The 57,671-nt window shown below is 69.0% G+C and carries 47 protein-coding genes and 6 pseudogenes (1 of these 53 running past the window's edge); 13 read left to right on the top strand and 40 right to left on the bottom strand.

Annotated elements, in window-relative coordinates:
* Positions 1–495 precede the first annotated feature (495 nt).
* The 7 genes from tyrS to IE157_RS07775 form a co-directional block, all read right to left on the bottom strand.
* Entirely contained in the window at positions 496–1,803 is a 1,308-nt protein-coding gene (tyrS, locus tag IE157_RS07745) for a tyrosine--tRNA ligase (protein WP_064845917.1), read from the bottom strand.
* Positions 1,804–1,816: 13 nt separating this feature from the next.
* Complete coding sequence (locus IE157_RS07750) at positions 1,817–4,132, bottom strand: HelD family protein (RefSeq protein WP_098055818.1); 2,316 nt, start codon at positions 4,130–4,132, stop codon at positions 1,817–1,819.
* Positions 4,133–4,201: 69 nt separating this feature from the next.
* Positions 4,202–4,729: an adenine phosphoribosyltransferase gene (locus IE157_RS07755; protein ID WP_318281390.1), complete on the bottom strand. Its 528-nt coding sequence runs from the start codon at positions 4,727–4,729 to the stop codon at positions 4,202–4,204.
* A gap of 40 nt (positions 4,730–4,769) precedes the next feature.
* Complete coding sequence (locus IE157_RS07760) at positions 4,770–5,480, bottom strand: DNA-3-methyladenine glycosylase (protein WP_193519659.1); 711 nt, start codon at positions 5,478–5,480, stop codon at positions 4,770–4,772.
* Entirely contained in the window at positions 5,477–6,922 is a 1,446-nt protein-coding gene (gene argH / locus IE157_RS07765) for an argininosuccinate lyase (RefSeq protein ID WP_193519660.1), read from the bottom strand. Before argH ends, IE157_RS07760 begins: the two co-directional genes overlap by 4 nt.
* A gap of 140 nt (positions 6,923–7,062) precedes the next feature.
* A complete protein-coding gene (locus IE157_RS07770) occupies positions 7,063–8,268 on the bottom strand; it encodes an argininosuccinate synthase (protein WP_064845922.1) in 1,206 nt (401 codons plus the stop codon).
* An 86-nt stretch (positions 8,269–8,354) separates the two neighbouring features.
* Positions 8,355–9,869, bottom strand: coding sequence for a long-chain-fatty-acid--CoA ligase (locus tag IE157_RS07775; protein ID WP_098055823.1), 1,515 nt, complete (start codon positions 9,867–9,869; stop codon positions 8,355–8,357).
* A gap of 199 nt (positions 9,870–10,068) precedes the next feature.
* Between IE157_RS07775 and IE157_RS07780 the strand changes: the two genes are divergently transcribed.
* A complete protein-coding gene (locus IE157_RS07780) occupies positions 10,069–10,500 on the top strand; it encodes an ankyrin repeat domain-containing protein (protein WP_064845924.1) in 432 nt (143 codons plus the stop codon).
* Positions 10,501–10,609: 109 nt separating this feature from the next.
* Here the strand turns inward: IE157_RS07780 and IE157_RS07785 are convergent, their stop codons facing one another.
* From IE157_RS07785 to argC, 6 genes are read right to left on the bottom strand one after another with little or no spacing between them, the layout of a single operon-like run.
* Positions 10,610–11,104, bottom strand: a complete 495-nt coding sequence (locus tag IE157_RS07785; RefSeq protein ID WP_131333160.1) for an arginine repressor — start codon at positions 11,102–11,104, stop codon at positions 10,610–10,612.
* Entirely contained in the window at positions 11,101–12,072 is a 972-nt protein-coding gene (gene argF / locus IE157_RS07790) for an ornithine carbamoyltransferase (RefSeq protein ID WP_193519661.1), read from the bottom strand. The genes IE157_RS07785 and argF overlap by 4 nt, the downstream gene beginning before the upstream one ends.
* A gap of 36 nt (positions 12,073–12,108) precedes the next feature.
* Positions 12,109–13,371 (bottom strand): acetylornithine transaminase, encoded by a 1,263-nt coding sequence (locus IE157_RS07795; RefSeq protein ID WP_064845927.1) that lies wholly within the window; start codon positions 13,369–13,371, stop codon positions 12,109–12,111.
* Complete coding sequence (gene argB / locus IE157_RS07800; protein ID WP_098055826.1) at positions 13,368–14,318, bottom strand: acetylglutamate kinase; 951 nt, start codon at positions 14,316–14,318, stop codon at positions 13,368–13,370. The genes IE157_RS07795 and argB overlap by 4 nt, the downstream gene beginning before the upstream one ends.
* A gap of 10 nt (positions 14,319–14,328) precedes the next feature.
* Positions 14,329–15,534: a bifunctional glutamate N-acetyltransferase/amino-acid acetyltransferase ArgJ gene (argJ, locus tag IE157_RS07805; RefSeq protein WP_064845929.1), complete on the bottom strand. Its 1,206-nt coding sequence runs from the start codon at positions 15,532–15,534 to the stop codon at positions 14,329–14,331.
* Positions 15,535–15,578: 44 nt separating this feature from the next.
* Complete coding sequence (gene argC, locus IE157_RS07810; protein WP_064845981.1) at positions 15,579–16,628, bottom strand: N-acetyl-gamma-glutamyl-phosphate reductase; 1,050 nt, start codon at positions 16,626–16,628, stop codon at positions 15,579–15,581.
* A gap of 219 nt (positions 16,629–16,847) precedes the next feature.
* On the opposite strand from argC, the gene IE157_RS07815 reads away from it, so the two are divergent.
* Positions 16,848–17,810 (top strand): quinone oxidoreductase family protein, encoded by a 963-nt coding sequence (locus IE157_RS07815; protein ID WP_064845982.1) that lies wholly within the window; start codon positions 16,848–16,850, stop codon positions 17,808–17,810.
* Here IE157_RS07815 and IE157_RS07820 read toward each other — a convergent pair.
* The 3 genes and pseudogenes from IE157_RS07820 to IE157_RS07830 all read right to left on the bottom strand — a co-directional run bounded on the left by IE157_RS07820 (position 17,799) and on the right by IE157_RS07830 (position 19,816).
* Positions 17,799–18,865: pseudogene (locus IE157_RS07820) on the bottom strand (IS481 family transposase). The gene IE157_RS07815 and the pseudogene IE157_RS07820 overlap by 12 nt on opposite strands.
* Before the next feature lie 74 nt (positions 18,866–18,939).
* Positions 18,940–19,455, bottom strand: a complete 516-nt coding sequence (locus IE157_RS07825; RefSeq protein WP_156523385.1) for a carboxymuconolactone decarboxylase family protein — start codon at positions 19,453–19,455, stop codon at positions 18,940–18,942.
* On the bottom strand, positions 19,352–19,816 hold the full coding sequence (locus IE157_RS07830; protein ID WP_064845984.1) for a MerR family transcriptional regulator: 465 nt from the start codon (positions 19,814–19,816) through the stop codon (positions 19,352–19,354). The genes IE157_RS07825 and IE157_RS07830 overlap by 104 nt, the downstream gene beginning before the upstream one ends.
* Positions 19,817–21,176: 1,360 nt before the next feature.
* On the opposite strand from IE157_RS07830, the gene IE157_RS07840 reads away from it, so the two are divergent.
* The 4 genes from IE157_RS07840 to IE157_RS07855 all read left to right on the top strand — a co-directional run bounded on the left by IE157_RS07840 (position 21,177) and on the right by IE157_RS07855 (position 27,410).
* Positions 21,177–22,478 carry an ABC transporter substrate-binding protein gene (locus tag IE157_RS07840; RefSeq protein WP_039102269.1) on the top strand — a complete coding sequence of 434 codons (1,302 nt, stop codon included), beginning with the start codon at positions 21,177–21,179 and terminating at the stop codon, positions 22,476–22,478.
* Positions 22,475–23,362 (top strand): carbohydrate ABC transporter permease, encoded by an 888-nt coding sequence (locus tag IE157_RS07845; RefSeq protein ID WP_064845930.1) that lies wholly within the window; start codon positions 22,475–22,477, stop codon positions 23,360–23,362. The genes IE157_RS07840 and IE157_RS07845 overlap by 4 nt, the downstream gene beginning before the upstream one ends.
* Positions 23,355–24,293 carry a carbohydrate ABC transporter permease gene (locus tag IE157_RS07850; RefSeq protein ID WP_064845931.1) on the top strand — a complete coding sequence of 313 codons (939 nt, stop codon included), beginning with the start codon at positions 23,355–23,357 and terminating at the stop codon, positions 24,291–24,293. The genes IE157_RS07845 and IE157_RS07850 overlap by 8 nt, the downstream gene beginning before the upstream one ends.
* Positions 24,294–24,365: 72 nt before the next feature.
* Positions 24,366–27,410: a glycoside hydrolase family 2 TIM barrel-domain containing protein gene (locus tag IE157_RS07855; protein WP_193519662.1), complete on the top strand. Its 3,045-nt coding sequence runs from the start codon at positions 24,366–24,368 to the stop codon at positions 27,408–27,410.
* Between the two features lie 230 nt (positions 27,411–27,640).
* On the opposite strand, the gene IE157_RS07860 is transcribed toward IE157_RS07855, so the two are convergent.
* The 5 genes and pseudogenes from IE157_RS07860 to IE157_RS07880 all read right to left on the bottom strand — a co-directional run bounded on the left by IE157_RS07860 (position 27,641) and on the right by IE157_RS07880 (position 33,024).
* A complete protein-coding gene (locus IE157_RS07860) occupies positions 27,641–28,534 on the bottom strand; it encodes an aldose 1-epimerase family protein (protein ID WP_193519663.1) in 894 nt (297 codons plus the stop codon).
* Between the two features lie 427 nt (positions 28,535–28,961).
* Positions 28,962–29,913: pseudogene (gene galE, locus IE157_RS07865) on the bottom strand (UDP-glucose 4-epimerase GalE).
* Positions 29,910–31,103, bottom strand: a complete 1,194-nt coding sequence (gene galK / locus IE157_RS07870; RefSeq protein WP_039102264.1) for a galactokinase — start codon at positions 31,101–31,103, stop codon at positions 29,910–29,912. The pseudogene galE and the gene galK overlap by 4 nt, the downstream one beginning before the upstream one ends.
* Positions 31,100–32,242 carry a galactose-1-phosphate uridylyltransferase gene (gene galT / locus IE157_RS07875; protein WP_064845934.1) on the bottom strand — a complete coding sequence of 381 codons (1,143 nt, stop codon included), beginning with the start codon at positions 32,240–32,242 and terminating at the stop codon, positions 31,100–31,102. The genes galK and galT overlap by 4 nt, the downstream gene beginning before the upstream one ends.
* Complete coding sequence (locus tag IE157_RS07880) at positions 32,239–33,024, bottom strand: DeoR/GlpR family DNA-binding transcription regulator (protein WP_052239393.1); 786 nt, start codon at positions 33,022–33,024, stop codon at positions 32,239–32,241. Before IE157_RS07880 ends, galT begins: the two co-directional genes overlap by 4 nt.
* An 800-nt stretch (positions 33,025–33,824) precedes the next feature.
* Here IE157_RS07880 and IE157_RS07885 point away from each other — a divergent pair.
* From IE157_RS07885 to IE157_RS12875, 4 genes and pseudogenes are all read left to right on the top strand, one after another.
* Positions 33,825–34,961: an ABC transporter ATP-binding protein gene (locus IE157_RS07885; protein ID WP_193519664.1), complete on the top strand. Its 1,137-nt coding sequence runs from the start codon at positions 33,825–33,827 to the stop codon at positions 34,959–34,961.
* 209 nt (positions 34,962–35,170) lie between these two features.
* Positions 35,171–35,933 (top strand): annotated as a pseudogene (locus IE157_RS12870) (ROK family protein).
* Positions 35,934–36,052: 119 nt separating this feature from the next.
* Positions 36,053–36,792: pseudogene (locus IE157_RS07890) on the top strand (ATP-dependent 6-phosphofructokinase); the annotation flags it as partial.
* Between the two features lie 92 nt (positions 36,793–36,884).
* Positions 36,885–37,144: pseudogene (locus tag IE157_RS12875) on the top strand (pyruvate kinase); the annotation flags it as partial.
* Positions 37,145–37,174: 30 nt separating this feature from the next.
* On the opposite strand, the pseudogene IE157_RS12880 reads toward IE157_RS12875, so the two are convergent.
* The 9 genes and pseudogenes from IE157_RS12880 to infC all read right to left on the bottom strand — a co-directional run.
* Positions 37,175–37,435, bottom strand: a pseudogene (locus IE157_RS12880) (SDR family NAD(P)-dependent oxidoreductase); the annotation flags it as partial.
* Between the two features lie 219 nt (positions 37,436–37,654).
* Positions 37,655–38,266, bottom strand: a complete 612-nt coding sequence (locus IE157_RS07900) for a hypothetical protein (RefSeq protein ID WP_193519665.1) — start codon at positions 38,264–38,266, stop codon at positions 37,655–37,657.
* Positions 38,267–38,297: 31 nt separating this feature from the next.
* The gene (pheT, locus tag IE157_RS07905) at positions 38,298–40,850 is read right to left on the bottom strand and encodes a phenylalanine--tRNA ligase subunit beta (protein WP_193519666.1); all 2,553 of its coding nucleotides are present in this window, start codon (positions 40,848–40,850) and stop codon (positions 38,298–38,300) included.
* 4 nt (positions 40,851–40,854) lie between these two features.
* Entirely contained in the window at positions 40,855–41,913 is a 1,059-nt protein-coding gene (gene pheS, locus IE157_RS07910) for a phenylalanine--tRNA ligase subunit alpha (protein WP_064845938.1), read from the bottom strand.
* Between the two features lie 149 nt (positions 41,914–42,062).
* Positions 42,063–42,506, bottom strand: a complete 444-nt coding sequence (locus IE157_RS07915; protein WP_193519667.1) for a (deoxy)nucleoside triphosphate pyrophosphohydrolase — start codon at positions 42,504–42,506, stop codon at positions 42,063–42,065.
* Between the two features lie 48 nt (positions 42,507–42,554).
* Positions 42,555–43,511, bottom strand: a complete 957-nt coding sequence (locus IE157_RS07920) for a TrmH family RNA methyltransferase (protein WP_312795163.1) — start codon at positions 43,509–43,511, stop codon at positions 42,555–42,557.
* A gap of 8 nt (positions 43,512–43,519) precedes the next feature.
* A complete protein-coding gene (gene rplT / locus IE157_RS07925; RefSeq protein WP_035963276.1) occupies positions 43,520–43,906 on the bottom strand; it encodes a 50S ribosomal protein L20 in 387 nt (128 codons plus the stop codon).
* 92 nt (positions 43,907–43,998) lie between these two features.
* Positions 43,999–44,196 (bottom strand): 50S ribosomal protein L35, encoded by a 198-nt coding sequence (rpmI, locus tag IE157_RS07930; RefSeq protein ID WP_035963278.1) that lies wholly within the window; start codon positions 44,194–44,196, stop codon positions 43,999–44,001.
* Positions 44,197–44,314: 118 nt separating this feature from the next.
* Positions 44,315–45,265: a translation initiation factor IF-3 gene (gene infC, locus IE157_RS07935; protein WP_318281391.1), complete on the bottom strand. Its 951-nt coding sequence runs from the start codon at positions 45,263–45,265 to the stop codon at positions 44,315–44,317.
* Between the two features lie 362 nt (positions 45,266–45,627).
* On the opposite strand from infC, the gene IE157_RS07940 reads away from it, so the two are divergent.
* On the top strand, positions 45,628–46,098 hold the full coding sequence (locus IE157_RS07940; protein ID WP_193519669.1) for a DUF1844 domain-containing protein: 471 nt from the start codon (positions 45,628–45,630) through the stop codon (positions 46,096–46,098).
* A gap of 116 nt (positions 46,099–46,214) precedes the next feature.
* Here IE157_RS07940 and IE157_RS07945 read toward each other — a convergent pair whose 3' ends face one another.
* The 7 genes from IE157_RS07945 to IE157_RS07975 form a co-directional block, all read right to left on the bottom strand.
* A complete protein-coding gene (locus IE157_RS07945; protein WP_193519670.1) occupies positions 46,215–47,144 on the bottom strand; it encodes an SseB family protein in 930 nt (309 codons plus the stop codon).
* Positions 47,137–47,886, bottom strand: a complete 750-nt coding sequence (gene priA / locus IE157_RS07950) for a bifunctional 1-(5-phosphoribosyl)-5-((5-phosphoribosylamino)methylideneamino)imidazole-4-carboxamide isomerase/phosphoribosylanthranilate isomerase PriA (protein WP_064845942.1) — start codon at positions 47,884–47,886, stop codon at positions 47,137–47,139. The genes IE157_RS07945 and priA overlap by 8 nt, the downstream gene beginning before the upstream one ends.
* 108 nt (positions 47,887–47,994) lie before the next feature.
* Positions 47,995–48,156 carry a hypothetical protein gene (locus IE157_RS07955; protein ID WP_165489804.1) on the bottom strand — a complete coding sequence of 54 codons (162 nt, stop codon included), beginning with the start codon at positions 48,154–48,156 and terminating at the stop codon, positions 47,995–47,997.
* The gene (hisH, locus tag IE157_RS07960; protein WP_064845943.1) at positions 48,153–48,848 is read right to left on the bottom strand and encodes an imidazole glycerol phosphate synthase subunit HisH; all 696 of its coding nucleotides are present in this window, start codon (positions 48,846–48,848) and stop codon (positions 48,153–48,155) included. Before hisH ends, IE157_RS07955 begins: the two co-directional genes overlap by 4 nt.
* Before the next feature lie 17 nt (positions 48,849–48,865).
* Positions 48,866–49,483, bottom strand: coding sequence for an imidazoleglycerol-phosphate dehydratase HisB (gene hisB / locus IE157_RS07965; RefSeq protein ID WP_064845944.1), 618 nt, complete (start codon positions 49,481–49,483; stop codon positions 48,866–48,868).
* A gap of 156 nt (positions 49,484–49,639) precedes the next feature.
* A complete protein-coding gene (locus IE157_RS07970) occupies positions 49,640–50,743 on the bottom strand; it encodes a histidinol-phosphate transaminase (protein ID WP_193519671.1) in 1,104 nt (367 codons plus the stop codon).
* 151 nt (positions 50,744–50,894) lie between these two features.
* On the bottom strand, positions 50,895–51,326 hold the full coding sequence (locus IE157_RS07975; RefSeq protein WP_144932640.1) for a LysM peptidoglycan-binding domain-containing protein: 432 nt from the start codon (positions 51,324–51,326) through the stop codon (positions 50,895–50,897).
* Between the two features lie 280 nt (positions 51,327–51,606).
* On the opposite strand from IE157_RS07975, the gene lexA reads away from it, so the two are divergent.
* Positions 51,607–52,380, top strand: a complete 774-nt coding sequence (gene lexA / locus IE157_RS07980) for a transcriptional repressor LexA (protein ID WP_085106694.1) — start codon at positions 51,607–51,609, stop codon at positions 52,378–52,380.
* An 83-nt stretch (positions 52,381–52,463) separates the two neighbouring features.
* Here lexA and IE157_RS07985 read toward each other — a convergent pair whose 3' ends face one another.
* The gene (locus IE157_RS07985) at positions 52,464–54,518 is read right to left on the bottom strand and encodes an ATP-dependent DNA helicase (protein WP_193519672.1); all 2,055 of its coding nucleotides are present in this window, start codon (positions 54,516–54,518) and stop codon (positions 52,464–52,466) included.
* Positions 54,515–56,218 (bottom strand): GTPase HflX, encoded by a 1,704-nt coding sequence (gene hflX, locus IE157_RS07990; RefSeq protein ID WP_064845947.1) that lies wholly within the window; start codon positions 56,216–56,218, stop codon positions 54,515–54,517. The genes IE157_RS07985 and hflX overlap by 4 nt, the downstream gene beginning before the upstream one ends.
* Positions 56,219–56,304: 86 nt before the next feature.
* Here hflX and IE157_RS07995 point away from each other — a divergent pair, with 86 nt between their 5' ends.
* Complete coding sequence (locus tag IE157_RS07995) at positions 56,305–56,922, top strand: class I SAM-dependent methyltransferase (RefSeq protein ID WP_193519673.1); 618 nt, start codon at positions 56,305–56,307, stop codon at positions 56,920–56,922.
* A 207-nt stretch (positions 56,923–57,129) separates the two neighbouring features.
* Here IE157_RS07995 and dapF read toward each other — a convergent pair whose 3' ends face one another.
* A protein-coding gene (gene dapF, locus IE157_RS08000; protein ID WP_242670443.1) for a diaminopimelate epimerase crosses the window boundary here: on the bottom strand, positions 57,130–57,671 show its 3' portion. 403 nt of this gene lie beyond the right edge of the window; the window shows 542 of its 945 coding nt (coding positions 404–945); its start codon lies beyond the right edge, outside the window — the gene reads right to left on this strand; it ends in the stop codon at positions 57,130–57,132.

Consider the following 57,671-nt stretch of genomic DNA (forward strand, 5'->3'; position numbering starts at 1 on the left):
AAAACAAAAAAACTTTGGTATCAACAAACTAGACACACTATTGAGTTGACAAACAACAAACCACACCACACGGCCCCTCACCAGGGCCACAACGGTCGGTTGTCCGATCGAGCCGCTCCGGGCCGATCGACGATTTTGGGAGTTGCCTCTCGGATCGAACCTCTTCGGTCCGCCGCGAAGCGACTCATCAAGCTTAGTTCCGCGTTGCTCGGCGTGTCAACTTGACTGTTCAAGCCGATTCGCTTCGCGCTGCCGAATGCCAGGTAACCATAGCATGAACGAGGTCCGACGTGTCGGGCTGATCTTTGCCGGTCACCCCGCGGCTCCGGTTCCTTCTCGGTTCCTCGCCGCGGCGACTCGGAATACATTACACACGAGCCGGGACCGGCGCAAAACGCTGGCCCCGGCTCGCGGGTGCTCCGCCGTGCGGCGGTTCCGGGCGTCCATGCCCGGGGTATGTGATCAGGGGCCCGACGGGGACCCGGTGCCCGACGATCAGCTCCCGACCGTGACGGCTGCCAGGTTCTTCTTGCCCCGGCGCAGCAGCGCGAACCGACCGTGCAACAGGTCGTCCGCGGTCAGGGTGGCGTCCTCCCCCGAGAGCTTGCGGTTGTTGACGGAGGCACCGCCCTCCTTGAGCGTGCGCCGCGCGGCGGACTTGGATTCCGCCAGGCCCGTGGCCACGAGCAGATCCACCACGGCGTGCTCACCCGGTGCGACCTCCGCGTGGGGCAGCTCTGCCGCGACCGCCGCGAGCGTGTCTTCGTCCAGGTCCTCGAAAGAACCCTTGCCGAACACGGCGGCGGACGCCTCGATCGCCTTGCGCGTGGCCTCGGGCCCGTGCACCAGGGTGTTGACGTCCGAGGCCAGGACCTTCTGGGCCTCACGCCGGAAGGGTTCCTCCTCGGTGAGACGCTGCAGTTCCGCGATCTCCTCGCGGGTGCGGAAGGTGAAGACCTTGAGTCGATCCGCCACGTCCGCGTCCGCGGTGTTGAGCCAGAACTGGTAGAAGGCGTAAGGCGAGGTCAGTTCCGGATCCAGCCAGATGGCATTGCCCTCCGACTTCCCGAACTTGGTGCCGTCCGAGTTGGTGATCAGCGGCGTGCCGATCGCGTGCACCGTGGCACCCTCGGCCTTGCGCACCAGGTCGGTGCCGGAGGTGAGGTTGCCCCACTGGTCGGAACCGCCGGTCTGCAGGACGCAGTCGTACTGCCGGTACAGGTTGAGGAAGTCCAGTCCCTGCAGGATCTGGTAGCTGAACTCGGTGTAGGAGATCCCCTCTTCCGAGTTCAACCGCTTGGCCACGATGTCCTTCTTGATCATGGTGCCCACGCGGAAGTTCTTGCCGATGTCCCGCAGGAAATCGATCGCGGACAGCTGGGACGTCCAGTCCAGGTTGTTGACCATGCGCGCGGGATTGTCCCCCTCGAAGGACAGGAACCGCTGGACCTGTTCGCGCAGCAGGTTTACCCATTCGGCCACGGTCTCGCGCGAGTTGAGGACGCGTTCCGAGGTCTGCCGCGGATCACCGATCAGCCCGGTGGATCCGCCGACCAGACCGATCGGGTGGTGTCCCGCGAGTTGGAGTCGGCGAAGCAGCAACAACTGCACCAGGTGTCCCAGGTGCAGGGAGGACGCCGTGGGGTCGAACCCGCAGTAATACGTGATGGGACCACCGTCGAGCGTTTCCTGCAGGGCCTCCGCATCCGTGGAGACCTGGACGAGTCCGCGCCAGTTCAGCTCCTCCCACAGGGAGGAGAAGGACGGATCGTTGTGCTGCGTGCTGAGATCGGTGGTTGACACGTGGACTAAGTTATCAGGCCGCCGTGGGGTCCCCGGCGCCCGGTTCCCCGGGTTGCGGGGTGATCCCGTCGGGCAGTCCGTGGGCCGCCACGAGGTACAACCGCTGGGTGGGACGGGTCATGGCCACGTACAGATTGCCCGGGCCCCCGGCGGGGTCGTCCGCGATCTCCGTGGGTTCCACGACCACCACGGAATCGAACTCGAGGCCCTTGGCATCCCACGGGGTGAGCACCATGATCCGCCGGTCCAGGCTGCGCATGCCCGCGGCCACGAGCCCCGGGAAGGCCTCGTCCAGGGCCTTACCCACCGCGGCCAAACGTCCCCCGGGGCACACCACTCCCACGAGACCCCCGGCGAGCCGCTCCAGTTCGCGCCGCACCTGCGCCACGATCTCCGCGGCCAGCTCCGCCTCGACGGCCACCGGCACGATCACGGGCGGATCGCCGCCGCGCACCGCCGTGGGATCGGAGACCGCGATCCCCGTAGCCTGCGCGACCCGCACCGCGGCGTCGGCGATCGGTTGCGGGGTGCGGTAGTTGACCGTGAGTTCCTCGAGCGTGAATCGCTCCCCCACGAACGGCTCGAGCGCCTCGTCCCAGGTCCGGGCCGCCGCCGCGTTCCCCGCCTGAGCGATGTCACCGACCACCGTGAAGGACTTCAGGGGGCACCGGCGCATGAGCACGCGCCACTGCATGGGCGAGAGTTCCTGCGCCTCGTCCACGACTACGTGCCCGTACGCCCACGTACGGTCCGACGACGCCGCTTCGGCCGCCGTCATCCGGTGCGGCGCCTCAGCGTTGAAAGACGTGAGCTGTTCGACCGTGACGACGCCCTGGGCACCGATGTCCTCGAAACCCTCCGCCATGGCCTCGAGCGCCTTCTGCGCCGATTCCTGGGCCTTGCGCTCCTCGAGCGAACGGTCCCCGCGCACCTTGATACCGGCGGACTCGAAGTCGCCCAACAGTTCCGCGGCCTCGTCCAGCAGGGCGACGTCGGGTACGGTCAACGGCGCGTCGACGGGCCGCAGCAGGCGCGAGACCTGGGCGTCCGAGAGCCGCGGGGCGGCGGAGCGCAGGTAGTGCTCCTTGCCGAACAACTGAGCCACGAGTTGCTGGGGTGTCAAGGGCAACCACAGCAGGTTGAGCGCGATGCGTACCTCTCGGGACTGTCGCAGGTCCTCCTTGAGGTACGAGCGGTCCATCGTGGTCCCGGCCTTCTCGTTGAGCTCGTCCCCGAGGTTCTGGGCGAGCTCCTTGACGATGACCTTCACGAACGTCTCGCGGGCCTCGTTGTGCGGCTTGCCCGTGGCGCGCGCACGCTCCCGGGCCCGGCGCACAAGCGAGGGTTCGAGCCGCACGCGGTGGCCGTCCACGGTGAGCCACTGCGTGCGCTCGGGAACCTTCTGCCGGTCAGCAACGGCGCGCTTGATGACGTCCACCATGTGCAGCCCGGACTTCCAGCGGGTCACCCAGGGGTCGGTCTCGACCGTGCCGTGCACACCCGGATAGAGGTCCGCGAGGGACGACATCACCACGCCGGTCTCCCCGAGCGCCGGAAGCACGCGTTCGATGTACCACAGGAACGACGACGACGGACCCACGATCAGCACACCCGACTTGGCGAGCCGCTCCCGGTGTTCGTATAACAAGTACGCGGCACGGTGCAGGGCCACGGCGGTCTTGCCGGTACCCGGGCCACCCTGGACCACGCGCACCCCGGACAGCGGGGCGCGAATGATGCGGTCTTGTTCGGCCTGGATCGTGGCGACGATGTCCGTCATGCGGCCCGTGCGCTCGGAGTTCAGGGCCGCGATGAGTGCGCCCTCGCCGTGCACAACCTCGGCGTCGGAGACGGCACCCGGATCCAGGACGTCGTCCTCGAGGGCGGTGACGTCCCGCCCGTCCATGATGAGGTGGCGTCGACGCACCAGGTCCATGGGGTTGGCGGCGGTGGCCTGGTAGAAGGCCCCGGCCTCGCGGGCCCGCCAGTCCAGTACGAGCCGGCGGTGGTCCTCCGTGGCCAGTCCGAGCCGGCCCACGTAATGCCGCTCCCCCTCGGTGGTGTCCAGGCGACCGAAGACCAAACGTTCATCCACCGAGTTGAGTTGGGTGAGGCGGTCCTCGTAATGCGTGGCGAATGCGTCACGTTCGGAGCGCGCCTGGTGTCCCCCGCCGAAGTTCGTGGTCCGGACGCGGCGCAACTCATCCGCATTGAGTTGCCGCAACTCGTCCAACCGGGCGTAGGCCTCGGCGACGTAGCGCCGTTCCTCCCCCAGTTGCCGGGACACCTCCACGGATGCGGATTCCTCCACGCACTTCACCTCACGCACACTGCCGACGGGTCCGGTCGCTCAACCGGCGATCGTCTATCCTACCGCTCGATCCGCGCGACTCCCCCGTCACACGCGCAACAGTGCGCGCACGCGATGCCCGCCCAGTTGGGCCCGGCCGCGCAGCGCAGTCAGCTCCATGATCACGCCGAAACCCGCGACGTTGTACCCGCCGCGCGTCAACAACGACGCCGTGGCACCCAGGGTCCCGCCCGTGGCGAGGAGGTCGTCCAGGACCAGGACGCGCGAACCGCGGGGAGCGTCGTCGGTGTGGATCTCCAGGGTGCCCGTGCCGTACTCGAGGTCGTAGGCCTGGGAGATGGTCTCGCGCGGGAGCTTGCCCGCCTTGCGCACCGGGATGATCCCCACCCCGGACGCGTACGCCACGGCCGCGGCGATCATGAATCCGCGCGCCTCCACACCGGCCACGCAGTCGTACTGGCCGCGGAAGGCGTCCACGAGCGCGTCCACGGTGCGCTGGAAACCGTCCCCGTCCGCGAACAGGGGCGTGAGATCGCGGAAGAGCACCCCCGGCTCGGGATGGTCGGGGATCTTGGCGCACAACCGGTCGATCATCTGTTCCACGGATTCAGTCACCGCTCCATCGTATCCGGCGCACCGCGCGGCGGGCGGTGCGCTAGCGCGTGCGGCGGCGTTTGACGGTGGCCTTGCGGTACGGGGACACCGTGGGCTCGCCCGGCAGTGCGTAGCGCCACGGGTACGCGTCCGTCCCGCCCTCCCCGGACACGCCCGTCCGGGCCGTCACGACGACGTCGCTCGCGGGGCGTTGCGCCAGGACCAGTCCGGTCCACGTGTCGTCACCGCGCCGTTCGACCTCCTTGCGCGCCCGGGTCACGGGATCGGGGGCGATGCCGAGATCGGCCAGCGCGGCGCCGTCGTCGTCGCGGGTCAGTGCGAGGGCTTGCGCCACGTTGCCGGGCCCGCGCGCGAGCGAGGCGAAGGCCGGTGCGGAACTGCGGTTCGCGAGCCTACGCTGCGTGGCCACCTCGGAGCCCAGCACGACCTCACCCGAGCGGATCAGGACACCGCCCCCGACGCCCTCGGGCCGGCACACGAAGTTCACCGCGTGATGCAGCCCGTACGTGAAGTACACGTAGACGTGCCCGGGCGGGCCGAACATCGAGGCGTTGCGCGCCGTGCGACCCCGGTAGGTGTGGGCCCCGGGATCCGGCAGGTCCGAGTCCTGCGGGCCGCCGTAGGCCTCGACCTCGGTCAGCCGCAGCCCCACCGTGCCCCCGGGGCGCGCGCACACGAGGACGGCGCCGAGCAGCCGGGGAGCGACGTCGGGGGCCGGGGCGAGGAGAAGCTCGTGCAGTCCGGCCGTCACGAGACGACGGGCTCGCGCGCAGCAAAGGCGTGCAGCTCCACGAGCTGCCGTTCGAGCTCGGTGAGCTGTTGGGCGACCGCGTCCGGCGCGGTGCCGCCCTGGGAGTTGCGCGAGGACAGGGAACCCTCGACCGTGAGCACCTCCCGGACCCCGGGCGTGAGGTGCGGCGAGATCGCGGCGAACTGCTCATCGGTCAGGTCCCACAGCTCGATGCCCTCGTCCTCGCACACGCGCACGGCCTCCCCGGAGACCTCGTGCGCCTCGCGGAATGGGACGCCCTGGCGCACGAGCCATTCGGCGACGTCGGTCGCGAGCGCGAAACCCTGCGGGGCGAGCTCGGCGAGGCGCTGCGTGTGGAACTCGAGGGTCGCCATCATGCCCGTGACGGCGGGCAACAGCACCTCGAGCTGGTCGATCGCGTCGAAGACGGGTTCCTTGTCCTCTTGCAGATCCCGGTTGTACGCGAGCGGCAACCCCTTGAGGGTCGCGAGCAAACCCGCGAGGTCACCGATCAACCGCCCGGCCTTACCGCGCGCGAGTTCCGCGACGTCCGGGTTCTTCTTCTGCGGCATGATCGATGAGCCGGTCGAATAGGCGTCGTCCAGGGTCACGAACGAGAACTCCTTGGTGGCCCACGTGGTCACCTCCTCGCTCATCCGGGAGACGTCCACGGCGGCCATGGCGCACACCCACGCGAACTCCGCGTAGACGTCCCGCGACGCGGTGCCGTCGATCGAGTTGAACACCGCGGAGTCGAAGCCGAGCTCGGCCGCCACGGCATTGGGGTCCAGGCCCAGCGACGATCCCGCGAGCGCGCCCGAACCGTACGGGGACACCGCCGCACGGTTGTCCCAGTCGGCGAGCCGCTGGACGTCCCGCAGTACCGCCCACGCGTGGGCGAGCAGGTGGTGGGACAGCAGCACGGGCTGGGCGTGCTGCAGGTGGGTGCGCCCGGGCATGGGGGCGTACGGGTGGCGCCGCGCCTGCTCCACGAGGGCTCGCACGAGCTCCAACAGGTTGCGCGCGATGATCGAGGCGTGGTCGCGCAGGTACATCCGACCCAGGGTCGCGATCTGGTCGTTGCGGGAGCGACCCGCGCGCAGCTTGCCGCCGAGGTTCGCCCCGGCGCGCTCGATGAGCCCGCGTTCGAGGCACCCGTGGACGTCCTCGTCCGACGGCGACGGCGCGTACGCCCCGCTGCGCACGTCCGCCTCGAGCCGGTCAAGTGCGTCCAGCATCCCGCTCAACTCGTCCTCGCTCAACAGGCCGGCCGTGTGCAGCACGCGGGCGTGGGCGCGGGACCCCGCGATGTCGTACGGCGCCAGACGCCAATCGAAATCGGTGGACTTGCTCAGCGCGGCGAGGGCGTCCGCGGGCCCGCCCGCGAATCGACCGCCCCACAGGGCGCCCTCGTTGGTTCCGTGCTGCTCGTGCTGGGCCATGATGCTCCTCGTGGACGTCGTGGGACCGTGGATTGCCGGGCACTCACCCGGCGTGGGGAACGGCCGGGCTCCAGTCTAGGAGCCCGGCCGTTCGCGATGATGTGGTGATCACCCGCGCACCGGGGCGCGGGAGACGGATGTCAGCCCTCGGCGAGGCCCTGCTCGCGGCGGGAGGCCACCTTGGAGGACATCCCGAACAGTTCGATGAACCCGCGGGCGTTGGACTGGTCGAAGGAGTCACCCTCGTCGTACGTGGCCAGGTTGAAGTCGTAGAGACCCGTGGACGAACGCCGCCCGGTCACGGTGGCCCGGCCCGCGTGCAACTCCATGCGGATGTCACCGTTGACGTACTTCTGGGTGTCCTCGATGAACACGTCCAAGGACTTCTTCAACGGGGAGAACCACTGGCCGTCGTAGACGAGCTCGGTCCAGCGCTGACCCACGGTCTTCTTGAAGCGGGCCTGCTCGCGCTCGATCGTGACGTTCTCGAGTTCCTTGTGCGCGGCGATCAACGCCATGGCACCCGGGGCCTCGTAGATCTCGCGGGACTTGATGCCCACGAGCCGGTCCTCAACGATGTCGATCCGCCCCACACCCTGGGCACCCGCGCGGCGGTTGAGCTCCTGGATGGCCTGCAGCGGCGTGACGGGCTTGCCGTCGAGCGCCACGGGCACGCCCTGCTCGAACGTGATCACGACCTCGTCCGCGGCGGGCGGGAACGTGGGATCGTCCGTGTAGTCGTAGACGTCCTTGGTGGGCGCGTTCCAGATGTCCTCGAGGAACCCGGTCTCCACCGCGCGGCCCCACACGTTCTGGTCGATCGAGAAGGGGTTCTTCTTGGTCGTGGCGATCGGCAGGTTGTTGTTCTCCGCGTACGTGATGGCCTTCTCACGGGTCAACGCGAGGTCACGTACCGGCGCGATGCACTTGAGTTCGGGACCCAGGGTCTGGATGCCCACCTCGAAGCGCACCTGGTCGTTGCCCTTGCCCGTGCAGCCGTGGGCCACCGTGGTGGCACCGAACTGCTTCGCGGCCTTCACGAGGTGCTTGACGATCACCGGGCGGGAGACGGCCGAGACCAGGGGGTAGGAGTCCATGTAGAGACCGTTGGCCTTCAACGCGGGCATGCAGTACTCGCTCGCGAACTCGTCACGGGCGTCCGCGACGTACGCCTCCACGGCACCGCAGTCCAGGGCGCGCTGACGCACGGTCTCGAGGTCCTCGCCACCCTGTCCGACATCCACGGCCACGGCGATGACCTCGGCACCGGTGGCCTCACCGATCCACCCGATGGCCACGGACGTGTCCAATCCGCCCGAGTAGGCCAATACCACGCGATCACTCACGGTGCTTTCCTCCACAACTGCTCGATGACGCCGACTACGCGGGAGTGCCCCGCGGCTCATGCATGACTATACACAGCAATCAGTATTTATGCATCGAGGGTCAGTTCGCGCTTCAAAATCTTGCCCGTAGGGCCCTTGGGCAGCTCGTCCACGATCCGGTAGATCCGGGGGTACTTGTACTTGGCCACACGCTCCTGGACGAACGCGTCCAGCTCTCGCGTGAGCGCCTCGCGGCCCTTGGACTGGAGCACCCCGGACTCGAAGACCACCACGGCCCCGACCTCCTCGCCGTGCTTCTCGCTCGGGACTCCCAGCACCGCGGCCTCCACCACGCCGGGGAACTGGTAGATGGCCTCCTCGACCTCGCGCGGGTACACGTTGTAACCGCCGCGCAGGATCATGTCCTTCTTCCGGTCCACGATGAAGAACGCGCCGTCCTCGTCCTCGCGGGCCATGTCACCGGTGTGGAACCAGCCGCCGCGCATCGCGTTCTCGGTGGCCTCGGGCTTGTTCCAGTAGCCCTTCATCACGTACTGCCCGCGCACCACGAGCTCACCGACCTCGTTGGTGGGGACCTGCTGGTCGTCCCCGTCCACCACGCGCAGCTCCGCACCGCGCACGGCCGTGCCGATGGAGCCCGGCTTGCGCTCGTTGCCCGGTTGGTTGAAGCACACCACCGGCGAGGTCTCGGACAGCCCGTACCCCTCGAACACGGTGGTGTTGAAGACCTTCTCGAACTTGACCATGACCTCCACGGGCATGGGGGACCCTCCGGACACGCCGGCACGCAGGTCCACGCCCTCGACGGCCTGCGGGTCCTGGTTGGCCTGGTGCAGCAGGGCCACGTACATGGTGGGGACCCCCGCGAAGATCGTGACACCGTCGCGGCGCAGGATCTCCAGGGCCTTTCCCGGGTGGAAGCGGGGCAGCAGAGTCACGGCCGCACCGCTGCAGATCACGCCGTTGAGCGCCACCGTCTGGCCGAACACGTGGAAGAAGGGCAGCCCACCGAACATCACGTCCCCGTGGTGCAGGTTGAACACCTCGCCGGCGACCTCGGCGTTGGTGAGCAGGTTGTGGTGGGTCAGCTCCGCCCCCTTGGGGCGGCCGGTGGTCCCGGACGTGTAGAGCAGCACGGCCGTGTCCGAGTCCTGACGCTCCACGACGTCACGGTCGGGATCCACACCCTGGAGGCGCTCCACCGTTCCGCGGGCGCTGATGGGCAGCACGTTGAGGCCCTCGATCTCCTCGGCCGCCTTCTGGCTGGCCTGCGCCATGTCCTCCCACGCGAGCACGAAGGAGCACCCGGAGTCCTGGAAGTGGTAGGTGAGCTCTCGGGGCGTGAGCAGGGGGTTGAGGGGGACTACGATGCCGCCGGCGCGCAGGATCGCGTAGTACAGCACGGCCATGTGGGGCACGTTGGGCAGCACGAGGGCCACGCGGTCCCCCGGTCGGATGCCGTTGGCCTTGAGCAGCGCCGCGCCGCGGGCGGAGAGATCGTCCAACTGCCCGTAGGTCATGTGCAGCTCGTCGAGAATGATCGCGGGATCGGACGTGTACTGGGCGGCCGAGGTGGTGAGCAGGGTGGCCAGGTTGGTCATGGGTCCTCCAGAAGACGGTGTGAGTTCTAACACGTGATACTGCCCGTATCGGATATTCGAGTCAAACGTCGACCCCGCCTGGATTCCGCGTGCGACACTAGACAGCGCCGCACGCGACGAGCCCCGGCCGCCGCTCTCCGCAATCCCGTCAATTCGTTCCCGGGCCACGGGCCGTGGCCCCCGCACAGGAGGATCCCCCGTGACCGACCAGCACAGAAACGCGCAGAGCCCCCAATTCACCGAGGCGGAGCTGGCCTACGTCTCATCCCTGTTCGACGCCGCCCGCAACGGCGACACCCAGCTGCTGAGCTCTGCGCTCGACGCCGGGGTGCCGGTCAACCTCACGAACAGCAAGGGGGACACCCTGCTGAACCTGGCGGCGTACCTGGAGCGCGAGGAGACGGTGGCCATGCTGCTCGCCCGCGGCGCGGACACCGAGCGCGTGAGCGACATGGGCTTCACTGCCCTGGTCTGTGCGGTGTTCCGCGGCAACGAGCCCATTGCCCGCGCGCTGCTCGAGGCGGGGGCGGGCCAGGCCACGGGTCACCAGCACGCACAGGACGTGGCCCGCGTCTTCGGCCAGGAGCACCTGCTGCCGCTGCTGGAGAGCTACGAGACGCGCGAGGCCTGAACCGGGCGGACGGCACCTGCTCTTCCAGGGGCTGGGGGCCCACCGCCGGGAGGTGGCACGGGCGCGGACGGCGCGCGGGCGGCGTCGTCCGCGTGCCTGGTGGGCGCGCTCAGCGGGCGAGGTCCAGGAACTTCCGCGCGAGCTGCTCCCCGCCCTGGGGATCCCGGCTGACCACCATGATGGTGTCGTCCCCGGCAATGGTGCCGAGCACCTCGGGGAGCAGCGAGTGGTCGATCGCCGAGGCGAAGTACTGCGCGGCCCCGGGCGGGGTGCGCAGGATCACGAGGTTGGCGCTGCCCTCGGCCGTCACGAGCAGCTCGCGGCACAGTGCGGCGAGCTTGGCGTCGGTGCTCTCGCGGGTGACGCCGCTGGTCGGGGACCGGTCCACCCCCGCCTGTGGAACCGCGTAGACCATGCCCCCGCTCGCGGAGCGCACGCGCACCGCCTCGAGTTCCACGAGGTCCCGGGACAGGGTCGCCTGGGTCACCTGGATGCCGTCCGCCGCGAGCAGTTGGGCCAGTTCGGCCTGCGAGTGGACGTCTCCTCCGGTCACAAGTTCGAGGATCCGGGCCTGGCGCGCCGTCTTGGTCGTGGGGATGCTCACCGTGCCTCCTCCCGGCGCAGGGCGGCGGGCAGGTCCGCGGCCAGTCCCGAGGAATCCAGCAGGAAGGTGAGCAGGGCCTTCTGCGCGTGCACCCGGTTCTCGGCCTCGTCCCACACCCGGGACGCGGGGCCGTCGATCACGTCCGCGGCGACCTCGAAGCCGCGGTAGGCGGGCAGGCAGTGCAGGAACACGGCGTCGTCGGCCGCGTGCGCCATGGCCTCGGAGGTCACGGAGTACGGCGTGAAGATCTGCGCGCGCTCGGTTTTCTCGCTCTCCTGGCCCATGGACACCCACGTGTCGGTGACGACGGCGTCCGCGTCCTTCAGCGCCTCTCTCGCGTCCGTGGTCACGAGCACCGAGCCGCCGGTGAGCTCGGCGCGTTCGCGGGCCGCGGCGACGACGTCCTCGCGCGGCAGGTAGCCTTCCGGTCCGGCCACGCGCACGTGCATGCCGGCCGTGGCGCAGCCGAGCAGGTAGGAATTCGCCATGTTGTTGGCGGCGTCCCCCAGGTAAACCAGGGTGCGCCCGGCCACGTCCCCGAACTCCTCGCGCAGCGTCAGCAGGTCCGCGAGGATCTGGCACGGGTGGTAGTCGTCGGACAGGGCATTGATCACCGGGACGTCGCTGAACTCGGCCATCTCCTCGAGCCCGGACTGCGCGTACGTGCGCCACACGATCGCCGCGAGCATCCGGGAGAGCACGCGGGCGCTGTCCGCGACGGTTTCCTTGTGGCCCAGCTGGGACTCCCCCGGGTTGATGATCAGCGGGTTGCCGCCCAGGTCGCTCACCCCGGCCGCGAACGAGACGCGGGTGCGGGTGGAGGTCTTGTCGAAGATGATCCCCACGGTCTGCGGACCCGCGAGCGGGCGGCGGGAGAACCGGTCCGCCTTGAGGGCGGCGGCAAGGTCCAGGACCCCGGACTGTTCCTCGGGGGTGAGATCGGTGTCGACCAGGAAGTGACGGGGCACGGGGGATTCTCCTTCGGGTGTGGTGCTGTCCGGGGCTCAGCGGGCGCGGACGGTCTCGAGCACATGCGGCAGGGCCTCGACGAATGTGTCCGCCTGCTCCGCAGTGATGATGAGAGGCGGCGCCAGACGCAGCGTGGTGGGTCCGGTGGCGTTGAGGATGAATCCCGCCTCGCGCGCGGCGGCGACGACGCGCTGGGCCATGGGGTCCCCGGAGGTCCCGGCGTTCTCCGCGTCCTCGGTGTTCTCCGCGACGAGGTCCACGCCGACCAACAGACCGTACTGGCGGACCTCCCCCACCCCGGGAACCTCCCGCAGCCGCTGCGCGAGGTGGGCTCCCACCTCCCGGGCGTTGACGAGCAGGTTCTCGTTCTCGAGGGTCGTGACAGTTGCGAGTCCCGCGGCCATCGCCAGGGGATTGCCCCCGAACGTGGTGCCGTGCTGACCCGCTCCCAGTAGGGCCGAGACCTCCGGTCCCGCCGTGAGCATGGCCCCCACGGGGAACCCGCCACCGAGCCCCTTGGCGAACGTCACAGCATCCGGGAACTCACCCCGGGGCAGCTGGGCGGTGGCGGCGAGCCACGCGCCGGTGCGGCCCATCCCGGACTGCACCTCGTCCACGATCAGCAGTGCACCGCGCTCCCGCGTGAGCCTGCGGGCCAGTGCCAGGAACCCCTCGGGTAGCCCGTGCACGCCGGCCTCGCCCTGGACGGGTTCCACGATCACCGCACTCACGGTGTCGTCGAGTTCGCGCTCGAGGGCCTCCGCCGTGGCCGGGATGTGGGTGACCCCGGCGGGCAGCGGTTCGAACGGTTCGCGGTAGGCCGCCTTGGCCGTAAGTGACAGGGATCCCATGGTCCGGCCGTGGAACGAGTTCTCGAGTGCGAGCACACGCGTCCGGGGCCGACCCTGCGCGTCCGGGTGCGCGCGGCCGTGGCGACGCGCGAGCTTGAACGCGGCCTCGTTCGCCTCCGAGCCCGAGTTCGCAAAGAACACGTGGGAGCCCTCGGGCGCCCCAGTGACCTTGAGCAGTTTCTCGGCCAGGTGGATACTGCCCGGGGACGTGAACAGGTTGGAGATGTGCGCGAGGGTTCCCGCTTGCTCCGAGACCGCCCGCACCCACGCGGGGTGCGCGTGGCCCAGGGCGTTCACCGCGATCCCCGCGAGCAGGTCGAGGTACCGCTTGCCGTTGGCATCGGTGACGTGCACGCCCTCGCCCGACACGAGCACGAGTGATGGATCCCCGAACACTCCCAGAAGGTGTTCCTTGTACTCCCCCAGCAGTTCGTCCTGGTTGCTCATGAGTGCTCAACTCCGTCCGGTGTGACCTCTGTGCCGATACCCGTGTCCGTGAAGATCTCCAACAGGGACGAGTGCTCCGTGCGCCCGTCCACGATGCTCGCGCGCGGCACACCGCCGTCCACCGCTCGCAGAGCCGCCCGCATCTTGGGGATCATCCCCGATTCGAGCTCCGGCAGCATCTCACGCAGTTCCGCCGCGGATAGGGACGAGATCAGCGACGAGCGATCCGGCCAGTCCGCGTAGAGCCCCTCGACGTCCGTGAGGGCCACGAACTTCTCCGCGCCCAGGGCCACGGCCACCTCGGCGGCCGCCGTGTCCGCATTGACGTTGAGGACTTGCCCCGTGAGCGCACCCCGCCCCGCGGCATCGTCGTTCGAATCCGCGAGCTCCGGGGCGATCGAGGCGATGACCGGGATCTTACCGATGTCCAGCAGCTGCTCGACCGCGACCGTGTTGACGCGCGTGACGGTACCCACGAGACCGAGGTCCAGGGGCGCGCCGTCGGACCCGGTGCGCACGCGGCGCGCCTGCAGCAGCCCCGCGTCCTCGCCGGACATGCCCACCGCGTACGGGCCGTGGGCGTTGATCAGGCCCACGAGTTCCCGCCCCACCTGCCCGGTGAGGACCATGCGGATGACCGACATGGCCTCGGGCGTGGTCACGCGCAGACCGTCCTTGAACTCGGACGGGATGTTCAGGGACTCGAGCATCGCGCTGATCTGCGGGCCGCCGCCGTGGACCACGACCGGGCGGATGCCCACGTGGCGCAGGAAAACCATGTCCTCCGCGAAGGCGCGCCGCAGGTCGTCGTTGATCATGGCGTTGCCGCCGTACTTGAAGACCATGGTGGATCCCGCGTAGCGCTGGATCCACGGCAGGGCCTCCATGAGGGTCTCCGCCTTCGAGCGGGCCGTCTCGTACCTGGTGTTATCGCTGAGTCGTGACATGGTGGGCGCGCTAGCTGGAGTAGGCGCTGTTCTCCTCGACATAGTCATGGGTGAGGTCGTTGGTCCACACGGTCGCGCTCGCGTCCCCGGCCTTGAGGTCAATGAGGACGTCCACAGCGCGCAACGCCGCGAGGTCCACGCCCTCGCGCGGATCACCGATCGCGCCGTTGCGGCACACCGTCACGCCGTTGATGGTGACGTCGATCCGGTCGGGGTCGAACTGGGCGTCCGTGGTGCCCACCGCCGAGAGCACACGCCCCCAGTTGGGGTCGTTACCGAACACCGCTGTCTTGAACAGGTTGGAGCGGGCCACCGTGCGGGAGACGTCCTCCGCCTCGGTCTCCGTGGCCGCGCCCACCGTGGTGATCGCGATGTCGTGGGAGGCACCCTCCGCGTCCGTGATCAGCTGCTGCGCGAGGCTGTGGCACACCGCGGTCAGTGCGTGCGTGAACTCCCCCTGGTCCGGGCGCTGCGCCGAGGCGCCGGAGGACATCAGGACCACGGTGTCGTTGGTGGACATGCACCCGTCCGAGTCCGCGCGGTTGAACGTGACACGGCACGCCTCCTTCAGGGCGAGCGAGAGCTCCTCCGCGCTCAGGACGGCGTCGGTCGTGAGGACCACGAGCATGGTGGCAAGCCCCGGTGCGAGCATGCCCGCCCCCTTGGCCATGCCGCCCACGCTCCACCCTGCGCCGCTCACGCAGGCCTGCTTGGGGACGGTGTCCGTAGTCATGATGGCCTCCGCGGCCTCCGCCGCGGCACGCTGCCCGGGTGCGAGCGCGGCCACGACGGCCGGGACCCCGCCGCGCACGACGTCCATCGGCAGCTGCTCCCCGATCAGCCCGGTGGAGCACACCAGAACGTCCCCTGCGCCGATGCCCAGCTGCTCACCCACCAGCTCGGCGGTCTCGTGGGTGTTCTGGAAGCCCTGCGGGCCGGTACACGCGTTCGCCCCGCCCGAGTTAAGCACCACCGCGCGGGCACGGCCCTGCCGGATCACCTCGCGGGACCAGTGGACGGGGGCGGCGGCCACGCGATTGCTGGTGAATTGGGCGGCCGCGGCGTCGTCGGGCCCGGTGTTGACCACCAAGGCGAGATCACGGCCACCCGACTTCTTGAAGCCGGCCACCACGCCAGCGGCGCTGAAACCGGCCGCGGCGCACACGCCGGAGTCGGTGCTCACGGGGACGTCGGGAATGGGGTTGTGCGAGGACATCGCAGCTCCTGGTTCGGACGGGCGGTCGAGCGGGGACCCGGGATTCACGGTGCCACGCCCTGCGCGGCGAGGCCCGAGGTCTCGGGGAGGCCGAGGGCCAGGTTGAGGGACTGCACGGCGGCTCCCGCCGTCCCCTTGGTCAGGTTGTCGATGGCCGCGCTCACCACGAGCCGCCCGGCGTGCGGGTCCACGGCCAGCTGCAGCGCCACGTGGTTCGAGGCCTGCACCGACTTGGTGGTGGGCCACTGCCCCTCGGGCAACAGGTGGACGAACGGCTCGCCGTCGTACGCGGCGCGGTAGGCTTCCCGCACAGCTTCCTCGGTCGTGCCCGGGCGCAGCGCGGCGGTGGCCGTGGTGAGGATGCCGCGGGGCATGGGGGCCAGGGTGGGGGTGAACGAGATCCGCACGCCCTCGCCTGCCGCCCATCCCAGCCCCTGTTCGATCTCCGGGGTGTGCCGATGCCCGCCGCCGACGCCGTACGGGGACATCCCCCCCATCGTCTCGGCACCGAGCAGGTGAGGTTTCAGGGCCTTGCCCGCGCCCGAGGTCCCGGACGCGGACACGATCACGATGTCCTGGGGAGACACCAGTCCCGCCGCCAGCGCGGGTGCCAGCGCGAGCAGCGATCCCGTGGGGTAGCAGCCAGGGACGGCGATCCGGGTGGCGCCGGGCAGGTTCTCTCGCTGCTTGCGGCCGTTCGGGTCCACGAGCAGCTCGGGCAGCCCGTAGGGCCACGTGCCGGCGTGGTCTGAGCCGTAGAACGCTCCCCACGCTTCGGCGGACTCGAGCCGGTGGTCCGCCCCGGCGTCGATCACGACCGTGCCTGCGGGCAGCTGCTCGGCCAGCGCCGCGGACTGACCGTGGGGCAGGGCCAGGAATACGACGTCGTGGCCCGTGAGGTTCTGCGCGGTGGACTCGACGACGTCCCTGTCCGCGAGCGCGTGCAGGTGCGGCTGGAGCGCCCCGAGCTTCTGCCCGGCGGAGGAGTGGGCCGCCACGGTGGCGATCTCGATGTCCGGGTGCCCGCACAGCAGACGGAGCACCTCTCCCCCTGCGTAGCCGGTGGCGCCTGAGACTGCAGCGGTGTAGGTCATGGGCTCCACCATACCGTATTCCTATGCACTCCATTCAATATTTATGCATAACGCGTTCCAAATCTCTGCGCGGGTGACCGCCCGCCCCGCCGACCGCCCCGACGTGCACTGCCTTGTGCCGGGAGGTGCCGTAGCGCGAGACTGACGGGGACGCCGTCGTGCCCCTCTGCGAGCACGGCACCCCGCTGCGAGGAGGAACTGACAGTGAGCGAGACCACGATGCAGGCGATCGTCGCGCACGAGCCCGGTGGCCCGGAGGTGCTGCGCCCGGCCGAGGTGCCCGTCCCCGAGCCCGGCCCCCGGGAGGTCCTCGTGCGGACCGAGGCCACCGGTGTGAACTTCATCGAGACCTACCAGCGCTCCGGCGTGTACCCCGTGGACTTCCCGTTCACGGCAGGCTCAGAGGGCACCGGCGAGGTCGTGGCTGTGGGCTCAGAGGTCACCACCGTGCGGACCGGTCAGCGCGTGGCAACCTCCGAGGCCACCCGCACGTACGCGCAGTTCTTCACGGTGGAGGAGGACAAGGCGCTACCCGTGCCGGACGGCATGGACCCTCAGACCGCCGGTGCGCTGCCCCTGCAGGGACTCACGGCGCACTACCTGGTGCGGTCCACGTTCCCTGTGCAGCCCGGGCAGACCGCCGTGGTCACGGCGGCCTCCGGCGGTGTGGGCGGGCTGGCCATCCAGCTGCTCAAGCGCATCGGCGCCACCGTGATCGCGCTGACCTCCACTCCGGATAAGGCCGCGACGGCCAAGCGCCTCGGCGCGGACCACGTGCTCGGCTACGAGGGCTTCGCCGAGCGTGTGCGCGAGCTCACGGACGGCCTGGGCGCGGACGTGGTCTATGACTCTGTGGGCCGTACGACCTTCGACGAATCCCTCGCGGCCACCCGCGTGCGCGGGACCACCGTACTCTTCGGGGGCTCCTCCGGCCAGGTGCCCCCGCTGGACCTGCAGCGGCTCAACAGCTCCGGGGCGCTCTACGTGACCCGCCCGTCCCTGGCTTACTACACGCGGGACCGGGACGAGCGCACGTGGCGCTGGGGCGAGCTCATGGAGGCCGTGACCTCCGGGGGCCTCGAGGTCCGGGTGGGCGCCACGTACCCGCTCGACGACGCCGCCACCGCGCACCACGACCTCGAATCCCGCGGCACGCAGGGGAAGCTCCTGCTACTGCCGTGAGATGACACCGCCCCGTGGGTCCGGGAACCCACGGGGCTGTGCACCACCGGCTTGTGCCGGAGCGGAGATCCAGGTGTACTGACCGAGGACGTTGATCAAATGCGAGAACGGCGGCTGGTTCCCGCAGGCCGTGTGCGGACGGTGCTGGTTGTACTGGTGGCGCCAGTCGGACAGTGCGTCGCGGCGTTCTCGCTCGCTGGTGTAGCAACGGGCGTAGGCCACCCGTCGGCCATGGTGCGGTGGAAGCGCTCCACCTTGCCGTTGGTCTGTGGTCGGCACGGCCGCGTCCGCTTCGGGGTGATCGACAAGGCCTCCCAGGTGTCACGCCACAGGTGCGATCGGTAGGCGCCTCCGTTGTCCGACAGCACCCGTTCGATGGTGACGCCGTGTTTGCCGAACCAATGGACGGCTCGGTGCACGACGACGACGGCAGTGACGGCGGTCTCGTCATCGTGGACCTCGGTGTACGCGACACGGGAGTGGTCGTCGATGACGGTGTGGACGAACACGTAACCGAGCTTCGGGTTGCGCCACTTGGTCTTCGGCTTCCCAGGGGTCGCCGCACGATTGCGTTTTTCTTGGCGTCGGCCGACGTAGCGCCATCCACCGCCGTCGGGGATGTTCCCGAGCTTCTTCACGTCCACGTGCGGCAAGGAGCCGGGCTGGGGGTGCTCGTAGCGCCTGATCGACTCACCAGTGGCGCGGTCGATGTAGGCCGACCGGTTGAGGCGTGCGGTGGTGAGGATGCGGTGCACGCTGGACGCGGCGACGCCGAGGCGGGCTGCGAGCTGAACTGGCCCTTCCCGCATTCGGATTCGCAGGCTGACGCATCGCTTCTTGACAGGCTTCGGCGTCTTGTTCGGCGACGTCCTCGGGCGCGACGACCGGTCGTGCATGGACTCCCCGGCCCGGTAGCGGTCGGCCCACCGCTTCACCGTTGGCCACGACACCTGGAAGCGGGCGGCGACCTCACTGATCGGCCGCCCGTCGACGACGACGAGCCGGGCCACCTTGAGCCGGTGTCGGGGTGTGAGAGCTGCGTTGGCGTGTGACATGGAAGTCCTTGTGCGTGCTCGACAGGAGGGCCGCCAGATGAGCCGACGGCCCTCCTGCCCGTTCTGATTCGTCGTCAGGCGTTGGCCCGTCGCGAAGCGAATACCTCCCTGGCGACGAACGTCGCGTTGAGTGCGCGAGGGAAGCCGGCGTAGACCGAGCTGTGGAGCAGGGCTTCGACGATCTCCTCTTCTGTGAGGCCGACGTTCAGTGCGGCGCCCATGTGGACCCGCAGTTGCGGCTCGCAGCCACCCAGCGCGGTCAAGGCCCCGATAGTGACGAGCTGACGGCTGCGCGGGTCGAGCCCGGGCCGGTCGTAAATGTCACCGAAGGCGAAAGCCGCGACGTGGTGCCCCAGGGCGGGGCTGATGTCAGCGAGGGAATCGATAACGGCTTCGCCCTGGTGGCCGTCGATGCGCGAGAGGACGTCTTGGCCGTGCTGGCGGCGAGCAAGGTTCTCATCGGAGTTGATGTCGTGCTGGGGGTCGTCATGGCTGGGGGCCTTCCTGGTAGGCGGCGAGCTTGTACTCGGTCGCGGCGAGGGCGAGTTGGAGTTGGGTGATCTGGGAACGCAGGGTGTCGCGGTGCTCAAGGAGGAGGTCGAGTCGGTCTGGAATTGTGTCTGCGCCGGCGTTGACGAGGTCGATGTATCGACGCAGGTCGGCGATGGACATGCCTGATGCGCGCATCCGGGTCAGGAAAACGAGGCGCCGTACGGTCGGGGCGTCGAACCGGCGATGCCCCGCGTGGTCCCTAGGGATGACCACCAGGCCGATGCGCTCGTAGTAGCGCAGGGTGTGAGGGCTGACGCCTAAGTGCTCGGCGGCCGCAGCAATGCCCCAGTCCTCTTCGGAATCGGCTCGGGTGAGTTCTCTAAGCGCGTCGACGTTCACGCCACCGGGCGGATCAACGGCGAGTCGCAGGGCATCTGCCAGGGCCCGGTCATTCGTCATGACCTGCACGCTAGGGGTTCGAGCACGCTCAAAGACAAGCCGCGACGTCGATCAACGTGTCCGGTCAGTACACTTTGTTAATGGTCCATCTTCTAAATGGTTGGGCGGCTGGCTTTTTCAGGATCTCGGTGCTGGTTCTGGTCCACACGCACGGGTGGCAGCGATCGTTCCAGCCGGTGACGAAGGCCCGGATCCGCTTGTTCAGCTCGGGCACCGAAACGACGTCGGCCCGATGCAGGGCCTGGCGTTCGATGAGCCCGAACCACGCCTCATGTCGACGACGGACGAATACTGGGCAAATGCGATGTTGGCACATCAACCAAGTTCGACCACGAGGCCGAGTTCGGCGTGAAGCGCATCTGGAACCGAGGGTTCTCCGCCAGCCAGGCTCTTACCTCGGGGGCCTTGTGCGCGGCGTAGTTGTCCATCACCAGGTGCAGATTCCCTGGGGGTAGGCTCGGACAACCTGCTTGAGGAAGGCCAGGAACTCCTGGCGCTGGTGCCCAGGCTTGCACGCCGCGGTGACGTGGCTGGTGGCGATCTCCAGGGCCGCAAACAGGGTGGAGGTCCCGTGCCGGTTGTAGCCGTGGATGCGCGTCGCCGGCCGGGCTGCATCGGCGAACCTGGTGCCGTGCGCTCAAGGGCCTGGATGTGTTGGTTTTCGTCCAGGGATAACACCACCGCGTTCTCGGGTGGGGCCAGGTAGAAACCGACCACGTCGACGACCTTGGCCACCAGCTCGGGATCGGTGGAGAACTTGAAGATGCCCGCCCGCCACGGGGCCACCCCATACTCTTGCCGGATATTGGCCACGGTGTTGTGGTCGATACCCAACCGCCCCGCGAGCATGTGCGAGGGCCAGGGGCGACGCTGAACTTCTTCGGCGGCACTCTGAGCGTGGCGGTGACATTCGCGCGGTGGTCGATCCGCCGGGGCCGGCCCGACCGGTCGTGGTCGGCCAGCCCGGCGATATCGGCCTACCCGTAGCAGGCCCGCCAGGCAATCACCGTATTGCCGGTGGCCCCACCCTTTCGGCGATCTCGGTGTTGGAGACACCCTGGACGGTCAGCAGCACGATGTGCGCCCGCTGGGCCAGACCCCCCGCACAAAGGTGGGGTGCACCAACCGGGTCAGCTTTTCGCCGCCGCCATCCCCCATTGGCAGCGGGGCCGCAGGATGGTTTGCCATATCTCAGAATCCCACCCCCCAAGCGCTCAGGCAATTCGAAGATGGGCCGCCAACAAGCGAAGACTGTCAGAGTCTGGTGGATCGTTGATGGTTTATGTTAGTTTGATCCGCAACACCATGTTCGAAAATGTTCGGTCTGGATCGATTCACTTTACAGGGCAAGGAGACTCGCATGGAGCTCTCAAGACGCACCGTTCTTAGGGGAGGTCTCGGTGTGGGCGCCAGCCTGGCGCTCGGCGCCTGCGGCCGCACCTCACCCGACGCTGCGGCCGGCGAGCCTGTACGCCTGACCTACTGGTCTTGGCTGAAGGGTCTCGACAAGGTCACCGATATCTGGAACGCCAAGAATCCTCACGTCCAGGTGGAGACCGTGTGGATCAAGAGCGGCAACCAGGGCGGCTACCAAAAGCTGTTTTCCGCGCTTGCCTCCGGCGGCGGTCCCGACCTCGCACATGTCGAGCTCCGGCAGGCATCGGCCTTCATGATGGTGGACGGCCTAGTCGATATGACCCAGTACGGCGCCGACGCCGTGACCGATCGATTCGAGGCTTCAGTTCTCAACCAAGTGACGTTCAACGGCGGCGTGTACGGGCTGCCGCAGGACTCCGGGCCCACCGCGTTTTTCTACCGGACCGACGTCATGGAGGCAATCGGCGCCGAGCCGCCCGCGACGTGGGAAGACTGGGCGGCCGTGGCCCGCGAGTACCGCGCCGCCGACCGATACCTAGAGTGCTTCCCCATCGCGGACGGTGGCTACTTCTGTGCCTACGCCATGCAGGCCGGTGCCAACTGGTTCCAAATCGATGGCGACTCGTGGGTCATCGACATGACAGACGACGCGACGCTTGAAGTCGCCGCTTTCTTCGACCGGGCCATTGACGAGAACCTCGTCAACGTCTCGATCAGCCCGTTCTCCCCCGGCTGGTTCGCCGCAGCCGGGACCGGACAGCTCGGGGCCATCACCTCCGCGTCCTGGGCCGACGAGCTCATCAAGGGCGTCGGCGGCACGGAGGGATTGTGGCGAGTAGCCCCGATGCCCCGCTGGACCGGCGGTTTCGGCTCCGCGCAGCTGGGCGGCTCGACGGTTGCGACGATGTCGAGCTCCCGGCATCCGCAGGAGGCGACCGACTTCGCCATGTGGATGACCACTGACCCGGAGGCGATCGACGCCCAGATCCTCCACTGCGGCATCGGCTGGTCGCCCGTCTCTGACTACATCGGCACCCCGAGGCTTCAGCAGTCGGAGTTCTTCGGTGGACAGAACTACAACACCGAGGTCTTCGTGCCGGCGGCCCAGCAGCAGAACCCGAACTGGAGCTGGGCCCCCACGGCCCAGCAGGTCTTCAACGTCCTGTCCGACGGGTTCCGGTCAAAGCTCACCGACGGCGTGCCGCTGGTCGACTCCTGCCGCGCCGCGCAGGACGCGGCCGTGCGGATGCTCAAGAACAAAGGTCTGAATGTGAGGACGGCATGAACACACAACGTCGGGCACCGTGGATCCTCATCGGCCCCTTCCTGCTCCTCTTCCTCCTGACGTTCGTCGCACCCATCGCCTACGCGGTGGTCCAGAGCTTCACGAGGGTGGATCGCGCAGGGCTCTTCGGCGAGCAGGGCACGAGCACCGTCTTCGCCGGTCTGTCCAACTACGTCCAGGCTTTCGCGGGCACCGAATTCCTCGCATCGATCGGTCGGATGCTCCTCTTCGGTGTCGTACAGGTGACGATGATGATCCTCGCGGCGACCGTGCTGGCCTTGCTGCTGGAGTCCACCTCGGCGCGGTGGCCCCAGTTCTTCCGGGCGGCGTACTTCATGCCCTACGGCGTGCCCGGGGTGATCGCGTCAGTACTCTGGTCCTTCCTCTACGTTCCGGGTCTCAGCCCGTTCATTGACGTCGCCGCCCTCGTCGGCATCGAACTCGACTTCCTCGGGCCGAACGTCGTCCTGTGGTCCATCGCGAACATCGTCACCTGGGCCTACACGGGTTATAACATGCTCATCATCATCGCCCAGCTCAAGGCCATCCCCGATGAGATCTATGAGGCCGCGCGCGTCGACGGCGCGGGCCCGTGGCGCATCGCCCGGGCGATCCAGGTTCCCCTCATTCGACCGGCGCTGATGCTGACCACCATCTTCTCCATCATCGGCACCCTCCAGCTCTTCGCCGAACCGCAGATCCTACAGACCGTTTCTCCGGCGGTCGGCAGCGAGTACACCCCCAACCTCGCCGCCTACAACTCGGCCTTCAACTACAACGACTACAACGTCGCCGCCGCCCAGGCCGTGACGATCGCGGTCGCAGCGTTCGTGCTGTCCTATGCCTTCCTGTACTTCAGCAACCGTAGGAGCAATGATGACTGACCTCTCGGCCACTACCACTGGCACACCGGTCACCGGCCGCGACCGGGCCAACGTCTCCGGCGCCCCTCGCGCCAGGCGCCGCGGGGCAGGCCGCGGCGCCGCCTCGACCATCGTCGTCACCGGCCTTCTCACGGTCGTCGCCCTCTATTTCCTCGTGCCCGTCTACTGGGTCGTGGTCGCGGCGACGAAGAGCACCGAGGATCTCTTCGCCACGCACGGATTCCTGCTCGCGCCGACCTTCAACCTGTGGGGAAACCTCACCCAGGTTCTCACCTACGACGGTGGGATCTTCGTGCGGTGGTTCACCAATAGCCTGCTCTATGCAGGAGTCGGCGGACTCATCGCCACCTACTTCGCAGCCGCCGGCGGCTACGCCCTGGCGAAGTACCGCTTCCGCGGACGCGAGGCGATCTTCGGACTCATCCTCGGCGGGGTTCTCGTGCCCGGCACCGCGACGGCCTTGCCGCTGTTCCTGCTCTTCAGCGAGCTCGGCCTCGCCAACACGTACTGGAGCGTCCTGCTGCCCTCCCTCGTCTCGCCGTTCGGCATCTTCCTGTGCCGGATCTTCGCCCAATCCACCGTTCCGGACTCGCTCATGGAGGCGGCCCGGCTCGACGGGGCAGGAGAGATGCGCATCTTCCACACCATCGGCCTGCGGACCATGGTCCCGGCCATGGTCACGGTGTTTCTCTTCCAGCTCGTCGGCATCTGGAACAACTACTTCCTGCCCCTGGTGATGCTCTCCGACGACGAGCTTTACCCGATCACCCTCGGCCTGAGCAACTGGAACAGCCAGACTCAGCGACTCCCGGAGTTCTACGAGCTCACCACCGGCGGGGTGCTGCTCTCGATCATCCCGCTGCTCGTCGCGATGATCGTCCTCCAGCGCTTCTGGCGCGGCGGCATGACGGCCGGCGCCGTCAAGGAGTAGTGAATCCGTCCCCCGTCGTCGCCCATCCCAGAACGCACGCGCGCCCACCGCCCTGAGAAGGAACAGAGACCCATGCCTGCCCCGACCTACCTCACCGACCACTCCCCGGGCCACGGCGCGCTCTCTCCGCGCTCCCGGCTCGACTCGGACGCCCCCGTGCTCGACCTCACCGGAACATGGCGCTTCCGGCTCTCGCCCGTCGCCGACCCGGGAACTGAGCCTTGGGAGGGCGACGACGCCGCCTGGGACACTATCGCGGTACCCGGCCACTGGGTCCTCCAGGGCGACGGCGGGTACGGCCACCCGATCTACACCAACGTCAACTACCCCTTCCCCATCGACCCACCGTTCGTGCCCGACGAGAACCCGACCGGAGACTACCGGCGCACCTTTACGCTCCCGGGCGACGGCGCCTGGTCGGGCGCTGAACGGATCCTGCTGCGCCTGGACGGGGTGGAGTCGGCGTACCGACTGTGGGTCAACGGCACAGAGGTCGGCGTGGGCAAGGGCAGCCGTCTCGTCCACGAGTTCGACATCACCGCTCATCTACAACCGGGCGAGAACCAGCTCGCCGTCCGGGTCCACCAGTGGTCCGACGCCTCCTACCTGGAGGACCAGGACCAGTGGTGGTTGCCCGGGATCTTTCGCGACGTCATGCTCCTCGCCCGCCCCGCCGGGGGGATCGACGATGTCTGGGTGCGTGCCGACTACGATCATGTGACGGGCCACGGCGCGTTGGACCTTGAGCTCGCCGCCGCACCCGAGGCGTTCCCTGTCGCTGTCACCGTCCCCGACCTCGGGATTGAGCACCGGTGGGACGGCCCGGTCGACGTCGCCCCGATCCCCGTCGGTGACGTGGAGCCCTGGAGCGCCGAGGTACCCCGCCGCTACGAAGTCGTCCTCGCCGCCCGCGGGGAGACGGTCACCGTACGCACCGGCTTCCGGACTGTGCGCATCGTCGGCGACCAGTTCCTGGTCAACGGCCGCCAGGTGATCTTTCGCGGCGTCAACCGCCACGAGATTGAGGCCACGAGGGGTCGGGTCTTCGACCCGGAGCACGCCCGGGCCGACCTGGAGTTGATGAAGCGGTACAACGTCAACGCGATCCGCACGAGCCACTACCCGCCGCACCCGGGCGTGCTCGATCTCGCCGACGAGCTCGGCTTCTGGGTGATGGACGAGTGTGACCTCGAGACCCACGGCTTCGAGGAGGTCGGCTGGCGGGAGAACCCCAGCGACGACCCTCGCTGGCGCCACGCCTACCTCGACCGGATCGCCCGCACCGTCGAGCGGGACAAGAATCACCCCAGCATCGTCATGTGGTCGCTGGGGAACGAGGCCGGCACCGGGCAGAACCTCGCCGCCATGTCTGCCTGGGTGCACCGCCGCGACCCGGGCCGCCCCGTGCACTACGAGGGCGACCACACCGGGGAGTACACCGACGTCTACTCGCGCATGTACCCCGCCCTGGAAGAGATCGACGCCATCGGTGGGGAGCACGGGCGGCTCATGGCGTGCAGTCCCGCGCAGGGGGCGCGGCTGCGACGTCGTCCCTTCGTCATGTGCGAGTACATCCACGCCATGGGCAACGGGCCGGGCGCGATCGCTGAGTACGACGAGCGCATCCGCGCCTACCCCCGCGTCCACGGCGGATTCGTGTGGGAGTGGCGCGACCACGGCCTGCTGACCACCACCGGGAACGGCACCCCGTTCTACGCCTACGGCGGCGACTTCGGGGAGGTCATCCACGACGGCAACTTCATCACCGACGGGATGATCCTCTCCGACGGCACGCCCTCCCCCGGTCTGGCCGAGTACGCCGCCGTCGTCGCCCCCGTCCGTCTCACGCTGACGGGCGACGCGGACGCCGTCCTCGTGACGAACGACCGGCACACTGCAGACACCACCGACCTCGCCTTCCGGTGGGCGGTCGAGGTCGACGGCGAGACAATGGCCTCAGACAACCTCGACGTCCCGCCGGTATCAGCGGGCTCCACCGCGCACATCGTCCTGCCCGGCCCGGCCAGGACGGCACTTTCCCGGGTGGGCGGCCAGGGAAGCGAGGTCTGGCTGCGGCTCGTCGCAGCGCTGGCCCGCCCCGCGGCGTGGGGGCCGGCCGGACACGTGATCAGTGCTTGTCAGGTCGATCTCACCGATTCCCGGTTCACGTGGCGTTCGCCCCGCCCGGCGGCACCGCCCGCCACGGGCAGCACCGCACCCCGGCAGGCCGGCGGGGAGATCACTCTCGGCCCAGCCCGCTTCGACGCGCGCACCGGGCGGCTCACCCGGCTCGGCGGGATGGCGGTCGACGGGCCGACGCCCGAGCTGTGGCGGGCGCCGACCGACAACGACCGCGGCTCGGGTCAGGGCAGCCTCGAGGAGGCCTCGCCCGAGGAGACCGGCGGCCTCGGCGTGCCCGGACCGTCCTCCGCCGAGCGCTGGACGCGGCGCGGTTTGGATCGGCTGGTCCACCGAACCCACGAGGTCCAGGTCCTCGACGACCGACTCATCGTGCGCATCCGCAGCGGCGCCGCCGCAACATCCATGGGCATCGAGACGAACCTGACGTACCTGGCGGACGGCGACGTGCTCGTCATGCGTGTCGACATCGCCCCGCGTGGACCCTGGGAAGGGACCTGGCCCCGGGTCGGCGTGCGACTGGGCCTGCCCGGGACCCTCGACCACGCCCGGTGGTTCGGCCCTGGGCCCGAGGAGTCCTACGCCGACGTGGCCGTGGCGGCACTCGTCGCCGTGCACGAGCGCACCATCGACAAGCTCGCAGTGCGCTACGCCCGGCCGCAGGAGACGGGACACCGCCCCCACGTACGCTGGTTGCACCTGTCCGGCGGCGAGGGGCCCAACCTTGAGCTGCAGTCCTTTAACCAACTCGGCGGCGGGCAGGTCGGACGCCCTGGGTTCACAGCCTCCCGGCACACCGCCCAGGAACTGGCAGCCGCCGCCCACCCGCACGAGCTGCCCCTGAGCGAACGCGTCCACCTCTACCTCGACGCCGCCCAGCACGGCATCGGCTCGCGGGCCTGCGGACCGGACGTGCTCCCACAGCACCAGCTGTGGCCCGCGACGCACTCCTTCGTCGTCGGACTGCGTGTGCGATAGGCAACTTACTCCGACTCGAGCAGGAGGAGACCGGAATGCGTGGTCTCGTCTCTGTCAGCACAGGGCAGGTGGGATGCCCGGCGAATCGGCCGAGTAGGACGGAAGCACACCGTGTGCACACGCGGCATGGATCACGTTGCGGTTGCTGGGTCAGGATCCACGCCCCGCAGCCTTCAAGCGCGGCGAGGATCCCACTCGGCACCTATTCTGTCTTCGGTCGGACCAGGACACTAGAAAGCCTCCAGCGCCCAGGACAGTGAGTGCTCAACCCCGGGGTCGAGGACGACCAAGTCTTCGCCGGAGTTGAAAGCGTCTGGCGGGCAGTCCATCGGTTCGACAGCCAAACCGCCACGTGGGTTGTCCCGGAGGTGGTCCCCGGTGTAGATCTGCACCCACTTGGCGCGAGGGTCCCAACTGAGCAGTGCTCCGTGACCGTCGCACGCCGTGAGGCGGGCGATACATCTTCCGCGCGACGAGACGGCCACGCCAGTAAAGGCATTGTCGATGGGCATCTGTTCGATGCCGCGCCCGGAGCGGAAGTCGAAAGGCCCTTCGGCGGTGGGGGTAAGCGCCGTCGGGAGCATACGCTGAGGAGAGACGCTCAAGTAATGATCCGCTTCCAGTTCGAGCGTCCAATCATTGACGCACCCAGACCCAGCCACCAGGTATGGGTGTGGACAAGAACCATATGGTGCTGCCGTCTGCCCCTCATTAACGCCGCGAATCTCGGCGTGCAAGCCGTCCCGACTTACCATGTATCGGGCTTCCACCCGTACGGAGAAGGGATATCCTGCGTCCGAGCCCAGTCGCAAAGCGACTACAACTTCATTGTTACTGTTGGACATGACCTCCCAGTCACGGAAGACCCCGAGTCCGTGCAACGCTGTCGCTTTTTCGGGCTCATTGACAGGAACCTGATAATGCCGACCGCCGAACCGGTACTGGCCGTCAGCCAATCTGTTCGGCCAGGGGGCACACACGACGCCTCTGTAGTCTACATTGGCGACGCCCGGAGTATGGGCGACTATGAGAGGTCTGCCTTCGTACTCGAGCGAACAAAGCGTAGCTGAAAAGGTGTCGACAACCGCCGTGTAGCCGCCAGCAACCAGCATGAACGATGTCATGAGTCTCTCCTAGAATCTGTTAGGCACCGCTAATAGCATTGAATGAGAAGCCAAAGGAGCTACATGTCTAGCCGCATCGTTCGACTTAATGAGGAAAAAGCTGAAACGTCAACGTTCAGACTGGTTCCTGAGAAGAATAATGTCTGAGCATTCCCGCCATTAACCGCAAAAATGAGGGACAATTTTCCACCGCAGGCACCGCCGATGCCTGCACGGCTGCCCAGGGATTCAACCGGATGGCCAGGTTTCTTCAGGCCTCCAACCATTACGATGACGCGCAGAGTAAACGCGGAGAGGATCATCAATGCAGCCGTTGACCTGATGAGGTCTGGCAACGCGCCAACGGGCAGAAGTGCAGATCGGTCCTGTGGGAGGTGCAGGACGGTGGCTTCGCAGAGTTCGGACTGTCATAGGCAATGTGGGCGATCTACCGGTGCGCGGCGCGGGCGCCGGCGACCATGTTCTCGAGCGTGTGGCGCATCCTCCAGTCGAGGTCGCGGGCGGCCAGTGTTCCGTCGGCGACGATCCGGGCCGGGTCGCCGGGGCGGCGGTCGCACAACTCGGGCGTGAAGTCGATGCCGGTGATGCGGGCGGTGGTCTCCATGATCTCCCGCACGGAGACACCCGTCCCGGAGCCGAGGTTGTAGACCGGCTCCAGGGTGCGGCCGACTCGAGAGCCCGGCCCGCGGCCACGTGTGCTGCGGCGAGATCGCCGACGTGGACGTAGTTGCGGACGCAGGTGCCGTCTGGGGTGTCGTAGTCCGTGGCGAAGATCTTCGGTCGGCGGCCCTCGGCCAGTGCGGTCAGGACGAGGGGGAAGAGGTTGTGGGGACTGGTGTCGTGGAGCTCCAGCGTCCCGGAACTGACTACGTTGAAGTACCGCAGCGAGGTGTGACGCAACCCCCGGGCCCGTCTCTGGTCACGGATCAGCCACTCCCCGATGAGCTTGCTCTCCCCGCAGGGCGACTCCGGGAGAGTGGGAGTGCCCTCCGTGACGAGGCCGGCCCGGGGCCTGCCGTACACGGCGGCCGACGAGGAGAAGACCATGTTCCGCACCCCGACCCTCTCCATGGCGGTGAGCAGGTGAGCGGTCCCCGTGACGTTCTGCTCGTAGATCAGCAACGGGTTCCTGACGGACTCCCCGGCATACTTGTACCCGGCCAGGTGCACGACACCGCTGACGTCGTGGTCGCGAAGCGCTTGCGTCACGGTGCCGGTGTCCAGGACGTCGGCGTGGACGAACGGGATCGGGCCGGGCACGAACGCGCGGTGGCCGCTGACGAGCGAGTCGAGGGCCACGACGGCGATGCCGGCGTCGTCGAACGCCCTGAGGACGTGGGACCCGATGTACCGGCGCCGCCGGTCACCAACCAGATCACAGCCGCTGCGCGCCGTCCGCCGGGAGGACCGTGAAGATGTCGGGGGTCTTCAGGCTGCCGAAGCCGCGCAGGACGGCGTTGCGGACCTGCTCCTCCCGGTCCGCGGGGACGAGGGCGATGGCGGAGCCGCCGAAGCCTCCCCCGGTCATCCGGGCCCCGAGTGCTCCGGCGGCCAGGGCCGTGTCGACGGCGAGGTTCAGCTCGGGGCAGGAGACCTCGTAGTCCTCGCGCAGGGAGGCGTGGGAGGCCGTGAGCAGGCCCCCGACCCCGGCCACGTCGCCGTCGCGCAGGAGCTGTACCGCCTGCAGGACCCGGCGGTTCTCGGAGAGCACGTGCCGCACCCGACGGGCCACTTCCTGGTCCAGGGCGGCCAGGTCGGCGTCGGCGGGGATGTCGCGCAGGGAGGCCACCCCGAGGGCGGCGGCGGCGCGCTCACAGGCGGTACGGCGGGCGGCGTAGCCGCCATCGGCGTGGGAGTGGGCGACCTTCGTGTCGATCACCAGGACTCGCAGCCCGTGCTCGGCCACCGGCAGGGGCACGAGCTCGGACTCCAGGGAGCGGCAGTCCAGGAACAGGGCGGAGCCGGCCCGGCCCATCAGCGAGGCCGACTGGTCCATGATCCCGGTGGGCGCGCCGACGAACTCGTTCTCGGCCCGCTGGGTCAGCCGCGCCATGGCCGGGGCGTCGAGGCCCAGGCCCAGCAGGTCGTTGAGCGCCACGATCGTGGCGACCTCCACCGCGTGGGAGGAGGACAGCCCCGCCCCGACCGGCACGGTGGAGTCCAGCAGCAGCTCGAAGCCGGGGACTTCCACCCCGTCCAGGGTGCCCAGGGCGTGCACCACCCCGGCGGGGTAGGCGCCCCAGTCACCGACGGCGCCTGGTGTGAGCCCGGGGACCGTGAACCGTGCGCGGGAGAGCCGCTCCCCCTCGGGGGCGTAGGTGGAGGCCAACTCCACCGTCTCGTGATCAGGCTCCGCGGCCCGGCGCAGCCGCACGGCGACCATCGCCGTGCGGTCGATGGCGAAGGGGAGCACGAACCCGTCGTTGTAGTCGGTGTGCTCCCCGATGAGGTTCACCCTCCCGGGGGCCCGCCACACCCCGTCCGGGGCGTGGCCGTACACCTCGGTGAAGCGGCGGGCGTGCTCCTCGGCCCGGATGTGTTCGTGGTGATCGATCTGCTCATCGGTCATCGTGCGGTCCCCCTCAGGCGTGCGGCGGTCTGTTCGGCGGTGACGTCGTTGATGAACGCGCCCATGGCGGCCTCGGAACCGGCGAGGAACTTCAGTTTGTCCTCGGCCCGGCGCGGGCTGGTCAGCTGCAGGTGCAGCCACCCGGCCTCGCGGTCGGCCGCGTTCACGGGGGTCTGGTGCCAGGCGGCGATGTAGGGGGTCGGCGTGTCGTAGAGCCGGTCCACCCGTTGCACCAGATCGCGGTAGAGGACCGTCAGCTCATCGCGCTCGGCCCCGGTGAGGGCAGCCAGGTCCGGGACCTGGCGGTGCGGGACCAGATGGATCTCCAGGGGCCAGCGCGCGGCGTAGGGGACGTAGGCGGAGAAGTGCTCGCCCTCGATCACCATGCGGTCCCCCGCCGCGGCCTCGTCGGCGAGGATCTCGCCCATCAGGGCCCGGCCCGTGGCGGCCAGGTGCGCGCGGGAGCGGGCGGCCAGCCGGGCGGCATGCGGAGCCGGATAGGGATAGGCGTAGATCTGCCCGTGCGGGTGGTGCAGGGTCACCCCGATCTGCTCCCCACGGTTCTCGAAGGGGAAGACCTGGCGGATCCCGACCATTGCCGAGAGCGCCTCGGTGCGCTGGGCCCAGGCCTCCACCACGGTGCGCGCCCGTTCGAAGGGCAGGGACGCGAAGGAGCCCTGGTGCTCGGGTGTGAAAACCACCACCTCGCACCGCCCCACGGCCGGGGACGGGACACCCCACAGGGACCGCTCCCCCGCGTCCTGCGGGTCCGGCAGCACCCCCAGCTGCGGACCCAGGGAGGGGAAGCGGTTCTCGAAGACGACGACGTCGAAGTCCTCGGTGGGGATCTCGGATTCCCGCCCGCCCGTGCTCGGGCACAGCGGGCACTGGTCGACCGGGGGCAGGTAGGTGCGGGTCTGGCGGTGGGCGGCCACGGCCACCCACTCCCCGGTCAGGCGGTCGAAGCGCACCTCGCCGTGCCCGGAGCGGGCATCCAGGGGCCGGCGGTCGGTAACCTGCTCCACCGGCGGGGTGCCGCGGTCGGAGAAGAATACGGCCTCCCGGCCGTCGGCGAGGTGGTGGGTGCGGTGCGCGATCAGCGGTGCGGTGGCGCGCTCGGCGGGGGCGGGAGAGGTCATCGGACGGGCTCCAGTCGCAGATCGGGAACGTATTGGCTCAGGATTTCGCGGGCCGCGGGATCGACACCGTCGTCCATCACGACGGTGTCGACCCCGTCCAGGTCGGCGATGCGGTAGAGGCCGACCAGGCCCCACTTGGTGGAGTCGGCCAGCACCACGCTGCGGTCGCAGCGCTGCAGGAAGAGGCGGTTGATCTCGGCCTCCATCATGTTGGGGGTGGTCAGACCCTCCCGCTCGCTGATCCCGTGGACGCCCATGAAGCACACGTCCACATGCATCGTGAGCAGTGCGGTCGTGGCCAGCGGACCCACCAGCGCGTCGGAGGGGGTCCGTACGCCGCCCAGCAGCACCACGGTCTGCCCCGTGGCCGGCGCGTCCTGGAGCGCATCGGCGATACGCGGAGAGTTGGTCACCACCGTGATCTCGGGAATCCGGCGCAGGGCACGGGCCAGGGCGTAGGTCGTGGTCCCCGAGTTCAGCGAGACTGACATCCCCGGCTCCACCATCGACTCCGCGGCCGCCGCGATCGCCGCCTTCTCTGGCAGCTGCAGCTCGGACTTGTGCATAAAGCCGGGCTCGACGGCGGAGGACCCCGCGGGCAGCTTGGCCCCGCCGTGGACCTTCTGCAGTTCGCCGTCACGGGCCAGCCGGTCCAGGTCGCGGCGCACCGTCATGTCGGACACGCTCAGTTCGGCGGCTAGGTCGGCCACCCGCACGGCACCGGCCGCACGCACCCGGTCGAGGATCTTCCGCCGTCGGCGGTCGGGAAGCATCTCGGACATGAGTCCTCCTGGATCGGGGACGGCGCGGAGAGGCGCGTCGTGGTGGCAAACCCCACCATTCAAACAATTTTGTGTTTATTTTAACATACTTGATGTTCGTCCATGTTGCTTCTAATATGGCGTGAACCACACAAGAACAATCTGTCCGGAGCCGACGTGACCGTTGCGACCCTGAAGCCAACGACCGTTTCCGACCCGACCGGGCCGTTTCGGTTGCACCTAGTCAGGGAGAACGTGTCTGCCCTCGGCCAACTCTCGAAAAGTCAGGTGCCCTCCATGGTGCACCGGGGAACGTCGCTCGGCGGTCCCGACGGCTTGACCGTCGAGTTCGCCGAGACCACCCACGCCCACTCCACGGCCAGCGACCAGGAAGTGCCGGTGCGTGCCGACGCGTTTGGGTCGCTGCCCAGTAACCGGACGGACGCTCCAAGCTTGGTTAGCAATCGGGATGGAGCAAGTACGGACACCGCTCTTCCGCGTCCCGGAGGCCCGCCTTGAGCCGATGAACCATTGAGATGCCGTCACCAACGGTGCACAGGTGAGCGGTGGGCCGGACCTGCTAGTTCCGGTGTTCGAAGATATCTGGGCCAACCACCGCCCGCGTCGATCCGCATCAAAACCAACGAGTCCATCAACGTTCTTTTCGCGGCGGACAAACGACCGACAGGGCTGCGAGTTGTCCCCGGCTCCGCCGCGCCGTCCGGCTCTTCGTCACACCACACCTCTCGGCGCCATCCGGTGCCGCTCCACATCCCACTATCCCGCAGGGCCACCTGGGGAGACTCGGAAGGAAATCCACTATGTCCTCTGTTCGTTATGACCGTGTCACCTGTCAGTACCCCGGCGCCGAACGGCCCTCGGTGACCGGTCTGGACCTGTCCATCGCCGACGGGGAGTTTCTCGTGCTCGTCGGACCTTCGGGATGCGGGAAGTCCACGACCCTGCGCATGCTCGCTGGGCTGGAGGAGGTCACCGACGGGCGGATCCTCATCGGCGACCGCGACGTCACCGACGTCCCCTCCCGCGACCGCGACATCGCGATGGTCTTCCAGAACTACGCCCTCTACCCGCACATGACCGTGGCCGAGAACATGGGCTTCGCCCTGAAGATCGCCAAGGTCCCCGCCGCCGAACGCCGGGCCCGGGTCGAGGAGGCCGCCAAGATCCTGGACCTCACCGACTACCTCGACCGCAAACCCAAGGCCCTCTCCGGCGGCCAGCGCCAGCGCGTGGCCATGGGAAGGGCCATCGTGCGCTCCCCCCAGGTGTTCCTGATGGACGAGCCGCTGTCGAACCTGGACGCCAAGTTGCGGGTCCAAACCCGCACCCAGATCGCCTCCCTCACCCGCCGACTCGGGGTCACCACCGTCTACGTCACCCATGACCAGGTCGAGGCGATGACCATGGGCGACCGGGTGGCGGTGCTCAAGGACGGGCACCTCATGCAGGTCGACACCCCCCGGGCGCTCTACGATGCCCCGGCCACGGAGTTCGTCGCCGGGTTCATCGGCTCGCCGACCATGAACCTCTTCCGTGCCCCACTCACCGGCGGCACCGTACAGCTGGGCACGGTGAGGATTCCGCTGACCGGTGCCCAGCGGAATGCGCTGACCGAGGCCAAGGTCACCATCGGCATCCGCCCCGAGGACCTCCACCCCGCCCCCGAAGGCGAAGGGCTGCCGATCGTGGCCGACGTCGTTGAGGAACTCGGCGCCGACGCTTTCGTCTACGGCCACCTCGCACCCGTCACCGCCGCCAACATGGTGGTGCCGGTGGACAACACCACCGGGGCCGAGGACGACCCGGGCGCCCACGAGTTCATCGTCCGCGTCGAGGGCCGCACCCCACCGGCACCCAACACCACAATTTGGGTCGTTCCGACCCTGGAGCACGTCCACCTCTTCGACGCCGCCACCGGCCGGCGTCTGCCCGACTAAGCCAGGCACAGGACCTGCCATCGGCACCCAGCGCCCGTGGAGCCGCCCGCTCTGTTCGACGGGCGGCTCCACCGATGCCGAGCGTCCCACCCGCGCTGACTCCTTCAAAAAATCGAATACGAACGTCCACCTCACCAACACACAGTGACAGCCCCAGCACGGCCACCAAAGGGTGGTCCACCCTGTACCGCCACCACATCGGCGTCGACATGGGCGGCACCATGATCAAGTACGCGGTCGAGGACACCGCCGACGGCACACCTATCACCCCGATTCTCCAACTGCCCACTCCCGTGCCCATCACCCCGCAGGCGGTCGCCGAGGTACTCGGAGTTCTGCTCCACCAGCTGTCCTCCCGGCCCCAGGCCCCACATCAGGAGGCCAACGTGGGGTGGCCCTGCCCACCATCGCCCGCGAGGGCGTGGCGCGTTCGGCCGCGAACATCGACAGCACCTGGATCGGCCTGGAGGTCGAGTGCTTCCTCACCGACCGGCTGGGCCGGCCCGTGCACGCGCTCAACGACGCCGACGCGGCCGGGCTGGCCGAGGTCCGCTACGGCGCCGGCCGCGGACCCGAGGGCCGCCCCGCCCGCGGCACCGTGCTGGTCCTGCTCCTGGGCACCGGGATTGGCTCGGCCCTGTTCGTCGACGGATGGCTGGTCCCGAACCTGGAACTGGGCCACCTCGAGCTCGCCGACGCGAAGGCCGAGACCCGGGCCTCGGCCGTGGCTCGGGAACGCGAGCACCTGGACTGGCCCGACTACGCCCGGCGGCTCCAGCGCTACCTCTCCCACCTGGAGTTCCTGCTCTCCCCCGGCCTGATCATCGTTGGGGGCGCGGTCTCGGCCCGGCACGAGGACTTTATCCCCCACCTGCACCTGGATACCCCATCGTGCCCGCCCAGCTACCCAACGCCGCCAGGATCGTCGGCGCCGCCCGCCACACCTACTACACGGCACCGCCCTTGCCGTAGCCGGATCACCGACCGCAGGTCACCGAGCTCACGAGGTGGCCAGGTCCACCCCGCTTCAGCGGCTCATGCCCGCCACCTTTACCCTTATCCCCCAGGAGACCCCACGAATGAAGATCGGACTGCTGACCAGCGGCGGGGAGGGCACCCTCGCCGAGGCCGCACGGCTGGCCGAGGCCGGCCTGCCCGTGGTGGGGGTGCCCAAGACCATCGACAACGACCTGCAGGTCATCGACTACACCTTAGGTTTCGACACCGCCGTGTCCATCGTCACCCACGCCATGGACCGGCTGCGCACCACCGGGGAGTCCCACCACAGGTGCATGGTCGCCGAGGTCATGGGCCGCGACGTCGGGTGGATCGCCCTGCTCTCGGGGATGTCCGCCGGGGCCCACGCGGTGCTGATCCCGGAGCAGAAGGTCTCCATGGACCAGGTCTGCGCGTGGGTGCGGGAGGTCTACGACCGGGGCCGGTCCCCGCTGGTGGTCGTCGCCGAGGGCTTCGTCCCCGAGGATCACGAGGACGTGCTGGCGGGGAAGGGCACCGAGGCCGACGGCCCTCCCCGGCTGGGCGGGATCGGGGAGTACGTCACGCAGGAGATCGAGCGCCTCACCGGCATCGAGACCCGCAACACCACGCTCGGGCACATTCAGCGCGGGGGCGCCCCACGGGCTTCGACCGGGTGCTGGCCACCCGCTTCGGGATGGCCGTGGTCGACCTCGTGCACGAGAAGCAGTGGGGCCGGATGGTCGCCATCCGCGGCACGGACATGGTCCGCATCGACTTCGCCGAGGCGCTCGAGGGGCTCAAGACCGTCCTCCAGCACCGCTGGGACGAGGCCAAAGTCCTCTTCGGCCGCTGAGAGTAACCGTGCACGTCCACCCCGGAGCAACAGTGCGACCCCTCCCCCTTCTCTGATCCCTTATCCCTCAGTACTGACGACACGAAGCCCCCATGCGACGAGCAAAGATCGTGGCCACGATAGGCCCGGCCATCTCCTCGTACGAGAACCTCTCCGAGGCGATCCGGACCGGCATGAACGTGGCCCGGCTCAACATGAGCCACGGCGACCGCTCCGTGCACGACACCTCCTACGAGAACCTGCGGCGCGCCTCGGCGGAGCCGGGGCGACGGTCGCGATCCTCGCGGACCTCCAGAGACCCAAGATCCGGCTCGCCCGCTTCGCGGACGGCCCGCACGAGCTGCTCCCCGGCGTTGAGAACCGCGACGTCCGGCGGGCGGGCAATGGCTTCAACCTGATCCCAAAGCTTTTCCATGTTCTCGTAGGTGCGCAGGTCCGCCCGCACTGGGTAAACGGTCGCGCCAAGCGCACGCAGTTGCTCAGCGACGGTATCGATCGAGTCGCTGCGTCCGGTGCCGATGATGTCGTAGCCGCGAGTGGCCAGCTCGCGGGCGATGTCGGTGCCGATGCCGTTGGAGGCGCCGGTGATGAAGGCCAGAGGCCGGGTGCGGGTGGAAGGCGTGGGCACGGTGATTCCCTTCACGATGACGGTGGTTCAGGGCACGCTGGAGCCCCTAGACCGCGGGTGCGGCCGGGGCGGGGGTGAGGGTGGTCCGTGCTACGGGGTCGCGGTGGGCGGCTGATTGGCTGCAGCGTTGGTCACTGACGGATCGCTGTGCTCGGAGCTCCAGCTGGCGAGGATGCGCGGCTTCTCCAGGTCGGTGGATGACGCCCTCGGAAGCGCTGGTGAGCCGACCCTGCTCTAGGTGCCTGCCCGCACCCCGCGGTGCACGCGGCGCGCGCCCCAGGCCGTGAGGCCGATGCAGAACAGCGCGCCCATCCCGAGTGCCGCGGCGCGGACCCGCTGGCCGGTGACCATCGAGCCCGTCACCCCGCTGTCCCCGTAGGAGCCGGGCTCGCCCGTCTCCACGACCGTCAGGTGACCGTTCTGCTCCGCGAGCAGGGCGTCCACCTCCCGCGGGAAGTCGGAGTCCTGGACACCCGTCTGGGTGCCGCGGAACGTGATCTGGTTCCCCTCGGTCTTTTTGATGGGATCGTCGAGCCGGTTGTCGAACGGGTAGCGTTCGGTCAGCTCGTTCTTGGGCATGATGCCCGCGTAGATCCCGTTGTAGTCCTGGGTCACGAGGTCCTTGGTGAGCGTCTGGTACGTCCCGGAGACGACCATCGACTCCCCCGCCCACTCCTCCAGCCGGGAGGCCTTGTCGAAGGACAACGCCGAGGCCAACCCCAGCGCCAGGGTCACGACTGCCCCCAGCAGCACGATGAGGACGATCCACCATCCTCGGGTACCACCGGGTCGTGTCTCCTGGTCATGCTCGTCGAAATCGATGAGTTCCTGGGTGTCGTGGCTCACGGTATGACTTCTCCTGGCTGGTGGGGGGTGATCAGCTTCGGATCTCAGCGCCGTGCTCCCTGTGGGCCGCATCCACCGCGTTCTCACGGGCCTGGGAGGCCTCGTCCGCGGTGAGGGTGCGGTCCGCGGCCCGGAACCGCAGGGCGATCGCCACGGACTTCTTGCCCTCGGGGATGCCCTTGCCCACATACACGTCGAAGACCTCGGCGGCTTCGAGCAACTCGCCCGCTCCCCGACGCACCGTGGTCAGCAGGTCCGCCGCGGGGACGCTCGCGTCCACCACGAGTGCGACATCCTGGGTGGCCGCGGGGTAGCCCGAGATCACCTGGGCGGTGACCGCCGAGGCCTCACGATCGAGCAGCGCGGACAGGTCGAGTTCCACGGCGCACGTGCGCTCGGGCAACCCCTGGGCCGCGACGAGCTTGGGGTGCAGCTCTCCCGCCATACCGATCACGGCGCCGTCCTGAGTGCTCAGCTGCGCGGTGCGCCCGGGGTGGAACGCGTGATGCGAGCCCTGGGTGACCCTCAGCTCCACGCCCACGCTGCGTGCGGCGAGCACGGCGACGTCGAGCGCGTCCTGCCAGTCCAGGGTACGCGGCGCAACCCACGGGCCTGCAGCGGCGTCGTGCCCCGTGAGCACCGCGGCGAGCCTGCGCGGCTGGTCGGGAACGGCGGCGTCGAGCCGTTCGAGCTCCGGAGCGGCCGGGCGCACGCCGAGCGGCGGGATGGGCTGGGTGTCCGGGGTGTAGCCGTCCGCGAGGAACACGTGGCCTATCTCGTAGAGGGCCAGGTCCCGCAGTCCGCGCGAGTGGTTGCGCTTGAGCACCCCGAGCAGCCCGGGCAGGATGCTCACCCGCAGCAGGGACTGGGCCTCGCTGATGGGGTTCGCGAGCTTGATCGACGCCACGTGCTCACCGTCCGCGCTGCCCCACAGGTCGTTGTCCGCCTGGGACACGAACGGGTAGCTGAGCACCTCGGTGAGCCCGGCGGCCGCGAGCGTGTTGGCCACGCGGCGTCGTGCGGCCTGCGAGCGCGTGAAGCCGCGCCCGGGAGGCGCCACGGGGAGGCGATCGGGGATCTTGTCGTAGCCGTCCAGACGCGCGACCTCCTCGACGAGGTCCTCCTTCTCGAGCAGATCCGGGCGCCACGACGGCGGGACCACGGTCCAGCCGTCCGCGGTCTCCGTGACCTCGGCGCCGATGGCCACGAGGCTGCGCTCGACGACCTCTGGAGAGTAGTCCACTCCAACGCGCGCCGCAGGGTAGCCCGCGGGCAGCTCGATCGCGGCGGGGCGGTCCGTGTGGTCCACGTCCGTGACCCGCCCGGAGTCCGTGCCGCCGGCCAGCTCCACGAGGAGGTCGACGACGCGCTGCGCAGCAACCGGCGCGAGCTGCGGGTCCACGCCGCGCTCGTATCGCTTGGACGCCTCCGAGGGAAGCTTGTGTCGGCGGGCGGTGCGGGCGATCGAGACCTCGTCGAAGCGCGCGGCCTCCACGAGCACGCGCGTGGTGTTCTCCCCGACTTCGGTCGCGGCGCCGCCCATGACGCCAGCGAGGCCCACGGGACCGGATTCGTCCGCGATCACGAGGTCCTCGGTGTTCAGCTCACGGGACTTGTCGTCCAGCGTGGTCAGCTTCTCGCCGGCCCGCGCACGGCGCACGGTAATCCCGCCCTGCAGGGTGTCCGCGTCGTAGTTATGGATCGGCTGGCCGTACTCGAGCATCACGTAGTTGGAGATGTCCACGGGCAGGCTCAGGGAGCGGATCCCGGCCAGGCGCAACCGCGACACGAGCCACTGCGGGGACGGGATGGATGGATCCACGTTCTCCACGATGCGCACCGCGAAGCGGTTGCACCCGGCGCGGCCATGGATCGGGGCGTCGTCGGACACGGTCACGGGGAACCCGTCCTCGGTGGACGCGGGCACCCGCGGCGCGAGCTCCGCCACGGGATCCGTGAACGGTGCGCGCACCGCGTGGCAGTACTCGCGGGCGATCCCGCGGATCGAGAACGCGTACCCGCGGTCCGGGGTCACGTTGACCTCCGCCGCCGAGTCGTAGAGACCCAGCAGCTCCAGGGCGTCGGAGCCGATCTCGGGGTCCAGCCCGATCCGAGACAGCACCAGGATGCCGTCGTGGTCGTCGCCAATGCCGAGCTCGCGCACGGAGGCGATCATGCCTGCCGAGATGTGGCCGTAGGTCTTGCGCGCGGAGATCCGGAAGTCACCCGGCAGCACCGCACCCGGAAGGGCGACGACCACCTTGTCACCCACCGAGAAGTTGTGGGCACCACAAATGATTCCCTGGACGCCCGAGGGGTCGATGCCCTTGCCCGTCAGCGTCTGCTCATGGCCCTCCGGCACCACGCGCACGGAGCACCAGTTCACGGTCTTGCCGTTGGAGTGGGTCTCGGGCTCCATGGAGAGCACCTGGCCCACCACGATCGGACCGGAGAGGGAGTCGGAGGGGCGGTGGACGTCCTCCTCCTCAAGACCCACCTTCACGAGGGTGGCCAGGACGTCCTCCGCGGTGGCGTCCTCGGGAACGGGCGCGTACTCGCGCAGCCATGACAAAGGAACTCGCATTGCTCTAGATCTCCATCCCGAAGTGTTCGCTGAAACGGACGTCGCCCTCGACCATGTCGTGCATGTCCGGGACGTTGTTGCGGAACATCAGGGTCCGCTCGATGCCCATGCCGAACGCGAACCCCGAGTAGCGCTCGGGGTCGATCCCCGCGGCCCGCAGCACGTTGGGGTGCATCATGCCGCAGCCACCCCACTCAATCCACCGCGGTCCGCCCTTGGCGGTGGGGTGCCACACGTCCAGCTCCGCGGAGGGTTCGGTAAAGGGGAAGTAGTTGGGCCGCAACCGGATCGCGGCCTCCGGGCCGAACATGGTGCGCGCGAAGTGGGTGAGGGTGCCCTTGAGGTCCGCCATGGACAGCCCTTCGTCCACGGCGATGCCCTCCACCTGGTGGAACACGGGGGTGTGGGTCGCGTCCAGTTCATCCGTGCGGTAGGTCTTGCCCGGGCACACCACATACACCGGCAGCTCGCGCTCCAGCAGCGAGCGCATCTGCACCGGCGAGGTGTGGGTGCGCAGCACCAGGTGTGACGACGGCGGGTCCACGAAGAACGTGTCCTGCATCTGCCGCGCCGGGTGGTCCGGCTTGAAGTTCAGCGAGTCGAAGTTGAACCACTCGTGTTCGAGCTCCGGTCCCTCCGCGACCTCCCAGCCCATGCCCACGAAGATGTCCCCAATGTGGTCCATCAGGTTGGTCAGGGGGTGCCGTCCGCCCAGCCGACGACGCCGCGTGGCCGCCGTGACGTCCACCGCTTCCTCCACGAGGATGCGGGCATCCCTCTCCTCCTCGAGCACGGTGGCGCGTGCCGCGAGCGCCTTGTTCACGCGTCCGCGGGCCTGCCCCACCAGCTTGCCCGCGGTGGCCTTGGCGGCCTTGTCCAGCCCACCGATCGCACGGTTGGCCAGCGCCAGCGGGGATTTCTCCCCCGTGTGGGCCAGGCGAACGGTCTTCAGCTCGGAGAGGTCGGCGGCGGCCTCGATCTCACGCAGTGCGTGCTCGAGGGCGGCCGTCACCCCGGCCTCGTCGGTGGGGTCCACCGCGGCGGACGGTGTGGTCTCGGACATGGTTTCTCGCGTTCCTACTGGCGGACGGTGTTCTCACGAGCTCGCTCCCCCGGTGGGTGAGCCGCTTTTCGTGCAAATGCCCGCAGCGTGGCCGGTGCGGGCAGGGTCAGTCTAGTGGAGGACCCATGGCGTCCGCTGACCCGGCGGGGTCATGGGGCGAGCTGTCCCAGCAATGCCCGCACGATCGGAAGGTCCGCCGGGATCCACGGCAAGGCCAGTACGGCGTCGGGGTCGCTCGACGGAACCCACCGCACGGCCAGGTGATCGGTGCCCACCACGGGTGTATCCGCAGTGGTTCCGGTCCACACTCGCATCGCGGCCTTCTCGGACAGTGGCCATCCCTGAGCATGGGGGCCTGAGATTTCAGCCAGAAGCTCCACCCGCACCGACAGCTCCTCCGCGCATTCGCGCACGAGTGCGTCCTCGGCGCTCTCCTCCGGTTCCTGCTTGCCGCCCGGGAACTCCCACAGCCCGCGCAATGTCTCGGGGTAGGCGCGCTGGGCGGCGAGGAACGCGGTGGGGTGATGTGCGTCGTCGAGCAGGGCCACCCCGACCACCTGGGTCCGGAAGCGCGCGGGGAGATCGGAAGTCATGGTGTTCAGTGTGTCACCGACAATTCGGACAGCGCGGAGAGAGAAGCGTCAGCGATCGAAAATCCGGCGCTGGGCTTGCGCCGATGCATACAGACACACGGTCGCGGCGGTGGCCACGTTGAGCGATTCGGCGGCCCCGTACAGCGGCACCGCCACAGACAGATCCGCGGCCGCGACCTCCGCTTCCGACAGTCCCTGCGCCTCATTACCGAACAGCCACGCGGTGGGCTGCTCGAGGGGATACGCCACGTCCCCCGAAGAAATGCCCGCGGCGCGCAGCATCGCGGCGTCGGCCAGCTCGGAGACCGTCATGGAGGCATAACCATCCGCGGCGAGCACACCCATGCCGTGCTCACGAGCCGCCGCGACGACCGCGGCGAGTTCCATGCCCGTGAACACCGGGACGTGGAACAGCGACCCCGCAGAGGAGCGCACGGATTTCGGGTTGAACGGGTCCACGGTGCCGGGAGTGCACAGCACGGCATCTGCGCCGGCGGCGTCCGCGGTACGGATCACGGTGCCGGCGTTACCCGGGTCCTGCACCCGGACCAGCATGCCCACCAGGCGTGCGGCACCGATGGCGCGAGCGGCGTCGTCAGAGGAGCCCGACGCCTCAGACGCGTCCAAAGCAGAGGAACGGAAGCGGCACACCGCCAGCATCCCCTGCGGCGTGACCGCATCGGTCATGGCCGCGAGTACCTCCGGGGTGACCGCCCGGACGAACGCGTCACCGCGGTCGGCGACCGCGGCAAGATCCGCAGCGATCCCCGGATGCCGGTCGAGCTCCTGCAGGGTCACATACACGGCATCGAGCCTCGGCAACCCGGGAGCGGGAGAATCCGCGAGCGCGAGACGGACCGCCTCGCGCACGTTCTGCGGACCCTCGGCGCGGAACAATCCGCGCTTGGAACGCATCGAGCGCCTGGTCAACGCGGTCACGTCCTTGACCCGATCGGCTCGGGGGTTGGACAGCAACCGGTCTTCCAGGCGCTCGACGAACGTCACAGCGGCACTCAGGCGGCGGTGCGGGGCGCGGAGGTGTCCTCCGGCAGGGCGTCCTTGGCCACGCGGACCAGAGTCGCGAACGCGTTCTCGTCGCTCACGGCCAGCTCGGCCAGCATGCGACGGTCCACCTCGACCTCAGCGGCCTTCAGGCCCTGGATGAAGCGGTTGTAGGTCAGACCGTTCGCGCGGGCGGCGGCGTTGATGCGCTGGATCCACAGCCGACGGAAGTCGCCCTTCTTCTTGCGACGGTCGTTGTAGGAGTAGGTGTACGAGTGGAGCATCTGCTCCTTGGCCTTGCGGTACAACCGGGACCGCTGACCGCGGTAGCCCGAGGCCTTCTCCAGAACTTCACGACGCTTCTTGTGGGCATTGACCGCCCGCTTCACACGTGCCACGTGCGTACTCCTAACGATTCGGTTCCGACCCCTGCCGGAACATGACTACCCGCCGCGCAAACGCGGCGCTGACGAAATGGAAGAGGAAGGGCCTACTTGGCCAGCATCCGCTTGATGGCCTTGGCCTCACCCGGGGTGGAGACGATCTGGTCGCCCGCGAGACGGCGGGTCAGACGCGAGGACTTGTGTTCCAGGTAGTGGCGGCGGTTGGCCTGCTGGCGCTTGACCTTGCCCGAACCGGTGAGCTTGAAACGCTTCTTGGCACCGCTGTGGGTCTTCATCTTCGGCATGGTGGCCGTCTCCTTTTACATCGACCGGTGGGGCACACCGGTGGGTCGCGACACACGGCCGCGACCACGCTGGTGTCGGGCGATCACACGCCCAACGCTGTCAATTCCTGTGCCGCGGTTACTTCTTGGCGGGCCCGGGCTTGAACGCCCCGGGTTTCGGTGCCGCGGGCTTGGCCGCCGCGCTCGGCTTCACGGGTGCGGGCTTCGCACTCGGCTTCGCGCTTGCAGCGGGCTTGGGGCTCGCTGCGGGCTTGGGTGACGACGCCGATGCGGTACCCGCCTGCGCCGCCGCCGGCTTGGCCGCTGCGACCTTGGCGTCCGCGGTGGCCTGCTGTGCAGAAGCCTCGGGCTGCGCCGGAGCCTGGGTGGCTTCGGTACCGGACGCCGGCGCCACGGTCTCCTGGACCTTGTCCTCCGCCGCGATGGGAGCGCTCTGCGAGCTCTCCGCCTGCACGGTGGCCGCCTGACGCAGTTCCGCCGGGAACGCGTCCCCGATGGACTGGGTCACGGACTCGGCAGTAGAGGTGTCCACCCGCTGCTTGCGCTGGTTCTCGGACTGCGACGTCTCCCGCTGCTTCTGCTTGCGGGCCTCAGCGCGAGCCTCCGCCTTGTTCTTGAGCGGACCGATGACCATGACCATGTTGCGACCGTCCACGCGGGGCGCGGTCTCCACGACACCGACCTCGGCGACGTCTTCCGCGAGCCGCTCGAGCAGGCGCACACCCATCGCGGGGCGCTGCTGCTCACGACCGCGGAACTGGATCATGGCCTTGACCTTGTCCCCCGCGGAGAGGAAGCGCTTGGCGTGACCCACCTTGGTCTCGTAGTCGTGCGTGTCGATCTTCAACCGGAAACGCACTTCCTTGAGCACCGTGTTGGCCTGGTTCTTGCGCGCCTCACGAGCCTTGACCGCAGCTTCGTACTTGTACTTGCCGAAGTCCATGAGCTTGGCCACGGGGGGCTTGGCGTTGGGTGCGACCTCGACCAGATCGAGATCCGATTCTCGGGCCAGCCGCAGCGCGTCCTGAACGCGAACGATGCCGACCTGCTCGCCGCCAGGTCCGACCAAGCGGACTTCCGGGACACGGATTCTGTCATTGATACGTGGATCGCTAATGCCAAGCTCCTGAGTTCGTGGGTTTCCCCGTGGTTGGGTCCTGGACCACAACGAAAAACCTCCGCTGCGGCACGCGCGAGCGGAGGTGAGAACCACACAGAGACCGAGATGACACGACCGTCATGAAAACGGCGTGGTCGTTCGGTCACGAACCCGGGCACCTGGTGCCGTGTGATCGCGTCACTCGGCGGGCGGCGGCGGGTGGGAGTCATCTCCGCTTGCACACTGTCCATCAATATAACCCATCCGGGGGCGCCGGGGCCAGTCGGGCGACGGCCCCGCGCCGGGCGATACCGCTGTTCTACAGTGGTCCCATGTCCGAGCAGCCGCGCTCCGAGCGCTTCGAATTCACCGACACCGCATCGTCCCAGGGTCCCGCCCACGATCACGACGCCGCCCACGACCACGGCGCCTCCGATCCCGATGCACTGCCAGACGAGACCCTCGCCGAGGTGAACAACCAGATGCGTGACATCGCCGAGGTCCCCGCGGTCGAGGTCATCACGACCGCCGCCGTTCACCTGATGAGCGCCGCCGCCGTGAAGTGCGGTCTGGCCGCCGAGGAGAACGCCGAGGAACTCAAGGACCTGGACGAGGCGCGCAAGCTCATCATCGCCCTGGCAGGTCTGATCACCGCGGCCGCTCCCGAGATCGGCTCCCAGCACGCGGGCCCGTTACGCGACGGCCTCAAGTCCCTCCAGCTCGCGTTCCGCGAGGCTTCCCCGTTCCCCGACGCCCCCGGCGCGGGACCCGGCGAGAAGTTCACGGGCCCGGTCTACGGCTGAGCGTCAATCCCGTTGAAGTCCTTTTAAGGAACGCGGCGCGCGACCGGTGGTCGTGCGCCGCGTTCCTCTTGGTGACGTCAGACGGCGACGTCACGCTGTGATCTCATGCAGTGACCTCACGCGGTGAGCCGGACCTCGATCGAATCCACCGCCTCCGCCATGACGGGCTGGGCCGCGAGCTGCTGCTGGTAATGCCCCACTGCTGCCTGCACCTCGTCGACGGACAGCCCCACCCGCAGCTGCAGGGTGACCGTGAGCTCCGGGCCCTCGCCCCCACCGCGTAACGCGGCGCCGTCGGACCGCGCGGCATTCACACCGCGACCCGGGCCGGCGAGCGCCGCCACGATCTCCGAGCGCCCGAGTGCCGCGCGCGTGACGGCGTCGTCCACCGCGACATCCCGGTACGACGGCGTCCACTCGTGTCCCTGTGCCACGGCCCACAGGGCGGGGCGCCGGACCACGAAGGCCGGATCCGTCCCCGGATCCACGACAAGCAGGGCGGAGCCGTCTTGCACCGCGGACAGCGCGGCGCGGCGGATGTCCGCGGCGACCGGTCGGGCCCGGGAGTTCCATGCGGTCAGTGCATTGGTGGACGTGAACACCGGCAGGGCCTTGCGGCCGTCGGCGGCCTGCAAGCTCACGAGGGCCATGTCCGCTTCCTTGTCGGAGACCAGACCGTCCTCGGTGATGTGGGACTGGGACACCTGCGCCACGATGGGCACGAACACCCGGATCCCGGCGAGCGCGGCCACGACCTCCTCCTCGCCCACTGTCCCCGCGCGCCATGCGTCAAGTGCGCAGGCGACATTCGGATCCGCGGTGCCGGGGTCGTCGGGAAACTGGTGGGTGTGGCTCGTACCCTCCCCCAAATTGCGACCCTCCCACGACTGACCGCCGGTGTCTGTGGGGCCACCGGCCGAGCGCAGCTGGGCGGCGATGTGCGCGGGAAGGACGCGTGCGCTGGGGCCGGAAACGGCGTGGTCACCGCGCCCGGAGGGCGGGTGCGCTTCGCGTCCGGGCCCGCGATCCGCGCGGTGCTCAGGCACTCGGGCGACCGGCGACGTCCAGGGCCTGCGCGAGCGTGAACTTGCCGGCGTAGAGCGCCTTGCCCACGATCGCGCCCTCGATGCCGGCGGGGACGAGCTCGCGCAGCGCAGCGAGGTCCTCGAGGGACGAAATTCCGCCCGAGGCCACCACGGGCTTGTCCGTGCGGCGGGCAACCTCGGCCAGCAGCTCGGTGTTGGGCCCGCGCAGCGTGCCGTCCTTGGTCACGTCGGTGACCACGTACCGCGCGCAGCCGTCGGCCTCGAGGCGCTCCAGCACCTCCCACAGGTCGCCGCCGTCCTTGGTCCAGCCGCGCGCGGCGAGCGTGGTGCCGCGCACGTCCAGACCCACGGCGATCCTGTCCCCGTGCTCGGCGATCACGCGATGCGTCCACTCGGGGTTCTCGAGCGCCGCCGTGCCCAGGTTAATGCGCGCGGGGTCCAGGGTCAGGACGCGCTCGAGGGACTCGTCGTCCCGGATCCCGCCGGACATCTCGATCTTGAGGTCGAGGTTCGCGGCCACGCGGCGCAGGACCTCGATGTTGTCACCGCGACCGAACGCGGCGTCGAGGTCCACGAGGTGCAACCATTCGGCGCCCGCGTCCCGCCACGCGAGGGCGGCCTCGAGCGGATCGCCGTAGCCGGTCTCGGAGCCGGCCTCCCCCTGGACCAGGCGCACGGCCTGTCCGCCTTGCACGTCCACCGCGGGCAGCAGTTCCAAACGGCGTTCGGTGGTCTCGGTCATGTCTCTCCTCACGTGGCACCCGCGGGCGCCGTGGTGGTCCGGTGGTTGATTGGATTGTCGCGGTGCGGCGCACGCCCCGTACCCGTTGACGACGGCACTACGCCCGGTTCACACGCTCGTGAACCACGAGTAGCCCCCGTAGCCGATCAACACGAGGGCCACAAACGCGAGCAACACCACGCTCCACAGCGGCTTGCGCTGTTGATGGAAGGAGATCGCCCCGCCCACGAAGAACGCCCCCGCCACGAGCAGCAGCACCGATGCGGTCATGCCGGGGCCCCCGAACTCGGTGCGGGGATGCGCCCGGCCATGCGTCCGGTGCGCGGCAACGTGGACAGCCAGTTGCGCAGCAGGGCGATCCCCGCCGCGGAGGACTTCTCGGGGTGGAACTGGGTGGCGCTCAACGGACCGTTCTCCACGGCGGCCACGAAGGGCGCCCCGTGCTCGGACCAGGTGACGCCCGGGGGCACCATGTGCTCGATGCTCTGGTCGAATTCCCACTCCCGCACCCCGTAGGAGTGCACAAAGTAGAACCGCTCGTCCTCAATGCCGCGGAACAGTACCGAGCCCTCCGGCGGGCGCACCTCATTCCAGCCCATGTGCGGGACCACCGGAGCGTCGAGGCGTTCCACGGTCCCCGGCCACTGTGCCAGTCCCTCGGACTCGTGACCGTGTTCCACGCCGCGGTCGAACATGACCTGTAGGCCCACGCAGATCCCCAGCACCGGACGGCCACCGCTCAACCGGCGATCGATGAGCCGCGGGGCGTCCACCGCGCGCAATCCCTCCATGACGGCCGCGAAGGCTCCCACGCCCGGGACCACGAGACCGTCCGCGTCCATGACGTCGCGCGGATCGGCGCTCAGCACCACCCGCGCGCCGGCCTCCTCGAGGGCGCGCACGGCAGAGCGCACATTGCCCGCGCCGTAGTCCAGGACGACAACACTCGGCGCCTCCGTCATGTTCTGCTCCGCCCCGCTCACAGCGCGCCCTTGGTGGACGGGACCACGCCGGCCATGCGGGCGTCGGGCTCCACGGCTTCGCGTAACGCCCGCGCAAGCGCCTTGAACTGGGCCTCGGCAATGTGGTGCGGATCACGGCCGCGGATCACTTCCACGTGCAGGCACAACTGGGCGTGGTAGGCCAGGGACTCGAAGACGTGGCGGGTCATCGACCCGGTGAAGTGACCACCGATCAAGTGGTATTGCTGGCCCTCCGGTTCACCCGTGTGCACCACGTAGGGCCGCCCGGACACGTCCACCACGGCGGACGCGAGTGCCTCGTCGAGCGGCACGGTGGCCTGCCCGAAACGGCGGATCCCCCGCTTGTCCCCGAGTCCCTGGCGCAGCGCATCACCCAGGACGATCGCTGTGTCCTCGACCGTGTGGTGGACGTCGATGTCCGTGTCCCCGTGGGCCTGGATGTCCAGGTCGATCAGGGAGTGCTTGGACAGTGCCGTGAGCATGTGGTTGTAGAACGGCACCGTGGTCTCGATCGAGGACGTACCCGTCCCGTCCAGGTCCAGGCTCACGCGCACGCTGGATTCACTGGTCACGCGTTCCACCGTGGCGGTGCGGTGGTTCTCGACTGCGCTCATGAAAGACGACATCTCCTCGGGGACGGCGCCCGGCGACGGCTCGGCGGGCGGGTCCAGTCTAGATGGCTGGGGTGGGACCATGGGGCCGCGGCCCGACCGGTCCCACGGTTCGAGACGAGCCGGGCCGGCTCAGAATCTTGGCCCGGACGGTCCGGCTCAGGACCGGGCGAGGTAGGACTCCACGGCCTCGAGGAACGCGGTGGTCTCCGCTTCCGTCCCGGCGGTGACCCGTAGGTGGCCGGGGATCCCCACGTCCCGCACGAGGACGCCCTGGTCGAGCAGACCCTGCCACATGGCGTGGGCGTCCCCGCCGCACTCGAAGAACACGAAGTTGGAATCGGATTCGGCGGGGGTCAGGCCCAGTCGCTTGAGCTCGTCCACGATCCGGTCGCGCTGCAGTTTGATGTCCTCGACCGTGCCGAGCAGTGTCTCGTGGTGTTCGAGTGCGGCCAGTGCGGTCGCCTGGGTCACCGAGGACAGGTGGTACGGCAAGCGCACGAGGCGGATAGCGTCCGCGACGGAGCGGTCCGCGGCGAAGTACCCGAGTCGTGCACCCGCTAACGCGAACGCCTTGCTCATGGTGCGCGTGACGATGAGCCGGGGACGGCCGGGAAGCAGGGTTAGCGCCGAGGGGGTTCCGAAGCGCGCGAACTCGGCGTAGGCCTCGTCCACGACGACGATGGTGTTGCGGTCCTCCCCCGCCTCGTACACGGCCTCGACGACGTCCAGTCCGAGCGCGGTCCCGGTGGGGTTGTTGGGCGAGCACAGGAACACGATGTTCGGGGCGTGCTCGCCCACCTGGCGTGCCGCCGACTCCGCGGACAGGGAGAAGTCCGCGGCGCGCTCCCCCGCGATGAACCGCGTTCCGGTCCCGAGGGCGAGCAACGGGTACATCGAGTACGTGGGGACGAAGCTCAACACGGAGCGCTCCGGCCCACCGAAGGCCTGCAGGATCTGCTGCAGGATCTCGTTGGACCCGTTGGCGGCCCACAGATTGTCCTCGGTCAGCTCGTGACCCAGATAGCACGCTAGGGCGGTCCGCAGATTGGCGAAGTCCCGGTCCGGGTAGCGGTTCAGGGACGCCGCGGCATCGGTGACGCGCCGCGTGATGGCCCGAACCACGGGCTCGGGAACCGGATGGGTGTTCTCGTTGGTGTTCAGTGCGACACGGACTTCCAGCTGGGGAGCACCGTAGGGAGACAGGCCCCGCAGGTCGTCGCGCAGCGGAAGGGCTTCGAGGGAATCATCACGAGAATTCACCAGACCAGTCTATGGACTCGGCGCATATCCGGTCACACGACGTCTCACGGTGTGTCGATTCCCGGACCAGTCGTGACACCGCTCGGAGCTTGTCGGCGCACCAGGAGTCGCTCACTTGGCACCGACGGATCACGTCACCGACGGGTCACCGTCAGCGGGACGGGACCTCCAGGACCTGACCCGTGTGCAGGGTGGAGGACGTCAGACCGTTGAGCTCGGCGATGTCGTTCATGACCTCACGGGTGTCCCGCTGCGGGTCCGCGACGGCGGCGATCTCCCATAGGGTCTGGTCCGCCTGCACCGTGACACCGTGGGTCACGGGCGCCCCCGCCGGTTCCGTGGATGCCTTGACCGTGGGCGGCAGCAGGAAGACGGCGGCGACCACCAACAGGGCCGCCGCTCCCGTGACGAAGGGCAGTCCGATCAGGAAGAACCGGCCGCGGCGGGTGAGCTGCAGCGGCGAGTGAGCGGCGCGCGGGGCGGCCTGGACGGACGCGGCACGGGCCGACGTACGAGCGCGCACGGCGGCGGAGGACGCAGCCGTGGCGGAACGAACGGATCGCGACAAGGTGAGAGCGGTCATGGCTACCTCCTGGTGATCTGACCGGATCCACCCGAAGGTGGCGGTGTTCGAACGCGGAGCGTACTTAGAACACATTTTCGAATCTCTACCCACAGTTCTAGCACGGGTGTACGAATGCTGTCGAGGACCTTTTCGAACACATATTTGAACCCGGGGACGCGCGCGGGTTAAGCTCGAGGTCACACAGGAGTTAGTTGACCCCACGTCTCCGACACGCATAAGCGGCCTCCGCGGCCCACCGCAGGGTGTGCACAGCGTGGACGGTGAAAGGACCCCGCACGTGAGCACTTCTTCCCCGAATCAGCAGGCGTCCGACCGACGCCCGCGCACGCTCACCCCTCGACAAGCACGAATCCTCGGTGCCGTGCAGCGCTGCATCACCACGCGCGGCTACCCGCCGTCCATGCGTGAGATCGGTGACACCGTGGGTCTGGCGTCCCTGTCCAGCGTGACCCATCAGCTCGGCCAGCTCGAGAAGTGGGGCTACCTGCGCCGGGATCCGCGCCGACCCCGCGCCATGGAGGTCCTGCGCCCGTTGAGCGCGGAGGAACTCGACCGCCACCTGGGGCCGGCCGACGAGCCCGCGGGTTCCGTGGAGTCCTTGGCGACCCGCGCATCGGGCGCCGCGTCCCCCGCGGTGCACACCATGGGCGACCTGCCCGCCGCGGACGACGACGACGCCATGGTCCCCGTACCGCTCGTGGGGCGCATCGCCGCCGGTGGCCCCATCACCGCCGAACAATCGGTCGAGGAGGTCTACTCCCTGCCACGGCAGTTCGTGGGTCACGGCCAGTTGTTCATGCTCAAGGTCTCCGGGGACTCCATGATCGACGCAGCCATCTGCGACGGCGACTGGGTCGTGGTGCGCCAACAGAACTCCGCGCAGAACGGGGACGTCGTGGCTGCCCTGCTGGACGACGAAGCGACCGTCAAGACCTTCCGCCAGCGCGACGGCCACACGTGGCTGCTGCCCCAGAACACCCGCTACGAACCCATCCTGGGTGATCACGCGACCGTGATGGGAAAGGTCGTCTCGGTCTTCCGCTCCCTGTAGCTCGCCCTCCGAACGGTTCCGGGAACCGCGCGTCGCGTCACGCGGGACGGCACCACGGATGTGAGCACAGCGACGTCGAACGCTCAGGAGCGCGCCAATCGCTCTAACGCCCCGAGAGCGGTCGAGCGGTCCGTGGTGGGCCACAGCGGCGGGAGGGACTGGGCCAGGAAGGACCCGTAGCGCGCCGTGGCGAGCCGCGAGTCCAGCACGGCGACGACGCCCTTGTCCCCGCTCGCACGGATCAGTCGGCCGGCGCCCTGCGCCAGGCGCACCGCGGCGTGGGTGGCCGAGACCGACATGAACCCGTTGCCGCCTGCCCGTTCGGCCGCGCGTGTACGGGCGGTGCCCAGGGGATCGTCCGGGCGCGGGAACGGGATCCGGTCGATCACGACCAGTCGGCATGACTGTCCCGGCACGTCCACTCCCTGCCACAGGCTCATGGTTCCGAACAGGCTCGCTGAGGGATCGTCGGTGAACTCCTTGACCAGGGACGGCAGGGAGGCGTCCCCCTGGCACAGGATGGGCAGCTCTGTACGATCGCGCAGCGCCTCCGCCGCGTCCTCCGCGGCCCGGCGGGACGAGAACAGACCGAGCGCGCCGCCGCCCGAGGCCTCGAGCAGCCCGAACAGTTCCTCGAGTTGCTCCTCCGAGACGCCACGGCCGGGTTTCGCGAGGTGCTTGGCCACGTAGAGGATGCCCTGGCGGCGGTAGTCGAAGGGACTGCCCACGTCCACGCCCCGCCACGCGGGGGACCCCGGGCCCTGCAGGCCGAGAGCCCCGGCCGTGGACGAGAACGATGACCCCACGGCCAGGGTCGCCGAGGTCAGCACGACCGTGCGCCCGTCGAACAACCCCTCCCGCAGGGGCCCCGCGACGCTGAGCGGCGCGATGTTCAGGGTCGCCGGTTCCCCTTCGGACGATCCCGCGTATCCCTCCGTGGGCGACCAGCGACCCACGCGGGAGATCCACAGGACGTCATGGGCGGTGTCCGCCGACAGCATGCGCTCGGCGGTGTCCAGCAGCTCGGACAACCGTGAGCGGGCCGCGTGACGTGCCGCGTCCTCGCCCTTGGAATCGCCCTTGGTGTCACTGAGCCCCGTGCGCGCGGCATCCTGAACGCCACCGACCGCGTAGACCTGCTCCTCGGTGAAGCCTCGCGGCAACAGTCCGGACGGGTCGGGGTCGAAGGCGAGATCGAAGGCCTGCGCGGCCTTCTCGAGTGCATCGCTCGACGCCGCGGTGTGCTTGCGCACGGCCGTGGCCGCCGCTCGTACCGCGGCGGCGGACAGCGACGCGGTCACGGCACCCGTGACCCGGTCCCGCAGCTCATGGGCCTCGTCAACGATCACGACGTCGTGCTCGGGCAGGACCGCGAGCCCCTCGAACGCGTTGATCGCGAGCAGCGCGTGGTTGGTGATCACCACCTCCGCCTCGCCGGCCTCGGCCCGGGCGCGCTCGGCGAAGCACTCCTCCACGAGGGGGCACTTGCGCCCCAGGCACTCCTTGGCGGTCACGGAGACCTGCCGCCACGCGGCGTCCGTGACACCCGGCTGGACGTCGTCCCGGTCCCCGGTCTCGGTGGTCTCGATCCATTCCCGCAACCGCAGCACCTGCTGGGCCAAGCCACCGAGGGGGCGATCCGCGCCCCCTGCGGCGGGTCCCGAACCGGGGACGTCGAACAGGGCGCCGTCGTCGTCCGGGTAGCCGCCCTCGACCTTGTGCAGGCACGCGTAATTGGAGCGGCCCTTGAGCAGCGCGACGACGGGGCGGTCGTCCAGTTCGTCCTCGAGCGCGTCGAGCAAGCGGGGGACGTCCCGGCCCGTGATCTGGGACTGCAGGGCCAGCGTGGCCGTGGCCACGACCACGGGCTTGTCCGCGGTGCGGGCGTGACGCAGGGCCGGGACGAGGTATGCGAGCGACTTACCCGTACCGGTCCCTGCCTGGACCAACAGATGCCGGCCGGTCTCGAGGGCCTCGGCGACCTTGGCCGCCATGAACCGCTGTCCCTCCCGACGCTGCCCGCCCAGCGCGGTCACGGCGGAGTCGAGGAGCTCGAGCGTGTCCACCGCGCCGGGCAGCGTTTCGGGGCGGACGTCCGAGAGGTCGTGCCCCGCTTCGTCGACGAACGATGCGCTCATGCTCCGGCGGGATCCTCCGCGGTGGGCGCGGCGGCCGGGCTCCCGGGCTCCGCCACGCGGTAGGGCTCGAGTTCGCCCACGAGTTCCTCGCGAACGCGCACACGCAACCGCGTGCCCTCGGGAGTGTGTTCCGTGCGCAGGATCTCGGCGTCCTGGGCGTGCAGCCGGGAGACCACCTCGCCGTGAACGTAGGGCACGAGCAGTTCCATGTCGTGGTTTGGGCGCGGAATGGCGGAGGAGATCAACCGCTGCAATTCCTCGATGCCCTCTCCCGTGCGCGCCGACACGGCCACCGACGGGTGCTCGTGATTGCGCAAACGACCCAGCACCACGGGATCCGCGATGTCGGCCTTGTTCAGGGCCACGATCTCCGGGATGTCATTGGCCCCCACGTCCGTGAGGACGTCCCGCACGGCCTTGAGCTGACCCTCCGGATCCGGGTGGGAGGCATCCACCACGTGCACGATGACGTCTGCGTCCGCGACCTCTTCCAGGGTGGAGCGGAACGCCTCGACCAACTGGGTGGGCAGCGAGCGCACGAAGCCCACGGTGTCCGCGAGCGTGTAGCCGATCCCGTCCGGGGTCTCGGCCTTGCGCACCGTGGGATCCAGCGTGGCGAACAGCGCGTTCTCCACGAGGACCCCGGCATCCGTCAACCGGTTGAGCAGGGACGACTTACCCGCGTTGGTGTACCCCGCGATCGCGACCGAGGGCACGGAATGACGCTTGCGGTTGAGTCGCTTGGTCTCACGCGCCGGCTTCATGGCCGCGATCTCCCGACGCAACTTGGCCATGCGCTGGCGGATCCGGCGCCGGTCCAGTTCGATCTTGGTCTCACCGGGACCACGGCTACCGATGCCCTCGCCGGACGCCGCACGGCCACCGGCCTGCCGGGACAGCGACTCACCCCAACCACGCAGACGCGGGAGCATGTATTCGAGCTGCGCCAGCTCCACCTGCGCCTTGCCCTCCTTGGACTTGGCGTGCTGGGCGAAGATGTCCAGGATGAGACCCGTGCGGTCGATGACCTTGACCTTCACGACGTCCTCGAGAGCACGACGCTGCGACGGCGCGAGCTCGGCATCCACGATGACGGTGTCCGCACCGGTCGCGGCCACCACGTCCTTGAGTTCCAGGGCCTTGCCCGAGCCGAGGTACGTGCCGGGGTCCGGGGTCACGCGCCGCTGCAGCAGACCGTCCATGACCTCGGAACCGGCGGTCTCCGCGAGCGCCGCGAGCTCACGCAGCGAGTTCTCCGCATCGGCCAGGGTCCCGCTCGAGAACAGACCCGCCAGGACGACGCGCTCGAGCCGCAGCTGCCGGTACTCGACCTCGGTGACGTCCTCGAGCTCGGTGGACAGTCCGGCGACACGGCGCAGCGCGTGACGTTCGGCGAGGTCCTGCTGATCGCCGTCGGATTCGACGTGGACGTGGTCCTCGTCCGCGAGCTCACGGGCGCGGCCCAGGTGATCGTGTCCGCCACCCGCGGCATACGACGCGTCGTGGTCGCGGGCGCCGTGGACGCCCCGTTCATCGTCGAAGACGTCCTGGCCGGCGTCGTGGACGTGGGTGGGTTCGGAGCGTGTGCGCGCACGGGCCAGGACACGCGAGACGACGTCCTCCAGTTCCGGTCCGGTCAGTTCCGCGGAGTGTCCGGGCTGCTTCGGAGCGGGATTCTGGTGCTGGTGAGATTGCGTCATATTTCCTTGATCTATGGCTGGAGACGGTTGACCAAGTCTAGCGCCGGGCACTGACACGACGGGCGGGGGCACTAGCATGTGGAGCCATGGCCCCCGAGAATCCCGCGCAGCATTACTTCGTGTCCGACCCGTCCGTCGCGGAGAAACCGCGGCGGATCACCGTGGAGCTGCGGGGCCGCACCGTGGACGTGGGGACGGCCGCGGGGGTCTTCTCCCCCTCGGACCTGGACAAGGGAACCGCCGCGCTGCTGCGCAACGTGCCCGATCCGCACGGGCGGAACCTGCTCGACATCGGGTGCGGGTGGGGGCCGATCACCCTGGCCCTCGCGCTCGCTGCACCGAGTGCCACGGTCACCGCGGTGGACGTCAACGAACGCAGCCTGCGGCTGACTGCGGCGAACGCGCGGGAGCTGGGTCTCGCGGGCGTGGAGACCCATCTACCCGAGGACGTACCCGCGGATCGTACGTTCGACACCATCTGGTCCAACCCGCCGATCCGCGTGGGGAAGCAGGAACTGCACGACATCCTCATGATGTGGCTCCCCCGCCTCGCGCCCGGTGGTACGGCGTGGCTCGTGGTACAGAAGAACCTGGGTGGGGACTCACTGCAGCGCTGGCTCGCGGCCACCCTGGGTGAGGGGTATTGCGTGGACCGGGCCGCAACCGACAAGGGCTTCCGCATCATCACCGTCCAGCGCGCCTGAGGCGCGCGGAGGCACGCATGCCGGGCCGGGAACCGAGGTCGCGTGTACGGCGTTGGAACCTATACCCCCGGGCGTTGGGTCGGAAACAGCAGCCAGGGGTGCCGCTCGGGGAGCCGGCGCGCAGCGTCGTCGTCGGACGATGGATGCACCAGGGCCGCGCGGCGAGGCCCTCCCGACTCAGCACACCACGGCACGAACGCGACCGACTCAGACGAGCTCGGCGGTGGCCACCACGCGCACCGGACCCGCGAGGACGACATGCTCGGTGCCGTCCGGGGCGGGAACGAACGTCACGGACAGCACGCCCCCGGGGACGCGCACGAACCAGCGGTCCGGGGAGTCGGGACCGCCCCAGAACCGGGTGGCCGCCGCGGCCGCGCACGCGCCCGTGCCGCACGAGTACGTCTCGCCGACACCCCGTTCGTGGACGCGCATCTCGAGGCGACCGAACTCGGAATCGCCGTCGTCCGAGGGCACCACGAACTCCACGTTGGTCCCCTCGGGAGGGGTGGGTTCCACGACGGGCGCGGTGTGTAGGTCCAGCCCGTCCAACTTCTCGCCCTCGGACAGGGCCACGACCGTGTGGGGATTGCCCATGCTGATGGACACCCCCGGGCGCGGGACCGTGAGGCCCTCCGCATTCACGAGGCAATCCGAACCGCGCTCGCGCGCGGCGTCCCCGTCCTCGAAGCTCCACGGACCCATGTCCACGGCGTAGCCGTCGGACGTACGCGCCACGGTGCGCATCC

This window comes from Kocuria marina, assembly GCA_014652975.1.
Classification (GTDB): domain Bacteria; phylum Actinomycetota; class Actinomycetes; order Actinomycetales; family Micrococcaceae; genus Kocuria; species Kocuria marina.

Coding starts and splice junctions, on each gene's coding strand:
- IE157_RS07815 (WP_064845982.1), top strand. CDS start 16,848: ATGCAGGCGATCGTCGCGCACGAGCCCGGTGGCCCGGAGGTGCTGCGC.
- IE157_RS07915 (WP_193519667.1), bottom strand. CDS start 42,506: ATGACTTCCGATCTCCCCGCGCGCTTCCGGACCCAGGTGGTCGGGGTG.
- IE157_RS07860 (WP_193519663.1), bottom strand. CDS start 28,534: ATGACATCGTTCATGCTGGTTGCTGGCGGCTACACGGCGGTTGTCGAC.
- IE157_RS07845 (WP_064845930.1), top strand. CDS start 22,475: ATGAACACACAACGTCGGGCACCGTGGATCCTCATCGGCCCCTTCCTG.
- IE157_RS07955 (WP_165489804.1), bottom strand. CDS start 48,156: ATGACCGCATCGGTGCTGCTGCTCGTGGCGGGGGCGTTCTTCGTGGGC.
- argJ (WP_064845929.1), bottom strand. CDS start 15,534: ATGTCCTCGCACAACCCCATTCCCGACGTCCCCGTGAGCACCGACTCC.
- IE157_RS07975 (WP_144932640.1), bottom strand. CDS start 51,326: ATGACCGCTCTCACCTTGTCGCGATCCGTTCGTTCCGCCACGGCTGCG.
- argH (WP_193519660.1), bottom strand. CDS start 6,922: ATGGCCCAGCACGAGCAGCACGGAACCAACGAGGGCGCCCTGTGGGGC.
- argC (WP_064845981.1), bottom strand. CDS start 16,628: ATGACCTACACCGCTGCAGTCTCAGGCGCCACCGGCTACGCAGGGGGA.
- rpmI (WP_035963278.1), bottom strand. CDS start 44,196: ATGCCGAAGATGAAGACCCACAGCGGTGCCAAGAAGCGTTTCAAGCTC.
- hisH (WP_064845943.1), bottom strand. CDS start 48,848: ATGACGGAGGCGCCGAGTGTTGTCGTCCTGGACTACGGCGCGGGCAAT.
- IE157_RS07855 (WP_193519662.1), top strand. CDS start 24,366: ATGCCTGCCCCGACCTACCTCACCGACCACTCCCCGGGCCACGGCGCG.
- priA (WP_064845942.1), bottom strand. CDS start 47,886: ATGACCGAGACCACCGAACGCCGTTTGGAACTGCTGCCCGCGGTGGAC.
- IE157_RS07795 (WP_064845927.1), bottom strand. CDS start 13,371: ATGAGCAACCAGGACGAACTGCTGGGGGAGTACAAGGAACACCTTCTG.
- IE157_RS07995 (WP_193519673.1), top strand. CDS start 56,305: ATGGCCCCCGAGAATCCCGCGCAGCATTACTTCGTGTCCGACCCGTCC.
- IE157_RS07885 (WP_193519664.1), top strand. CDS start 33,825: ATGTCCTCTGTTCGTTATGACCGTGTCACCTGTCAGTACCCCGGCGCC.
- galK (WP_039102264.1), bottom strand. CDS start 31,103: ATGACCGATGAGCAGATCGATCACCACGAACACATCCGGGCCGAGGAG.
- IE157_RS07850 (WP_064845931.1), top strand. CDS start 23,355: ATGACTGACCTCTCGGCCACTACCACTGGCACACCGGTCACCGGCCGC.
- IE157_RS07940 (WP_193519669.1), top strand. CDS start 45,628: ATGTCCGAGCAGCCGCGCTCCGAGCGCTTCGAATTCACCGACACCGCA.
- IE157_RS07775 (WP_098055823.1), bottom strand. CDS start 9,869: ATGACCAACCTGGCCACCCTGCTCACCACCTCGGCCGCCCAGTACACG.
- IE157_RS07830 (WP_064845984.1), bottom strand. CDS start 19,816: ATGACGAATGACCGGGCCCTGGCAGATGCCCTGCGACTCGCCGTTGAT.
- argB (WP_098055826.1), bottom strand. CDS start 14,318: ATGTCACGACTCAGCGATAACACCAGGTACGAGACGGCCCGCTCGAAG.
- pheS (WP_064845938.1), bottom strand. CDS start 41,913: ATGTCCGAGACCACACCGTCCGCCGCGGTGGACCCCACCGACGAGGCC.
- hisB (WP_064845944.1), bottom strand. CDS start 49,483: ATGAGCGCAGTCGAGAACCACCGCACCGCCACGGTGGAACGCGTGACC.
- pheT (WP_193519666.1), bottom strand. CDS start 40,850: ATGCGAGTTCCTTTGTCATGGCTGCGCGAGTACGCGCCCGTTCCCGAG.
- hflX (WP_064845947.1), bottom strand. CDS start 56,218: ATGACGCAATCTCACCAGCACCAGAATCCCGCTCCGAAGCAGCCCGGA.
- IE157_RS07880 (WP_052239393.1), bottom strand. CDS start 33,024: ATGTCCGAGATGCTTCCCGACCGCCGACGGCGGAAGATCCTCGACCGG.
- IE157_RS07840 (WP_039102269.1), top strand. CDS start 21,177: ATGGAGCTCTCAAGACGCACCGTTCTTAGGGGAGGTCTCGGTGTGGGC.
- galT (WP_064845934.1), bottom strand. CDS start 32,242: ATGACCTCTCCCGCCCCCGCCGAGCGCGCCACCGCACCGCTGATCGCG.
- IE157_RS07985 (WP_193519672.1), bottom strand. CDS start 54,518: ATGAGCGCATCGTTCGTCGACGAAGCGGGGCACGACCTCTCGGACGTC.